The sequence below is a fragment of the Polynucleobacter victoriensis genome (assembly GCF_900187875.1).
GTDB lineage: Bacteria > Pseudomonadota > Gammaproteobacteria > Burkholderiales > Burkholderiaceae > Polynucleobacter > Polynucleobacter victoriensis.
The window spans coordinates 1-57,671 of sequence record NZ_FYEX01000002.1 but is presented as its reverse complement, the minus strand read 5'-3'; the positions used below and the strand labels follow the sequence as shown (position 1 = coordinate 57,671).

Annotated in this window: 49 protein-coding genes and 1 tRNA gene (1 of these 50 running past the window's edge); 31 read left to right on the top strand and 19 right to left on the bottom strand. The window is 43.6% G+C overall.

Annotation, left to right across the window (positions count from 1 at the left end):
* Both ntrC and xth read left to right on the top strand, forming a co-directional pair.
* Window positions 1-75, top strand: the 3' end of a protein-coding gene (gene ntrC, locus CFR83_RS06565) for a nitrogen regulation protein NR(I) (RefSeq protein ID WP_088813267.1). Its footprint begins 1,371 nt before the window's first position; the window shows 75 of its 1,446 coding nt (coding positions 1,372-1,446); the start codon falls outside the window, past its left edge; it ends in the stop codon at window positions 73-75.
* A 98-nt stretch (window positions 76-173) separates the two neighbouring features.
* Entirely contained in the window at window positions 174-1,004 is an 831-nt protein-coding gene (gene xth / locus CFR83_RS06560; protein ID WP_088813596.1) for an exodeoxyribonuclease III, read from the top strand.
* Here xth and CFR83_RS06555 read toward each other — a convergent pair.
* From CFR83_RS06555 to CFR83_RS06540, 4 genes are all read right to left on the bottom strand, one after another.
* Window positions 996-3,080: a M3 family metallopeptidase gene (locus CFR83_RS06555; protein ID WP_088813266.1), complete on the bottom strand. Its 2,085-nt coding sequence runs from the start codon at window positions 3,078-3,080 to the stop codon at window positions 996-998. The genes xth and CFR83_RS06555 overlap by 9 nt on opposite strands.
* A gap of 75 nt (window positions 3,081-3,155) precedes the next feature.
* Window positions 3,156-4,007 carry a bifunctional methylenetetrahydrofolate dehydrogenase/methenyltetrahydrofolate cyclohydrolase FolD gene (folD, locus tag CFR83_RS06550; RefSeq protein WP_088813265.1) on the bottom strand — a complete coding sequence of 284 codons (852 nt, stop codon included), beginning with the start codon at window positions 4,005-4,007 and terminating at the stop codon, window positions 3,156-3,158.
* 1 nt (window position 4,008) lies between these two features.
* Window positions 4,009-4,632, bottom strand: coding sequence for a response regulator transcription factor (locus CFR83_RS06545; protein ID WP_088813264.1), 624 nt, complete (start codon window positions 4,630-4,632; stop codon window positions 4,009-4,011).
* A gap of 4 nt (window positions 4,633-4,636) precedes the next feature.
* Window positions 4,637-7,135, bottom strand: coding sequence for a PAS domain-containing sensor histidine kinase (locus tag CFR83_RS06540; protein WP_133062466.1), 2,499 nt, complete (start codon window positions 7,133-7,135; stop codon window positions 4,637-4,639).
* A gap of 253 nt (window positions 7,136-7,388) precedes the next feature.
* On the opposite strand from CFR83_RS06540, the gene aceE reads away from it, so the two are divergent.
* Genes aceE through lpdA form a run of 3 tightly spaced genes read left to right on the top strand, consistent with a single transcriptional unit; the run spans window position 7,389 to window position 13,499 of the window.
* Window positions 7,389-10,082, top strand: coding sequence for a pyruvate dehydrogenase (acetyl-transferring), homodimeric type (aceE, locus tag CFR83_RS06535; protein WP_088813262.1), 2,694 nt, complete (start codon window positions 7,389-7,391; stop codon window positions 10,080-10,082).
* A 10-nt stretch (window positions 10,083-10,092) separates the two neighbouring features.
* On the top strand, window positions 10,093-11,706 hold the full coding sequence (gene aceF / locus CFR83_RS06530; RefSeq protein ID WP_088813261.1) for a dihydrolipoyllysine-residue acetyltransferase: 1,614 nt from the start codon (window positions 10,093-10,095) through the stop codon (window positions 11,704-11,706).
* An 11-nt stretch (window positions 11,707-11,717) separates the two neighbouring features.
* Entirely contained in the window at window positions 11,718-13,499 is a 1,782-nt protein-coding gene (gene lpdA, locus CFR83_RS06525) for a dihydrolipoyl dehydrogenase (protein ID WP_088813260.1), read from the top strand.
* A gap of 169 nt (window positions 13,500-13,668) precedes the next feature.
* Here lpdA and phaP read toward each other — a convergent pair whose 3' ends face one another.
* Window positions 13,669-14,205, bottom strand: coding sequence for a phasin family protein (phaP, locus tag CFR83_RS06520; protein WP_088813259.1), 537 nt, complete (start codon window positions 14,203-14,205; stop codon window positions 13,669-13,671).
* Between the two features lie 122 nt (window positions 14,206-14,327).
* Here phaP and CFR83_RS06515 point away from each other — a divergent pair, with 122 nt between their 5' ends.
* From CFR83_RS06515 to CFR83_RS06505, 3 genes are all read left to right on the top strand, one after another.
* Window positions 14,328-15,239, top strand: a complete 912-nt coding sequence (locus tag CFR83_RS06515) for a histone deacetylase family protein (RefSeq protein WP_088813595.1) — start codon at window positions 14,328-14,330, stop codon at window positions 15,237-15,239.
* Window positions 15,236-16,117 (top strand): DMT family transporter, encoded by an 882-nt coding sequence (locus CFR83_RS06510; protein WP_088813258.1) that lies wholly within the window; start codon window positions 15,236-15,238, stop codon window positions 16,115-16,117. The genes CFR83_RS06515 and CFR83_RS06510 overlap by 4 nt, the downstream gene beginning before the upstream one ends.
* Before the next feature lie 76 nt (window positions 16,118-16,193).
* Complete coding sequence (locus CFR83_RS06505; RefSeq protein WP_088813257.1) at window positions 16,194-17,204, top strand: serine hydrolase; 1,011 nt, start codon at window positions 16,194-16,196, stop codon at window positions 17,202-17,204.
* A gap of 13 nt (window positions 17,205-17,217) precedes the next feature.
* Here the strand turns inward: CFR83_RS06505 and CFR83_RS06500 are convergent, their stop codons facing one another.
* The 8 genes from CFR83_RS06500 to CFR83_RS06465 all read right to left on the bottom strand — a co-directional run bounded on the left by CFR83_RS06500 (window position 17,218) and on the right by CFR83_RS06465 (window position 23,691).
* Window positions 17,218-17,985: an IclR family transcriptional regulator gene (locus CFR83_RS06500; RefSeq protein ID WP_088813256.1), complete on the bottom strand. Its 768-nt coding sequence runs from the start codon at window positions 17,983-17,985 to the stop codon at window positions 17,218-17,220.
* Between the two features lie 59 nt (window positions 17,986-18,044).
* On the bottom strand, window positions 18,045-19,073 hold the full coding sequence (locus CFR83_RS06495; RefSeq protein WP_088813255.1) for a quinone-dependent dihydroorotate dehydrogenase: 1,029 nt from the start codon (window positions 19,071-19,073) through the stop codon (window positions 18,045-18,047).
* A gap of 5 nt (window positions 19,074-19,078) precedes the next feature.
* Window positions 19,079-19,831 (bottom strand): arginyltransferase, encoded by a 753-nt coding sequence (locus CFR83_RS06490; protein ID WP_088813254.1) that lies wholly within the window; start codon window positions 19,829-19,831, stop codon window positions 19,079-19,081.
* Window positions 19,828-20,568, bottom strand: coding sequence for a leucyl/phenylalanyl-tRNA--protein transferase (aat, locus tag CFR83_RS06485; RefSeq protein ID WP_088813253.1), 741 nt, complete (start codon window positions 20,566-20,568; stop codon window positions 19,828-19,830). The genes CFR83_RS06490 and aat overlap by 4 nt, the downstream gene beginning before the upstream one ends.
* Complete coding sequence (locus CFR83_RS06480; RefSeq protein WP_088813252.1) at window positions 20,565-21,140, bottom strand: NUDIX hydrolase; 576 nt, start codon at window positions 21,138-21,140, stop codon at window positions 20,565-20,567. Before CFR83_RS06480 ends, aat begins: the two co-directional genes overlap by 4 nt.
* 9 nt (window positions 21,141-21,149) lie before the next feature.
* On the bottom strand, window positions 21,150-22,967 hold the full coding sequence (gene pabB, locus CFR83_RS06475; protein WP_088813251.1) for an aminodeoxychorismate synthase component I: 1,818 nt from the start codon (window positions 22,965-22,967) through the stop codon (window positions 21,150-21,152).
* Window positions 22,968-22,971: 4 nt separating this feature from the next.
* Window positions 22,972-23,523, bottom strand: coding sequence for a peptidylprolyl isomerase (locus CFR83_RS06470; RefSeq protein WP_088813250.1), 552 nt, complete (start codon window positions 23,521-23,523; stop codon window positions 22,972-22,974).
* Window positions 23,524-23,614: 91 nt separating this feature from the next.
* A tRNA-Met gene (locus CFR83_RS06465) sits at window positions 23,615-23,691 on the bottom strand.
* A 159-nt stretch (window positions 23,692-23,850) separates the two neighbouring features.
* Here CFR83_RS06465 and CFR83_RS06460 point away from each other — a divergent pair.
* The 4 genes from CFR83_RS06460 to radA all read left to right on the top strand — a co-directional run bounded on the left by CFR83_RS06460 (window position 23,851) and on the right by radA (window position 28,699).
* Window positions 23,851-24,801, top strand: coding sequence for an MBL fold metallo-hydrolase (locus CFR83_RS06460; protein ID WP_088813594.1), 951 nt, complete (start codon window positions 23,851-23,853; stop codon window positions 24,799-24,801).
* Window positions 24,802-24,925: 124 nt separating this feature from the next.
* A complete protein-coding gene (locus tag CFR83_RS06455; RefSeq protein WP_243383422.1) occupies window positions 24,926-26,809 on the top strand; it encodes a potassium transporter Kup in 1,884 nt (627 codons plus the stop codon).
* Window positions 26,810-26,852: 43 nt separating this feature from the next.
* Window positions 26,853-27,335: a hypothetical protein gene (locus tag CFR83_RS06450; protein WP_088813248.1), complete on the top strand. Its 483-nt coding sequence runs from the start codon at window positions 26,853-26,855 to the stop codon at window positions 27,333-27,335.
* A complete protein-coding gene (radA, locus tag CFR83_RS06445; protein WP_088813247.1) occupies window positions 27,335-28,699 on the top strand; it encodes a DNA repair protein RadA in 1,365 nt (454 codons plus the stop codon). Before CFR83_RS06450 ends, radA begins: the two co-directional genes overlap by 1 nt.
* Window positions 28,700-28,712: 13 nt before the next feature.
* Here radA and prmB read toward each other — a convergent pair whose 3' ends face one another.
* Genes prmB through dapD form a run of 3 tightly spaced genes read right to left on the bottom strand, consistent with a single transcriptional unit; the run spans window position 28,713 to window position 31,649 of the window.
* Window positions 28,713-29,594: a 50S ribosomal protein L3 N(5)-glutamine methyltransferase gene (gene prmB, locus CFR83_RS06440; protein WP_088813246.1), complete on the bottom strand. Its 882-nt coding sequence runs from the start codon at window positions 29,592-29,594 to the stop codon at window positions 28,713-28,715.
* A gap of 18 nt (window positions 29,595-29,612) precedes the next feature.
* On the bottom strand, window positions 29,613-30,770 hold the full coding sequence (gene dapE, locus CFR83_RS06435; protein WP_088813245.1) for a succinyl-diaminopimelate desuccinylase: 1,158 nt from the start codon (window positions 30,768-30,770) through the stop codon (window positions 29,613-29,615).
* A 45-nt stretch (window positions 30,771-30,815) separates the two neighbouring features.
* Complete coding sequence (dapD, locus tag CFR83_RS06430; protein WP_088813244.1) at window positions 30,816-31,649, bottom strand: 2,3,4,5-tetrahydropyridine-2,6-dicarboxylate N-succinyltransferase; 834 nt, start codon at window positions 31,647-31,649, stop codon at window positions 30,816-30,818.
* A gap of 122 nt (window positions 31,650-31,771) precedes the next feature.
* Here dapD and smc point away from each other — a divergent pair, with 122 nt between their 5' ends.
* The 3 genes from smc to ligA are packed head-to-tail and all read left to right on the top strand — an operon-like array spanning window position 31,772 to window position 38,370.
* On the top strand, window positions 31,772-35,287 hold the full coding sequence (gene smc / locus CFR83_RS06425) for a chromosome segregation protein SMC (protein WP_088813243.1): 3,516 nt from the start codon (window positions 31,772-31,774) through the stop codon (window positions 35,285-35,287).
* Window positions 35,287-36,360 (top strand): cell division protein ZipA C-terminal FtsZ-binding domain-containing protein, encoded by a 1,074-nt coding sequence (locus tag CFR83_RS06420; RefSeq protein WP_088813242.1) that lies wholly within the window; start codon window positions 35,287-35,289, stop codon window positions 36,358-36,360. The genes smc and CFR83_RS06420 overlap by 1 nt, the downstream gene beginning before the upstream one ends.
* A gap of 9 nt (window positions 36,361-36,369) precedes the next feature.
* Complete coding sequence (gene ligA / locus CFR83_RS06415) at window positions 36,370-38,370, top strand: NAD-dependent DNA ligase LigA (RefSeq protein WP_088813241.1); 2,001 nt, start codon at window positions 36,370-36,372, stop codon at window positions 38,368-38,370.
* 7 nt (window positions 38,371-38,377) lie between these two features.
* On the opposite strand, the gene CFR83_RS06410 is transcribed toward ligA, so the two are convergent.
* Together CFR83_RS06410 and map are read right to left on the bottom strand one after the other, a co-directional pair.
* Window positions 38,378-40,942 (bottom strand): [protein-PII] uridylyltransferase, encoded by a 2,565-nt coding sequence (locus CFR83_RS06410; RefSeq protein ID WP_088813240.1) that lies wholly within the window; start codon window positions 40,940-40,942, stop codon window positions 38,378-38,380.
* A 3-nt stretch (window positions 40,943-40,945) separates the two neighbouring features.
* A complete protein-coding gene (map, locus tag CFR83_RS06405; protein WP_088813239.1) occupies window positions 40,946-41,776 on the bottom strand; it encodes a type I methionyl aminopeptidase in 831 nt (276 codons plus the stop codon).
* A gap of 174 nt (window positions 41,777-41,950) precedes the next feature.
* Between map and rpsB the strand changes: the two genes are divergently transcribed.
* The 16 genes from rpsB (at window position 41,951) to CFR83_RS06325 (ending at window position 56,677) form a co-directional block, all read left to right on the top strand.
* The gene (rpsB, locus tag CFR83_RS06400) at window positions 41,951-42,700 is read left to right on the top strand and encodes a 30S ribosomal protein S2 (RefSeq protein ID WP_088813238.1); all 750 of its coding nucleotides are present in this window, start codon (window positions 41,951-41,953) and stop codon (window positions 42,698-42,700) included.
* Window positions 42,700-43,581, top strand: a complete 882-nt coding sequence (gene tsf, locus CFR83_RS06395) for a translation elongation factor Ts (protein WP_088813237.1) — start codon at window positions 42,700-42,702, stop codon at window positions 43,579-43,581. Before rpsB ends, tsf begins: the two co-directional genes overlap by 1 nt.
* A 94-nt stretch (window positions 43,582-43,675) precedes the next feature.
* Entirely contained in the window at window positions 43,676-44,386 is a 711-nt protein-coding gene (pyrH, locus tag CFR83_RS06390) for a UMP kinase (RefSeq protein WP_088813236.1), read from the top strand.
* Window positions 44,387-44,397: 11 nt separating this feature from the next.
* A complete protein-coding gene (gene frr, locus CFR83_RS06385) occupies window positions 44,398-44,958 on the top strand; it encodes a ribosome recycling factor (RefSeq protein ID WP_088813235.1) in 561 nt (186 codons plus the stop codon).
* Between the two features lie 23 nt (window positions 44,959-44,981).
* The gene (locus CFR83_RS06380; protein WP_088813234.1) at window positions 44,982-45,770 is read left to right on the top strand and encodes an isoprenyl transferase; all 789 of its coding nucleotides are present in this window, start codon (window positions 44,982-44,984) and stop codon (window positions 45,768-45,770) included.
* Window positions 45,771-46,613 carry a phosphatidate cytidylyltransferase gene (locus tag CFR83_RS06375; RefSeq protein ID WP_088813233.1) on the top strand — a complete coding sequence of 281 codons (843 nt, stop codon included), beginning with the start codon at window positions 45,771-45,773 and terminating at the stop codon, window positions 46,611-46,613.
* Window positions 46,614-46,618: 5 nt separating this feature from the next.
* Window positions 46,619-47,818, top strand: a complete 1,200-nt coding sequence (gene ispC, locus CFR83_RS06370) for a 1-deoxy-D-xylulose-5-phosphate reductoisomerase (RefSeq protein ID WP_088813232.1) — start codon at window positions 46,619-46,621, stop codon at window positions 47,816-47,818.
* The gene (locus tag CFR83_RS06365; RefSeq protein WP_088813231.1) at window positions 47,815-48,885 is read left to right on the top strand and encodes a M50 family metallopeptidase; all 1,071 of its coding nucleotides are present in this window, start codon (window positions 47,815-47,817) and stop codon (window positions 48,883-48,885) included. The genes ispC and CFR83_RS06365 overlap by 4 nt, the downstream gene beginning before the upstream one ends.
* Window positions 48,882-51,188 (top strand): outer membrane protein assembly factor BamA, encoded by a 2,307-nt coding sequence (gene bamA / locus CFR83_RS06360; RefSeq protein WP_088813230.1) that lies wholly within the window; start codon window positions 48,882-48,884, stop codon window positions 51,186-51,188. The genes CFR83_RS06365 and bamA overlap by 4 nt, the downstream gene beginning before the upstream one ends.
* Window positions 51,189-51,206: 18 nt before the next feature.
* Window positions 51,207-51,749: an OmpH/Skp family outer membrane protein gene (locus CFR83_RS06355; protein WP_088813229.1), complete on the top strand. Its 543-nt coding sequence runs from the start codon at window positions 51,207-51,209 to the stop codon at window positions 51,747-51,749.
* A 20-nt stretch (window positions 51,750-51,769) separates the two neighbouring features.
* Entirely contained in the window at window positions 51,770-52,837 is a 1,068-nt protein-coding gene (lpxD, locus tag CFR83_RS06350) for a UDP-3-O-(3-hydroxymyristoyl)glucosamine N-acyltransferase (protein WP_088813228.1), read from the top strand.
* Between the two features lie 10 nt (window positions 52,838-52,847).
* Window positions 52,848-53,297 carry a 3-hydroxyacyl-ACP dehydratase FabZ gene (gene fabZ, locus CFR83_RS06345; RefSeq protein WP_088813227.1) on the top strand — a complete coding sequence of 150 codons (450 nt, stop codon included), beginning with the start codon at window positions 52,848-52,850 and terminating at the stop codon, window positions 53,295-53,297.
* A gap of 1 nt (window position 53,298) precedes the next feature.
* A complete protein-coding gene (gene lpxA, locus CFR83_RS06340) occupies window positions 53,299-54,099 on the top strand; it encodes an acyl-ACP--UDP-N-acetylglucosamine O-acyltransferase (protein WP_088813226.1) in 801 nt (266 codons plus the stop codon).
* On the top strand, window positions 54,059-55,270 hold the full coding sequence (lpxB, locus tag CFR83_RS06335) for a lipid-A-disaccharide synthase (protein WP_088813225.1): 1,212 nt from the start codon (window positions 54,059-54,061) through the stop codon (window positions 55,268-55,270). The genes lpxA and lpxB overlap by 41 nt, the downstream gene beginning before the upstream one ends.
* Window positions 55,251-55,859, top strand: coding sequence for a ribonuclease HII (gene rnhB, locus CFR83_RS06330; RefSeq protein WP_088813224.1), 609 nt, complete (start codon window positions 55,251-55,253; stop codon window positions 55,857-55,859). The genes lpxB and rnhB overlap by 20 nt, the downstream gene beginning before the upstream one ends.
* The gene (locus CFR83_RS06325) at window positions 55,856-56,677 is read left to right on the top strand and encodes a TrmH family RNA methyltransferase (protein ID WP_088813223.1); all 822 of its coding nucleotides are present in this window, start codon (window positions 55,856-55,858) and stop codon (window positions 56,675-56,677) included. The genes rnhB and CFR83_RS06325 overlap by 4 nt, the downstream gene beginning before the upstream one ends.
* 9 nt (window positions 56,678-56,686) lie before the next feature.
* Here the strand turns inward: CFR83_RS06325 and ppsR are convergent, their stop codons facing one another.
* Window positions 56,687-57,511, bottom strand: coding sequence for a posphoenolpyruvate synthetase regulatory kinase/phosphorylase PpsR (gene ppsR / locus CFR83_RS06320; protein ID WP_088813222.1), 825 nt, complete (start codon window positions 57,509-57,511; stop codon window positions 56,687-56,689).
* Between the last annotated feature and the right edge of the window lie 160 nt (window positions 57,512-57,671).

The window sequence follows — 57,671 nt, the reverse complement described above, 5'->3', positions numbered from 1 at the left end:
GAAGCCGCTGAAAGATTAGGGATTGGCAGAAACACAATTACCAGAAAGCTACAAGAGTTAGGAATAGACACCTAATTAAATACATAAAAAGACCTTGCCTACCAGTAGGTATCTTTGCAGTTCATAATAGAGTGATTAATTAGTTTTTCACTCTATTTTTATTTATGTCATCTATTCGTATTGCCACCTGGAACGTCAACTCCATCAAGGTTCGCCTGCCACACTTATTGCAATGGTTGGCAGCTCATGATTCAAACAAAACCCCGATAGATGCTGTATGTTTGCAAGAGTTAAAACTAACAGAAGATAAGTTTCCTTTTGCTGAGTTAGAGGCGGCTGGTTATTACGCCTTGGTAGCAGGTCAAAAAACCTATAACGGTGTCGCCATTATTTTGCGTAAAGCATCACTAGCAGCCATTGCTCAAGATGCTCAAACAGCATTTTTATCACCTGTAAAAAATAATCCAAAATTTGCAGATGAGCAACAGCGTTTAGTGACTGCAACTGTAGCTTTTAGTGGTCGCGCGCCGATTCGATTGATCTCTGCTTATTTTCCTAATGGACAAGCGCCTGGCACTGAAAAATTTGCCTATAAATTAGATTGGTTAGCCAGTTTGCATGATTGGCTAAGTGAAGAGATGGAAGAGCACTCACGCATTGCATTGCTAGGTGATTACAACATTGCGCCTAGTGATGAGGATGTGCATGACCCGAAAGCTTGGGTTGGTCAAAATCTGGTGTCACCAGAGGAGCGTGATGCCTTTGCAGGTTTGATTGAGATGGGCTTTTATGACAGTTATAGATTGTTTGAGCAACAATCAAAAAGCTTCAGTTGGTGGGATTACCGCATGATGGCATTTAGAAGAAATGCAGGTGTGCGCATCGATCATATTTTGTTAAGTGAAGCGCTCAAGAACGAATGTACTGCCAGTGTGATCGATAAGACGCCACGGGGGTGGGAGCAACCTTCTGACCACGCACCCGTGATAACAACCTTAGGCTAAGCCACCGTGTCTTAAGAGAGCATCAATTTGAGGCTCTCGCCCCCTGAATGCTTTGAATGACTCCGCAGCAGGGCGACTGCCACCCACTTCTAGAATTTCTTGGCGGTATCTAGTGCCTGTGGCTTGATCAAGAATGCTACCAGTGGTTTTGGCAGCTTCTTCAAAGGCAGCATAAGCATCCGCAGACAGCACTTCAGCCCATTTATAGCTGTAGTAACCAGCAGAGTATCCACCGGCAAAAATATGGCTAAAGGTATTTGGCCATCTAGAGATTTCTGATTGAGCAGTGACGTGAATCGCATCATTAATACTTCTTGATAACTCTAGTACACCTTGAGGATTTGCTGTGTGTGGATCAAAGCTAGAATGCAAGCGCCAATCGGTGAGTGAGAAAGCCAATTGTCTTAATGTGCCCAAACCATTTTGGAAGTTTTTGGCGGCAATCATTTTTTCATAGAGACCTTTTGGTAACGTTTCACCAGTCTCGACATGAGATGTCATTTTTTGCAGAACTTCCCATTCCCAACAGAAATTTTCCATGAACTGACTTGGTAGTTCTACAGCATCCCACTCAACGCCATTGATACCAGATACGCCTAGTGCGCCAACTTTGGTCAGCATGTGGTGTAAGCCATGACCACATTCATGGAACATGGTAATCACATCATCATGAGTAATGGTGGGTTGTTTAGTAATGCCGTTGACAGTCACGGGCGCGGGAAAGTTGCAGACTAGATATGCCACTGGAGTTTGAACTGAGCCATCTGAGAAAGTTCTTCTACCTCTGGCGTCATCCATCCAAGCGCCACCTCGTTTGCCTGGTCGTGCATATGGGTCGAGATAAAAGTTGGCTAGTAATTCGCCCGATGCACTAGTGACCTTGAAAGACTTCACATCGGCATGCCATTTTGGTAGGGCATCTTCCTCTATTTTTACGCCAAATAGCGTTTGAATAATGCTAAATAAACCATCCAACACCTTTGGTAATGGGAAGTATTGCTTGAGTTCATTTTCAGAGAATGAGTAACGTGCTTGCTTGAGCTTTTCAGAGGCATATGCCATATCCCAAGGTTCTAGTTTTTCAATATTGAGATGCTCTTTGGCAAATTGCTGTAAATCATTCCAATCTTTTTGGCCATGTGACTTTGCTCGTTTGGCAAAGTCTAGAAGGAACTGATCAACTTCGGCAACAGTTTTAGCCATCTTAGGAGCTAAGCTCAGAGCAGCATAATTTGCAAAGCCAAGCATCTTGGCTTCTTCATCCTTTAGGCGAAGTTGCAAGAGCATGTTTTGTGTGTTGTCCCACTCTGCTTTGCCATTGCCATACTCAGCTCCAAGTTCTGAAGCTCTGGTGATATAGGCTTGATACAGATTTTTTCTTAATCCGCGGTTGTCGCAAAATTGCATCACAGGGAAATAAGATGGGAAGTGTAGGGTGAAAGCCCAACCATCCAAGCCTTTCAATTCAGCAGTTTGTTTGGCTGCAGCCAGGGCATCTTCTGGAAGTCCTGCTAAATCCTGGTCATTAGTAATCTGGTGCACATAGTTATCTGTTGCATCTAAGACATGATCTGAAAATGCCTTAGATAACAAAGCCTGCTCATCTTGAATGGCAGAGAATCGTGGTTTTTGATCATCCGATAATTCGGCGCCACCTAAACGAAAATCTCTAAGAGAGTTTTCTATCACTTTACGTTGAGCAAGACTTAGTTGTTGGAACTCAGCTGATTGACTCAATGCTTTATATTTTTTGTATAAATTTAGATTTTGTCCAAGGCTACTCCAAAAAGCTGTGACCTCTGGCAACATCTCTCCATAAGCCTCACGAAGTTCAGGGGTATCTGCCACGCTATTGAGATGACCAATTACTCCCCATGAGCGACCAAGTTCTTCTGTAGCGTTTTCCAAGGGTTCCACAAGGTCTGCCCAAGTATTAGGAGTACTTGGATCAATAGACGCATCTACGGCTTTTTGAGCTTTGGCTAATAGTTCGGTAATAGCCGGTTTGATGTGGCTTGCTTGGATAGCAGCATAGTCGGGTAGTCCGCGACCAAAGGAGAGTAATGGATTATTCATAAAGAATATTATCTATCTAAAGTACAAAAAATTCAGGCGCTTATTCAGCGCCTGAGAGCATAGTGAAAAAACGCTTTAAATCTTAATTCTTTCAGCTGCCTCTAGGGTGTTAAGAAGAAGCATGGTGATGGTCATAGGACCGACTCCGCCTGGTACTGGAGTAATGGCACCAGCAACATATTTGACTTCGTCAAAATCAACGTCGCCACACAGTTTGCCATCAGGTAGGCGATTAATGCCCACGTCAATCACGATGGCACCTGGTTTAACCATATTGCCTGTGATCATTTTTGGTCTGCCAGTAGCAACAACCAAGATATCAGCTTCTTTGGTGTGTGCAGCAAGGTCTTTAGTTTTACTGTTACAGATGGTGACTGTGGCACCAGCTTGAAGTAACAACATGGCCATTGGTTTGCCGACAATATTGGAAGCGCCCACAATCACTGCGCGAGCACCCTTGGTTGGGTACTCGATGCTTTCCAACATTTTCATACAACCATAGGGTGTGCATGGTCTAAATAGTGGTGCGCCGATCATTAAGGCGCCGGCATTGGCCACATGGAAACCATCCACATCTTTTTCAGGGGCAATGGCTTCAATGACTCGATGACTGTCAATGTGTTTTGGCAGTGGTAGTTGAACCAAGATGCCATGGATAGACGCATCCTGATTGAGTTCAGCGATACGCTTGAGTAACTTCTCTTCTGATAGGTCGGCTGGATGGCGTTCCAAAATAGAATGCATGCCAACGTCTTCGCAGGCTTTAACTTTATTGCGAACATATACTTGGCTGGCAGGATCTTCACCGACTAGTAGTACGGCTAGACCTGGTTTAACGCCCTTAGCAGTCAGAATCGCTGTTCTAGTGGCGATCTCTAATCTAACTTTTTTGGCAAGTGCATTGCCGTCAATCAGTTGAGCAGGCATATTAGTTATTCGTCTCTAATAGAGCTAAGCGAAGTAGGTCGGCAACTGTATTAACGTTCAGTTTTTCCATGATGTTGGCACGATGTGCCTCCACCGTTTTAATCGAAATATTTAAGTCGTCAGCAATTTGTTTATTGAGTCGACCAGCCACAATGCGTTCCAAAACTTGTTTTTCGCGAACAGTCAGTTTGCTCAACAGATTTTGTGTGTTTTTCTGTGTATCAGCTTTGGCATAGTCAACGCGTGCGCGCGCCAACATCTTTTCAACCAATACTTTCAGTTCAGACTCTTTAAAGGGCTTTTCAATGAAATCAACAGCACCTTTTTTCATGGTTGATACAGCCATAGATACATCGCCGTGACCTGTGATGAAAGAAATCGGCATTGGGATGCCTTCAGCCATTAGGCGTTCTTGAAGTTCTAGGCCAGACATGCCTGGCATACGAACATCCAAAATCAAGCATGCAACATTGTCTTTATTGTCACCTGCAAGAGATTGCAAAAATCTCTCAGCACTTGGCAGGCATTTAACCAAGTAGCCATTGCTCTCTAATAGCCAAGTCAAGGAGTCTCTAACTGCCTCGTCATCATCAACAACATAAACAATTTCAGGTTTGTTCTTCATAAGCTTATTTATCCAAGGGAAGTAGTATTGTAAAGGTGCAGCCGGGGATTGGCTCATCTTTTTCGTTGCGGTTGTTTTGGGCCCATAAACGACCATGATGGGACTCAATAATCGACCGACATATATTCAGGCCCATGCCCATGCCATCTTGCTTAGTGCTAAAGAAGGGTTCGTAGAGTCTTTCTAGGGTATCTTCAGGAATTCCAGGGCCTTGATCGATTACTTTGATACGCACCATGGCAGGTTGGTGAGAGTAATCAATATCAGTTTTTATTTGAATAACCCTGTTGTAGGCATTTTTGTTGTCATTGCCTTTGATGGCATCAATAGCATTTTTTAAGAGATTAACAAGAACTTGTTGAATCAGAATCGGGTCTAAAAATAAAGACGGAATTGTGTCGTTATAAGTGACGCTTAACTGTACGCCATAGCGTTGGGCTTCAATCTCTGCCAATCCAACAGAATCCTCAATAATTGAATAGATGTCTGTCACTTTACTTTGCGGTTGGCTACGTTTGACAAAGCCACGAATGCGCTGAATGATCGTGCCAGCGCGATGGGCTTGATTGGTTGCTTTTTCGATTGCAGGCAAGATATCTTTTTCGATATCTAAGTTTTGCTGTGACTTAAGTCTTGTTGCAATACCAGTACAGTAGTTACTGATGGCTGCCAATGGTTGATTAAGTTCGTGAGCAAGAGATGAAGCCATTTCACCCATGGTTGTGAGTCGACTTGAAAACTGCATCTTTTCTTCTTGTTGGCGCGCTTCCTCTTCAGCAGTTTTACGAGCAGTGATATTAGTAGCAACAATCAGTTGTGCAAGGTGGCCATCAACCCAAGAAATATAGCGTCGACGCACTTCGTACCAGTGGTTATTTTCACTAATTAACACTTCACGGAAGTCTGATTGACCTGGTGTTAGCTCATAGGCAGGTAAACCGGCAAAGCCATCAATATTGTCATCATCTAGTGCGCCTATATCACTTGGTTCGATTTCATGACCTGCAAGGTCTAAGTGAATTTTTGTGTTACTTCCAAAATTCTCCCGGTAGTATTTATTAGCAAATAGCAACTCGCCACTTTGTAATGAAATAACGGATACCGAGGCGTCCAAACTTTCCAACACGGTTGTGAAACGCTCTTGGGCTAATGCTAGTTGTTGGCGAATTTTGATTGGCTCAGAAATATCCACAATCGAGCTGATCCAACCGTTCTGCACACCTTTTTCATCAATCAATGGTGATACGAATGTACGGGTGTTAATTCGAGTGCCATTTTTCTTCTCCAGAATGGCTTCTAAACCAGTTCTTGGTGCGTTGCCTGTCAGAGCTAATGACATTTTTTTAATCAGCTCTGGTTGCAGTTCTTTTGGCCAAAAAGCAAAAGGTGGTGCCATGCCGATTAACTCTTCTTTCGTCCAGCCTGTCATGTCACAAAAGGCGGGGTTCACATAAGTGATCACGCCATTCATATCGTGAGCTCTCATGCCAATCGTCATGGATTCTTCCATGGCGCGTCTAAAGTTGGTTTCAGTTTGTAAATCTCGTTGAATAGAGTAGCGCTTGATATTTTGTTTCCAAACTGACCAAAGACTCCAAAGCACAAACGTACTTAAGCCAACCACCAACCATAACAAAGTTCTATAAGTTAGATTTGTTGGCGGAGGATAGGTGCTGATGTGAAGATTTAATTGAGATGGTGTTTTATCTAGAGTAATTTGATGTTCAATCGATCTTGAACCTGTTTTTTTAGGATTAGAGGCAACTAATTCCTTGCCTGAACCGTCAAGTAGAACAAATCGATATAAACCATTTAATTCACTGGGCACCATGTGCTGAAGAATTTTTTTGGCGGAATACAAAACGGCAATGCCACCAATGACGCGACCTGTTTGAATAATTGGTGTGACGTGCCAGAAAACATATTCTCGATCAACACGTAGTTTGTCATTTTCAGGAAAGTCGAGATAAATGACTTTGCTGTATACCGCTTTGTTGGTTTCAGCAGCTTCAACAAAAATACTAGACAGCTCCTCATCAAGTGGTGCTTTGATTTTTTGACGGTCGTACCACTCGTTGTGGCCACTGGCAACTGGCACAGTCCATAAACTCTTCTTATCTCGATCAATCCATCTCAAATGCAGTATTTCAGGGCTGTCTTGTATTAGGGTAGTTGAGCGTTTGAGAAATGAGTCTGGTGAACGCATTTGGTTCACTGAGTTGCTGATTTCGCGACTAAGTTCTAGGAGGGTGTCCTCGTTGGATGAAAAGCCTAGCAAGATGCGTTGTTTGGCGTAGGCGCTCTCGCGATACAAGGTGTATTGCTGTTGATTTTTATCTTGGTAATTAAGTGTCCAAAGGATTAGTCCCATAGCCCCTGTAAACAGGGTAATGGCCAATATTGGTGTGAACAGGAATGCGTAAGAGCTTGCGCCGTATTTCAGGTGCTGACCGGTGAGTTTTTGTGTGATTGACTCAAGAGTACGCGCAAAGACTTTATTCAACTTAACTTCTTATTGACTAGGGAAAACCATAGAAGACATGAGTTTAATTCGAGCTGAGAGTAGAACTATATTTTTTTGCACTTTTAATTAGTAGCACTTTTTGCTGCCCAGCAATAATATTCCATATTATGATAAATGTATTCGTTATGTGAAATATTTCTTGCTGCTGGCACATGTCGTTTTTAAAATTAGTACAGCTTTAATGAGGTCAAAAGCCTCTCAAGATCAATGCTCGACAACGAGGAGTCACAGAATGACTGCAGTTCCAGAACAAAAAAATGGATCCAACCCAATTGATGTTGATCCAATAGAGACAAAAGAATGGATTGATGCCTTAAATGGCGTTATTGAAAAAGAAGGTGTAGAGCGAGCTGCTTACTTAATTGATGAGCAAATATCGCATGCTCGAGTTAACGGTGTGGTGCAGCCATTTCATGCTGAGACACCGTATATCAACACCATACCAGTAGAGAAGCAAGCGAAGTTGCCCGGAGACCAAGAGATAGAACACCGGATTCGCTCCTACACACGCTGGAATGCGATGGCTTTGGTATTAAAGGCTAACAAAGATACCAACGTAGGTGGCCATATTTCTTCGTTCCAATCAGCTGCCACGTTATATGACGTTGGCTTTAATCATTTCTGGCACGCACCTTCTGATAAACACGGTGGTGATTTGGTGTTTGTGCAAGGACACGTTGCTACAGGTGTTTATGCACGCGCCTACATGTTAGGTCGTTTATCTGAAGAGCACTTACTGAACTTCCGTCAAGAAGTCGACGGTAAAGGAATTTCCAGTTATCCGCATCCATGGCTAATGCCAGACTTCTGGCAGTTCCCAACTGTATCGATGGGTCTTGGGCCCATCATGGCTATTTACCAAGCTCGTTTCATGAAGTATTTGCAAGATCGTGGCTTAGCTAATACAGAAGGTCGCAAGGTATGGGCATTCTTGGGCGATGGTGAAACAGATGAGCCTGAGTCATTAGGTGCGATTGGTATGGCTGGTCGCGAAAACCTAGACAACTTATGCTTCGTGATCAATTGCAACTTGCAGCGTCTAGATGGTCCTGTGCGTGGTAATGGCAAGATCATTCAAGAACTAGAGTCAGAGTTCAGAGGTGCTGGCTGGAACGTCATTAAGCTCATTTGGGGCACTCATTGGGATGCATTATTTGCCCGTGATAAGAAGGGCATTTTGATGAAGCGTTTAGGCGAAATCGTGGATGGTGAATACCAGACCATGAAGGCCAAAAATGGCGCTTATGTTAGAAAAATAGTATTCAACACGCCAGAGCTAGAAGCCTTGGTGGCGGACTGGAGTGATGAGGATGTTTGGAACTTAAATCGTGGCGGTCACGATCCTCATAAAGTCTATGCAGCATTTCATGCGGCAGCTAATCATAAGAATCAACCAACCGTGATTCTTGCTAAGACCATCAAAGGTTATGGCATGGGTGGTTCTGGTCAGGGTATGAACATTGCCCACCAAGCCAAGAAAATGAATATCGAGGACATTAAGGCATTCAGAGATCAGTTCAAGATTCCTGTGCCTGATGACAAATTAGAAGAGTTACCTTTGGTGAAGTTTGAAGAGGGTAGCCCGGAGTTAAATTACATGCGTGAGCGTCGCATGGAGTTGGGTGGCTATTTGCCGCAGCGTCGCACTAAAGCTGAGAGTCTTGAAGTGCCCAAGTTGGAGGCATTTGCTCCTTTATTAGAGGCTACAACAGAGGGTCGTGAGATATCGACCACGATGGCTTTTGTGCGCTTACTCAATATAGTCATTAAAGATAAAACAATTGGTAAACGTGTAGTGCCTATTGTTCCTGATGAATCTAGAACTTTTGGTATGGAAGGCATGTTCCGCCAATTGGGTATTTGGAATCAGTTAGGTCAGTTGTATACACCTCAAGATCATGACCAGTTGATGTTCTACAAAGAAGATAAGCATGGCCAGATTCTGCAAGAGGGTATTAATGAAGCCGGGGCGATGTGTGACTGGATTGCTGCAGCAACCTCGTATTCAACACATGGCGTACCAATGTTGCCGTTCTACATCTTCTACTCAATGTTTGGTTTCCAACGTATTGGAGATTTAGCGTGGGCAGCAGGTGATATGCGTAGTCGTGGTTTCTTATTGGGTGGCACTGCAGGTAGAACAACGCTCAATGGTGAGGGCTTGCAACATGAAGATGGGCATAGCCATCTGTGGAGTGCTGCAATACCTAACTGTATCAGTTACGACCCAAGCTTTGCGTTTGAGTTAGCAGTGATTATTCAAGACGGTATGCGTCGCATGATGACTAATCAAGATGACGTGTATTACTACATCACCTTGATGAACGAAAACTACGCTCATCCTGCAATGCCTAAAGGTGCTGAAGAAGATATCCTCAAAGGTATGTATCAGCTAACTAGTGTGGGTGATGCTAAAGCCAAGTTAAAAGTACAGTTGCTAGGTAGCGGCACGATTTTTAGAGAAGTGATTGAAGCGGCTAATTTGTTGCGTGATGATTGGGGTGTGGCTTCAGATATTTGGGGCTGCCCAAGTTTTACTGAGTTGGGACGTGACTGGAATGCTGTATCACGCGAGAACATGCTAAACCCAGCAAACAAACCTGTTTTGTCGCATGTTGAAAAACTCTTAAAAGATAAATCAGGACCAGTAATTGCTGCAACAGACTATGTGCGCATGTTTGCTGAACAAATACGACCAGCAATCCAAAACATTGGTAAGCGTTACACGGTATTGGGTACCGATGGTTATGGTCGCTCCGATACCCGAGAAAAATTACGTCATTTCTTTGAAGTGGATCGTCGTTGGGTGACAGTGGCAGCTCTCAAAACATTGGCTGATGAGGGTCAAATTGAGCATCAGAAAGTTGCTGAAGCCATCAAGAAATACGGTCTTGATCCTAAGAAACCAAACCCAATGACAGTGTGAGGATAACAAGATGACTAAAGTATTAGAAATCAAAGTACCTGACATTGGCGACTACAAAGGTGTGCCCGTTATCGAGGTTCATATCAAAGCGGGTGATCGTGTTGAAAAAGAACAGTCACTTGTGACACTTGAATCAGACAAAGCCACGATGGATGTTCCTTCATCGCATGCCGGTATTGTGAAAGAGGTCAAAGTGAAGGTGGGTGATAGCATTTCTGAAGGAGATGTTGTCATATTGCTAGAGGAAGATGGTGCAGTATCTACTGCGACAGCAGCATCAACTCCAGCGACCACACCAACATCCACATCAACATCCACATCAACATCAAGCGCCACAGTAGAAATCAAAGTGCCCGACATTGGGGATTACAAAGGCGTGCCCGTCATAGAGGTTCACGTCAAGGCGGGTGATCGCGTTGAAAAAGAACAGTCACTTGTGACACTTGAATCAGACAAAGCCACAATGGATGTTCCTTCATCGCACGCCGGTATTGTGAAAGAGGTCAAAGTGAAGGTGGGTGATGCTATTTCTGAGGGCGATGTTGTCATTCTTCTAACTGAGTCGGGGGCAAGTACATCAGCCTCAGTTGCAACACCTGCTGCTCCAGTTGCAGCAACACCTAGCTCAACACCTGCATCATCAATCAGCACGCCTGCACCAGTTGCTGCACCACGCGCAGAAGCTTCGCCTGTAGCAAGTGGCACTGGCCATAGTCATGCTAGTCCATCTGTACGCAAATATGCGCGTGAGTTGGGTGTTGATGTCACCAAGGTAAATGGTTCGGGTCCTAAAGGTCGCATTACGCAAGAAGATGTTCAGGCTTATGTCAAAAACATCATGACAGGCCAAGCGGCATCTCCTGCAGGTGCCCCAGTTTCAGCTGGCGGTGGCTTGAATTTATTGCCATGGCCAAAAATCGATTTCAGTAAATTTGGTGAAACTGAAACTAAACCTTTATCAAGAATTCAAAAACTATCGGCAGCCAATTTATCTCGTAACTGGGTAATGATTCCTGCTGTGACTTATCACGAAGATGCTGACATTACTGATTTGGAAGCTTTCCGTGTAATGACCAATAAAGACAACGAAAAGCAGGGTGTCAAAGTGACCATGTTGGCATTCTTGATTAAGGCGGCTGTGAATGCTCTGAAAAAGTATCCAGAGTTCAACAGTTCTTTGGATGGTGACAACTTGGTCATGAAAAAGTATTTCCATATCGCCTTTGCAGCGGACACACCTAATGGCTTAGTAGTACCAGTCGTTAGAAATGCTGATAAAAAAGGTATTTTTGAGATTGCCAAAGAAACCGGTGAGTTAGCTAAGTTGGCTCGCGAAGGAAAACTCAAGCCAGATCAAATGCAAGGTGCTTCGTTCACGATATCTTCTTTGGGTGGTATTGGTGGCACTTACTTTGCACCCATTATTAATGCCCCTGAGGTGGCTATCTTGGGAGTTAATAAGGCGAGCATGAAGCCAGTCTGGGATGGTAAGCAATTTGTGCCAAAACTTATTTGCCCACTGTCATTGACAGCCGATCATCGTGTGATTGATGGAGCATTGGCAACTAGGTTTAATGTTTATTTGGCTGAATTGTTGGCTGATTTCCGCCGTGTTGTTCTTTAAGGAAAATTGATATGTCTACGATAGAAATCAAAGTTCCTGATATTGGCGATTTTCATGATGTACCTGTCATTGAAGTATTGATGAAGGTAGGTGATCGTGTTGAAAAAGAACAGTCATTGCTAACGCTTGAATCAGATAAGGCAACCATGGAGGTGCCTAGCGACCAAACTGGTGAAATTAAAAGTGTTCATGTGAAAGTTGGCGATAAAGTCAGCCAAGGCATGGTGATTGCCACTATTGAAGTATCTGCGACAACTGCAGCATCACCAACAACAGTTGCACCGGCAGCGCCAGCTGCTCCGGTTAGCTCACCATCTGTTGCACCAGCTCCAGTAGCTGGGTCTTATGCTGGTTCTGTAGATCATGAGTGTGAGATGCTGGTTTTAGGTGCTGGCCCCGGTGGTTACAGTGCAGCATTTAGAAGTGCTGATTTGGGAATGAACACTATCATCGTGGAGCGTTATGCCACTCTAGGTGGAGTTTGTTTGAACGTAGGTTGTATTCCTTCGAAAGCTTTATTGCATACCGCAGCCATCATGGATGAGGTTAAAGCGATGGCAGCGCATGGCATTACATATGCTGAGCCTAAGATAGAAATTGATCGCTTACGCACATACAAAGAGAGTGTGATTGGCAAATTGACAGGTGGTTTAGCAGGTATGGCCAAAGCTCGCAAAGTTAAAACTGTGCGTGGTATTGGTAAGTTCTTAGATGCTAACCATGTAGAAGTTGATGTCACTGAAGGCGCTGGAAAAAATGCCACAGGTAAAAAGGAAGTAATTCGTTTTCAGAAGGCAATCATCGCAGCAGGTAGTCAAGCAGTGATGTTGCCATTCTTACCTAAAGATCCACGCATTGTGGATAGTACCGGTGCACTTAAATTAGAAAAAGTGCCTAAACGCATGTTAGTCATTGGTGGTGGCATTATTGGTCTGGAGATGGCGACTGTTTACAGCACCTTGGGTAGCAAGATTGATATTGCTGAAATGATGGATGGTTTGATGGCGGGCGCTGACCGAGACTTAGAAAAAGTTTGGGAAAAAGTAAATGCGCCACGTTTTGACAAAATCTTATTAAAAACGCGTGCTACTAAGGCTGAAGCAAAGCCTGATGGCATACATGTCACATTTGAAGGTGAACAAGCGCCAAGCTCTCCTCAAATTTACGATTTGGTATTGGTGGCAGTAGGACGTACTCCTAATGGCAAAAAGCTGGATGCGGATAAAGCAGGGGTGCTTGTTGATGAGCGTGGATTTATACCTGTAGATGCTCAGTTACGTACGAATGTCCCTAATATCTTCGCTATTGGCGACATTGTTGGTCAACCAATGTTGGCTCATAAAGCAGTGCATGAGGCTCATGTTGCTGCTGAAGTGGCGGCTGGTCAAAAATCATATTTTGATGCCAAGCAGATTCCATCTGTAGCGTATACCGACCCTGAGGTTGCCTGGGCTGGTTTGACCGAAGAGCAATGTAAAGCAAAAAATATTGCCTACGAAAAAGGTTTATTCCCATGGGCAGCGAGTGGCCGTGCGATTGCTAATGGCCGTGATGAAGGTTTTACAAAGTTACTATTTGATAAAGAAACACATCGCATCATTGGTGGCGGTATTGTTGGTACGCATGCCGGCGATTTAATTGGTGAGGTTTGTTTGGCGATTGAAATGGGTGCTGATGCGGTTGATATTGGCAAAACAATTCATCCACATCCAACCTTGGGAGAGTCGATTGGTATGGCGGCTGAAGTCGCTCATGGCAGTTGCACAGACTTACCGCCTCAGAAAAAGAAATAACTCTATCAAGAGCAGCAAGAGTCATAGGTATTACAGATAAAAAAACCCCCGCACGAGGCGGGGGTTAAAAGGTACTTGTAGATTAGATCTAACTGGGTACCGAGGAGACAACTTTTACTACAACAATTCTTGACAAGCCACACTATGATGGATGTGGCTTGCTATTTCCTTACTTCTTACCGCGAGCAGCTTTAACAGCTGTGTTTGCAGCAGCGTTGAAGTTGTTTTGAGCTAGGTCTACAGCTTGCTTGATAGACTTTTGAGTCGTTTCATAAGCATTGTTAGCAGCAGCCATTGCTTGTTTGATCGCTTGAACAGCAGCGTCTGAACCAGCAGGTGCATTCTTAGATAACTCTTCAACCAAACCGTTTAAGTTTGTGTTGCTTTTCTTCAATTGAGACTCAGCAACAGTTGTGAATGTTGATTGAGTTTCGTTAGCGATGTTGTACAAGTGACGGCTGTAAGACATGATTTTTTCAGCTAAAGGCTGAACCATACCTGCTTGCATAGCCATTAATTGCTGTGCATCACGTACTGAAAGAGCTTGTTTAGCGTTTTGAACATTTTCGTTCATTGCTGTTTTAGCAACAGCCATGTTCAATTCAACTAATTTTTCAACGCCTTCGAAAGCCTTGTTAGTCAAATTTAACAATGTTTCTAAGTTAGCTTTGTTAGCTGCTGCGATTTGTTCTGGTGTTAATGTCATTTGATTCTCCATATAGTTAAGTAGGGGGGTCAACACAAAAATGTTGCACTGCACAAATGTAAGTATAGGGGTTAAACAGGGTAAGTCAAGCCCACATTGTGAAAAAAAGGCAAAATCAGGGGGTGAAAGCCTACTATACCGACCATTTTGTCCTGCCTTTGCCCACTGGACACCGGTTTCCGATGGAAAAGTACCGACTTTTAAGGGATTTGGTCGCTTGTCATCCAGAAATTGAGTTAATTGAGCCGGCAGCCGCTACCGATGAGGATTTGTTAAGAGCTCATGATGCTGCCTATATTGAGGCTATTACTCAAGGCAAATTAACAGATGCCCAGATTAGAGAGATCGGTTTCCCCTGGAGTGAGGCCATGGTGGAGAGGTCTAGAAGGTCGGCGGGAGCCACCATTGCGGCATGCTTAGCTGCTATTAAAGAGGGGGTATCGGTCAATCTAGCGGGTGGCACTCACCATGCTTATGCCGATAAAGGTAGTGGATTTTGTGTATTCAATGACGCTGCTGTGGCGGCACGTTATGTCCAAGCAATGAGCCCAACCCGTGTTGCTGTGATTGATTTGGATGTGCACCAAGGTAACGGTACCGCTGCAATCCTAGGAAGAGATTCAAGTTGTTTTACTTTGTCGCTACATGGTGAGAAGAATTTCCCTTTCAGAAAAGAAGATAGTCACTTAGATATTGGCTTGCCTGATGGTTGTGGTGATAAAGACTATTTAAAAATACTGCAGCAAGCTCTGATTGAGCTTGAGCGTCGCTTCACACCAGAGCTAATCATTTACTTGGCTGGCGCTGATCCTCACGAGGGGGATCGTCTGGGCAGACTAAAGCTAACCATGCAAGGCATGGAACAAAGAGATCGATTGGTATTGGGACTTGCTAAAGAACTTCTGTGCCCTATAGCCATTGCAATGGCTGGCGGTTATGGGCGCGATATTAAAACCACGGTGGATGTGCACCATCAGACCATACAATTAGCACTTCAATATCACCAGCAAATACAGCCAAAGGTTTCTCAATGACAGATCATCCATGGATACATCGACTCGCGCCGTGGATAGCCCCAATTTTTGTCTTCTTATGGAGTACAGGTTTCATCATTGCTCGCTACAGCATGCCTTATGCCGAGCCCATGACGGTAATCTTTATACGCTTTGCTTCAGTTGTTTTATGTATGTTGCCAGTGGTTTTGATTTGGCGGGCACCTTGGCCTAATCGCTCACAAATAATTCATATAGCTATTGCAGGTGCATTACTTCAGGCTGGATATGTCGGAGGTGTGTGGGCTGCCGTGAAAGAGGGCATGTCTGCTGGTCTGACAGCATTGATTGTTGGTCTACAACCCATTCTGACGGCGTGGTTTGCAGCTTGGATTGCTGAAAAAGTGACCCCGAAGCAATGGTTGGGATTGATTTTAGGTTTGCTCGGTGTTGGCTTGGTCGTCTGGGCCAAATTATCACTGACTGGCATGAGTCATTTAAGTTTGGTTTTTATCGTCATTGCATTACTTTCCATCACGATGGGTACTTTGTATCAGAAAAAATATTGTGCTCAATTTGATTTGCGCACTGGATCAGTGATTCAGTTTGCAGCTTCAGCGATTATTTGTTTGCCGCTCATGTTTTTATTTGAAACCAGAGAGATTATTTGGGCGCCAGAACTGATACTTTCACTCATTTGGGCTGTATTGGCTTTATCGATTGGCGCGATTTCACTCTTATTTGTCATGATCAGAAATGGCGAGGCAACAAGGGTTACTAGTCTTATGTATCTCACCCCACCAACCACTGCCATCATGGCTTGGTTACTGTTTAATGAGCCTATTACTTGGACCATTATTTTGGGGATAGCGATTACCATGAGTGCAGTGATTTTGGTTAATCGAACAACATCAAAATAAATGCCATTCATGCCTTATCATGGCGGTACTTAAAAAATTTATCAAATATTAGTAACTGGGCATTTTGAAAAGACGCATGAACTTACGATTCAAACTATTACAAGCTATTTTTATTGGTTTTGTGGCAACAACATTGACTGTTTCTTCCGCCAATAGTTGGGCGCAAAATGCCACGTCTACTAAGAAGTCATCAACAGCCAAAAAATCTCAAAATACCAAAGCTAAAAAGGTAAGAGCCACCACAACACGCGCTAAGGCTGAGGCGGCCGAAGAGAAGCGCCCATCATTCGCAGCTGCGATGGGTTTAAGAGGCAATCATGATGATCTCAATCTTAAATCTAGTGTTGCTCTAATTGTTGATAGACAAACTCACGAAGTGCTGTTTGAAAAGAATTCTCACGCGGCACTACCAATTGCCTCGATCACTAAATTAATGACGTCTCTTGTTGTATTGGATGCGCAACTGCCATTTGATGAGCCGATTGTGATTCATCAGGATGATGTGAATGCTTATCCAGGCAGAACTAGATCCCGTGTGACAGAGGGTGCTCGCATGACACGTGAGCAAGCCTTGATATTGGCTTTGATGTCGTCAGAAAATAGAGCAGCTCATGCTCTAGGTAGAAATTACCCAGGTGGCATTCCTGCTTTTGTGGATGCTATGAATGCTAAAGCTAGATTACTTGGTATGACTCAATCCAAGTTTGCTGACCCTACGGGTTTATCAAGTGATAACGTTTCGAGCCCAGAAGATTTAACCAAGTTGGTAGAGGCAGCATACCAACACAAGAGCTTGCGAGAGTTTTCTACTAAGCCTGACTACAACATCATGATTGGAAAGCGTGAACAAAAGTTCATTAATACCAATCGTCTTGTTAGAGCAAGTGACATGGATATTGGTTTACAAAAGACTGGATATATCTCTGCAGCGGGACGTTGTTTAGTCATGCAAGCTAAAGTGGTGGGTAGAGATGTTGTGATGGTTTTTTTGGACTCAGTGGGCAAACAATCTCGTTTTGCTGATGCGGTACGTGTGAGACAGTGGCTAGAAGCTAATCCAACTCCACAACCTTTGCGCAGACTCTAAATATCTAGCTAGCTTATTTGGTGGCTGTTGGCTTATAGCCCAAGCTTTTTGATATTTGTAGAGCGGTATCTTTGAGGGATTTGAGCCACTCTTCTTGCATCCGTTCTGTTGGAGCGGATAAAGATAAGCCTGCAACTAATTTACCGCTGTCGTCCAAGATAGCGGCAGCCATACAACTAACTCCAACTTCTAGCTCTTCATCATCTCTGGCGTGACCAACACTTTTGACCAGTTCTAATTCTTTCTCAAGTTGAGCAAGGTCATGAATACTGTTTTGGGTATGACCTTGTAGACCTGTTTTTGCTACGTAAGCTTTTAACTTGGCAGCCTCATCGTCAGCTAAAAATAATTTACCAACCGATGTTAGATGAAGTGGGGCTCGACCACCAATCGCACGAACCACCTGCATACCAGAGCGCTCGCTATAGGCGCGATCGATGTAAACAATTTCATCGCCTTGTCTAACTGATAAGTTGACTGTTTGGCCTGTGAGCTTATGTAGAGCGCGCATAGGTAATTGCGCTGCATCTCTCACAGATAGGCGTGCTTTCACCAAATTGCCTAGCTCTAATAGTTTGAGTCCTAAGCGATATGTACCGCTATCTGCTCTTTCGACCAGGCGACAGGCAACCATGTCGTTCAAGATGCGATGTGCTGTAGAAGGGTGTAGTTCCGTGAGTTCTGAAAGCTTCTTTAAGCTTTCAGGTTCATCGCTTTGGGCGAGTGCATCCAAGAGACTCATCATGCGGTCTAAGACTTGGATGGCAGTTCTACTAGTCATATGTGCATTTTAGCCACAAATTGGCTAAATTGCACATTGTGAAAGATGCTCTAAAAAACCTAGTGTTTTAGAGCCTTGGCGCACTCAGAAATAAGTGCTGGCCCCTTATAAATCAAGCCACTATAGAGTTGAACTAGGCTGGCGCCCGCATTGATCTTGTCTTTGGCATCTTGACCGCTGAGGATGCCGCCAACGCCAATAATTGGCACGGCATTTCCTAAAGTTTTGGCTAAAGCCTGGATGACCTGGTCTGAGGCATTTTTAACAGGAGCACCTGATAAGCCACCAGTTTCTTGGCCATGTTCTAAATGACTAACTGCATCCCTGGCAATCGTGGTGTTGGTTGCAATCACTGCATCGATTTGATATTTGATTAAGAGCTCGGCAATTTTTTCAATTTGCTCATGGTCTAAATCAGGAGCAATTTTTAAAAAGAGGGGAACCTGCTTTTTATATTGATCACTTAACTTTGTTTTTTCTAAAGCGATTGCTCCTAAGAGAGCATCAAGTTCATCGCCACCTTGAAGCTGTCTTAAGTTCTTAGTGTTTGGTGAAGAAATATTTACGGTGATGTAAGAGGCGATGTCATAAACCTTTTGCATGCAGTGCAAATAATCACTGGCTGCGGATTCAATTGGTGTTGAAGCATTTTTACCAATGTTTAAACCAAGGATCCCGCCTGATTGCCAAAAAGCAGAGTTCTTCACTCTAGCCACGCATGCATCAACGCCATCATTATTAAAGCCCATGCGATTGATGAGTGCATTTGCCTCTGGTAAGCGAAACATTCTAGGCTGAGGATTGCCTGGTTGAGGTTTAGGTGTAACTGTACCAATTTCAATAAAGCCAAAGCCCAAGTTAGCTAAGGCATCTATGTGTTTGCCATCTTTATCAAGTCCAGCAGCTAAACCAACAGGATTGGGTAGTTTTAGACCGCAAAAAACTCTCTCATCTCGAGGAATTGATTCGTGGGCTAAGAATCCCAAACCAAGTGCATGAACTTTATCGAGTGAACTAAGGGTGAAGTTATGTGCGCGCTCTGCATCCATGGCAAACAGCCATGGTTTGATAAAAGGATAAAGATTCATGAATTCTAATTATTGACTAAATGATTTAACTGCCAGTGGTCATCGACCAATATTTCTAAAGGCTCAAACTCGGACTTATACGCCATTTTAGGGCTTTCTTTAATTAGATAGCCTAAATATAGGTAGGGCAGATTTAATTTTTTAGCTTGTTCTAACTGCCACATGATGCAGTAGGTGCCATAACTGGCGTTTTCAACACTTGTATCAAAGAATGTATAGACGGAAGATAGGCCATCATGAATGATGTCAATGATGCTGACCATTCTTAGTTTTCCTGGTTCAGGATCATTAGGGCCGTCTCTAAATTCAACTAGGCGGGTATTAACTTTGCTTTGTAATAGAAACTGCTGATATTGATCTTGGTCATCACTATCCATGCCACCGCCTGCGTGGCGATCTTTTTGGTAGGACATGTATAACTCATAGTGCTCTTGAAAGTAAGCCAGGTGACCAACTTTTGCCTGAAGACCCTGATGCTTTTTAAATGCCCTTTTTTGATAACGTTTAGGAGCAAACTGTTGGATGTTCACTCTGCATGCAGTACAAGCTTTACAGCCATCGCAGTATGGGCGATAGGTATACATGCCACTGCGACGAAAACCATTTGATACTAGTTCACCGTATAAATCTGCATTGATGAGGTGTGCTGGCGTTGCAACTTGTGACCTAGCTACCCTGTCGCTTAAATAGCTACAAGAGTAGGGTGCCGTTGCATAGAACTGCAGGGTTGTGAAGGGGAGTTCTTTTAACTTACTCATAAAGTGTTTGTTAGCCAGTGGCTCAATACACTCTTATTAAAACTCCAAACGGGATTCTTTGCAGAACAATTTTTGTCCAAATGATTCAGGAATGCCTCACGAGGTATAGGTTTTCCCCCAAGTGAGGTCAGATGTTCTGTTTCTTGCTGGCAATCAATCATCTCTATGTCTTGGGCAATGGCCCAAGCACACAGACTCGCTAGGGCATATTTGGATGCGTTAGTTCTTTTCGCAAACATAGATTCACCAAAGACCATGTGTCCTAGGTTGACACAATAAAGACCGCCAACTCGTTGACCTTGATAGAAAGTTTCTACACTGTGGGCATAGCCTTGCTCATGTAATTGGCCATAAGCATGCATGATTGCGTGGGTGATCCAAGTACCATCCTGTCCCATTCTGGGTTGCATTGCACAAGACAGAATGGTTTCATGAAAATTATCATCAACTCTAATTTCCCATGATTGATCCATCAAAATATTTTTAAGATCTTTTTTAAAATTCTTACTTATTTTGAATTCTTTGGGTTTTAGAACCATTCTAGGGTTGGGTGACCACCATAAAATAGGTTGGCCATCTGAGTACCAGGGAAAGATTCCTTGACTGTATGCCTTCAGTAATTGAGCTGAAGTGATTTGTTCGCTGATGGCTAGTAAGCCAGGAACTTCTGGATCTGGATCAGCGTGAGTTCTTGGTGATGGGAAGTCATCTTCAGGCGTTAACCAAGGAAGACTCATGAGTGACGATACTTTCTATCGATGCGTTCATCATAGGGAATATCTGCCAAATGTGTAACAACCTCATCATTTAGTTTTCCTGCGGCTCTATCTTTAAAGAACCACTCTAGAGTTCTTTTAACAGTCGGGAAGGCAATTTCATCCCAAGGTATTTCGGATTCTGTGAACAATGCTACTTCTAGACTTTCCACACCAGCGCTAAACACAGGCTCTTGTAAAGACGCCATATAAAACATGTGTACCTGTTGAACGTGCGTGACATTCAATAATGAGAAGAGTGGCCCAGTGGTGACATGAGCTCCAGCTTCTTCAAGCGTTTCACGAACTGCGCCAGCTTGTGTTGGTTCGCCAACTTCTAAAAAACCCGCGGGTAAAGTCCAAAAGCCAAGGCGAGGGTGGATAGCCCTTTTGCAAAGTAGAACCTTGTCTTCCCATACAGGAATAGTGCCCACCACATTACGTGGGTTCTCATAATGAATCGTCTCGCAGCTATCGCAAACGTGACGCTCACGCGTGTCATCGGAGGGGATTTTGACCGTTAACTTGCCGGCACATTTTGAACAAAATTTCATGGCTGATCCTTATTGTTCAATTTTAATAATGCCGCGCAGTGCATTGGTAAAAATAATTTGTTCAGCATTTAAAACATCATTGGGGGTAATGTCTTTTTCTATAGCGCCCCAGGCAGGATCTTTTAAAAGAATCTCACGCATGACTCCCGGTAAGCACCCCGAAGAGCTGGGAGGCGTTAACCATTGACCATTTTTTTTGATAAATATATTAGATCTTCCGCCTTCTGTGACGAAGCCGAGTTCGTTGGTGAATAAAGCATCAAATGAGCCCAATTCTTCAGCTTTCATCCAGGCGTGATCATAGATTTTCCGGCGCGTTACTTTGTGTTGCAATAGTTGATCAGAAGATTGCATCACAGTATTTTCAGTCAAAATATCTTTTGCCCACAAGAGGCGCAAGTTAGATCTGAGTGGGGTGATAGGTGTGGCTTTGAGGCTGATTTGGCCATTCTCAGCTAGGTCAATGCGTAAACGATATATGAGTGATGGATCAAGTGTTGTGCATAAATCGTTTATTGCCCTGAATGCCAAATCTTTATTGAGCTGAATATTTAAGTGTTGAGCTGATTTATCTAGTCGCGCAATGTGTAGATGGAGGTGCGCCGCTTGAGCATTTTCGACTCGTACGGTTTCAAATAAACCGATCGGTTCATCGCTAGTGGATAAAGAGTACAGGAAGGCAGCTTTTGTTTGGCATTCATGCCATTCATCAGCAGCATCAGAATCAATCGTGATGCCACCACCGACACCCATTGTGAACGATTGATCTTGGTTAACTTCTAGCGTTCTGATTACAACACTCATGCCTAAGTTACCTAATACTTGTTCTGATTCGCTAGGATCAAACCAAGCGATGGCGCCGCAATATAAACCTCTTGGTTCATCTTCAAGATCTTGAATAATTTCCATGGTTCTCTTTTTGGGTGCGCCTGTGACAGATCCACATGGAAATATGGCGGTAAGTAATTCTTTAACACTTAAATCATTTTTACAAGTGGAGCTGATGGTAGATGTCATTTGTAACACATCACCATGTTGATTGACTTCAAACAATTCTGGCACTTTGACTGAACCAGGGATTGATATTTTTCCTAAATCATTTCTGAGTAAATCAACAATCATTAAGTTTTCAGCACGATTCTTAGAATCATTTTTCAATTCATCCGAACTAACTTCACCAACCTTGGCAGTACCTTTCATTGGTTTGGTCGTGAGTACCTGATCTTGTTTTTGTAAGAACCATTCTGGTGAGCATGACAGCACCCATCCGTGAGCGCTCTGTATATATGCCCCATAGGGGCCGGGTTGTTTTTTACGCAAAACTTCGTAAGCGCGAAGTGGTGAGCCAAGTAATTGACCATGTATACGGTAGGTGTGATTCACCTGATACGTGTCACCGCTTTCAATGAGACTTTTGATTGTATTAATCGACTTCTCAAACGCTTGACTGTTTGTACTTGGTAGGCAATTTTCTACTTTTGGAGCTTTGGGTTCAGACGATGTTTGTTGGCTTAACCATGCTTGAACCTCAGCGCCACTTAATCTTTGAACAGAGTCAAATACCCATGCTTGCACCCAGGGGGTGGGTGAGATTTTGGGCGTGATGCCGATGAGGTGTTCACCTAATTCATAGCTTAGGCATGTGACAACATATTTTTTTTGACGCAGTGCTGATTCAATTTTGGCAAAAGCCGCATCAAGCTCACTGGCATTGCGAGCAACGATAGTTTCTTGGGGTCCTTGATAGAGCCTGCTGGTGGGATTTGAGTCTTTACTATGAGCATCATCTAGCAAGATGGTGCATGATGAGTGCTCAGAGCCAGACATGTTTTTATTTGCCTACCACTGCGGCGCTATTGATGATGATAGGAGTGGCTGGTACATCTGCAAAGGGACCTTTGCGAGTCGTATCTACTTGTTTGATTTTGTCGATGGTTTCTGTACCTTTGATCACCATGCCAAATACTGCGTAGCCATGTCCGTCTGGGCGAGGGTAATCTAGGTTTTTATTGTTGACCACATTGACAAAAAATTGAGAGGTCGCTGAGTCTGGAATATTGGTGCGAGCCATCGCAATTGAATAAGTAACGTTACTTAAGCCGTTATTGGATTCAAGTGGAATAGGTGATTTGGTTGGCTTTTGTTGCATCTCTGGTGTGAATCCACCACCTTGAACCATGAAGTTATTGATGACGCGATGAAAGATTGTGCCGTTATAAAAACCACTGTTCACATATGACAAAAAATTTTCAACAGTTTTAGGGGCTTTCTCTGGATTGAGCTCAACGGTGAAGTCGCCAACGTTTGTCTTGAATTCAACTTTTGGTCCAGCAAGTGACAGTGTTGAGATTGTTAATAGTAGGGCAGCCAATAATTTATTCATGGAAATGCAATCCTTGTGCGAAAACTCAAGTATGCCAAATATATTTAGACAACAAAAAAGCCCTTCTATGAAGGGCTTTAAATGAGGTATTTGGTTGCGGGGATAGGATTTGAACCTATGACCTTCGGGTTATGAGCCCGACGAGCTGCCAGACTGCTCCACCCCGCGTCTGAGACCATGACTATATCAGGTATAACCCTAAATAGCAAGGTAATTAGTGGCTTATTTCCTTTAAGCCTTGCCTGTATTGGTTCTAGTGGCAATCCTCATAAATTAAACACAGCCAATTCTCTATTAGTTAAACCTTTCTTATGTGAAAATCCTTCCATGAATAAGCAACTAACTTTTGCGCATGAGGTGGCTGAAGGTATTTATTGCATCGATACTGGTTTTGGTCGTGATCAGTTTGATGCGAGCTACTTGATTGTTAGTGACTCGCAGGCTGCGTTTGTAGACGTGGGCACTAATTACTCAGCACCAAGATTACTTAAAACATTAGATGAGTTGTCTTTGACGCCTAATGAGGTGCGATATGTAATTTTGACTCATGTTCATTTAGATCATGCTGGTGGTGCTGGAGAGATGATGCGCTTGTGTCCGATGGCACAGTTAATAGTTCATCCACGTGGGGCAAGGCACATGATTGACCCATCAGCGCTTAGAGCCGGTGCAGTGGGTGTTTATGGTGAAGAGGCAGTTCAAAAAGATTATGGCCAGTTGTTACCGATAGATGCTAGTCGTGTGACTGAGGCTGGCGAGGGCTTTGAAATCATGCTTGGGCAACGCCAACTAGTGTGTATGGATACACCAGGTCATGCAAAGCATCACATCGCTATTTGGGATCGATTAAGCCAAGGTGTATTCACAGGGGATACTTTTGGATTGTCATACCGCGAGTTTGATACAGAGCAGGGTGCCTACATCATGCCTACAACGACCCCGATACAGTTTGATCCAGCGGCTTTAAAAGAATCTGTAGAAAGAATCAGTGCACTCAATCCCGTCTGTATTTACCCAACACACTACAGTCGTGTAGATAACGTGCCTAGGTTAAAAGCCATATTTTTGAAGCAATTGGATGAAATGGTTGAGATGGCTGTCTCATTTAAGAGCAGTGCTAATAGATATGCAAAAATTAAGTCTGGCTTAGCTGATATTTATGAAAATCATTTAAAAACAAATGGTTGCAATATTTCTAGGCAGGAACTTGAGGCATTTTTAGCCATTGATTTGGATTTAAATACCCAAGGAATTGAAGTTTGGTTGGATAAAGCCTAGTTATATGTTGCAACGCAACAAGCTAAGCATATAATTAAAAACATCACTATTGAGGGAGTAGCCGGTGGCCATTAGTAATCCGGAATATTCACAAACATCGCTGTTAAAGCCTGTCGAATTAAATATCAATGAGCATTCTCATAAAAAGGGTAGCGTGGCTGCCTTGGTATTGGCTGCTATTGGTGTTGTTTTTGGTGACATTGGTACGAGTCCTCTTTATGCGCTGAAGGAATGTTTCAGCCCTGAGCACGGGATTCCTTTTAGTCAAGCGGCTGTGTTTGGCATCATCTCTATGATGTTCTGGGCCATTTTGTTGGTTGTGACATTTAAGTACGTTCTTTTTGTGATGCGCGCAGATAACAAAGGTGAGGGTGGCGTTTTATCTCTCATGGCTTTGGCGTTGAGATCACTAACAACCGGTAGCGCTTCTTACTTAACTGTCATGATGCTCGGTATGTTTGGTGCATGCATGTTGTATGGCGAGTCTGTTATTACCCCAGCCATTTCAGTTTTATCGGCGGTGGAGGGCTTAGAAATTGCCACGCCTGAACTCAAACGTTTTGTGATTCCAATTACTTTGACCATTTTGATTGCCTTATTTGTGATTCAAAAATACGGTACAGCTGCAGTGGGCAAATTTTTTGGGCCAATCACTTTGGTGTGGTTTTTATCACTAGCCGCGCTTGGTGTTTACAACGTGGTAAAAGCACCGCAGATTTTTGGTGCTATCAACCCAATATATGCAATTGATTTCATTTCTGAACATACCCTGATGGCATACATTGTGATGGGCTCAGTGGTATTGGTAGTGACTGGTGTTGAAGCGCTGTATTTAGATATGGGCCATTTTGGCAAGAAACCAGTTCGTTACGCTTGGTTATTTTTAGTTTTACCTAGTTTGTTGCTGAACTATTTTGGACAAGGTGCCTTGCTGCTATCCGATGCGGAAGCAATTAAAAATCCTTTTTACTTGATGGTTCCAGAGTGGGCGTTATGGCCGATGGTTGGTTTGGCAACTGCGGCAACCGTAATTGCTTCCCAAGCTGTTATATCTGGCGCGTATTCCCTAGCAAATCAGGCAATTCTTTTAGGTTTCTTGCCGCGCATGGGCATTCAGCACACCTCAGATGATGAGCGTGGTCAAATTTATATTCCTGTTGTGAATTGGTCTTTATTAATCATGGTAATTTTTACCGTGATTGAGTTCAGAGAGTCAGGTAATTTAGCTGCAGCCTATGGTATTTCAGTCACAACAACGATGCTCATCACAACTATTTTGTTAGCAATCGTGATGCGTCGTGAGTGGTACTTGAACCCAATCATGATCATTGGCTTGATTTTGTCATTTGTAGTATTGGACCTCTCATTCTGGACAGCTAACTTGATTAAGGTAAAGGATGGTGGTTGGTATCCATTAATCATTGGCTTGATTTGTTTCACATGTTTAATCACATGGTTCAAAGGCAGGAAGTTGCTTAGAGAACGCATTGTTAATGAGTCAATTCCTCTTGAGCCATTTGTAGAAGGCTTACTCTCACATCCGCCACATCGTGTAGAAGGTACTGCGATTTTCTTGACGGCTCATATTGATTATGTGCCGGTGGCCATGTTGCATAACTTAAAGCACAACCGTGTTCTTCATGAGCGAGTGTTTTTCTTAAAGTTGAGTATTTGGGATGTTCCGTACGTGAATGATTCTGAGCGTCTAACCATGAAAGATATGGGCGGCCAAATTTATTTAGTTCGCTCGGTACATGGCTTTAAAGAAACACCCGACATTAATAAAGTCTTGGCATTGATTGAGGCGCAGTACGACATTAAATTTGATTTAATGGATACCTCATTCTTCTTGGCAAGAGATACGGTCGTGCCATCGAAGCTGCCTGGTATGGCGTTATGGAGAGAGCGTTTATTTGCTTGGATGTTGCAAAACTCAGCCAAGCCATCTGACTTCTTCCAGATTCCTACCAATCGGGTGGTGGAGCTAGGCGCAAAGATTGAAATCTAATCAGTTTTGACCAGTCACGAGCCAATGGCTTATGCTTGAGTCTATGCGCTACTTAAGATCACTTCTTGCTGTATTTATTATGTTGCCAATGTTGGTGTTGGCTGGTCCTGCTGAAGAAGCAGAACTGGCTGACATTGATCAACGGCAGGCCAATCTCAATCTCAAAAAAGATTGGGCAAAGTACCGTTTAGAAAAGAAACAACATGATTGTTATGACAAGTTCTTCACAACCCGTTGTTTAGATCAAGCGCGTTTAGAGCATCGCCAAGAAATCAAAGAAATTCGTGCTCAAGAAATACCTATGCATGAAAGACAGCGAGTTCTTAAAGACATCCTTAAAGATGAAAAGGATGCTGAGCGTCTAAAGCAAAGAAATGATCCTTTAAAAGAAGAGAAGAGATCAGAAAACGTTAAAGCTTTTGAGCAAAAACAAATTGATCGTGACAAGCGTGAGGGAGATTTAGCTAAGAAACGTGCTGATTCAGAAAGACGCGCTAACGAGAACAAAAAGGCCACACCTTTCTAATGGCAAAGATTAAGTCTGTTTATGTGTGTCAGGCTTGTGGTGGCATGTCTGCCAAATGGCAAGGCCAATGCCCCAACTGCGAAGCTTGGAATTCGATGGAGGAAACGGTAGAAGATAAGCCTTCTACTAATCGTTTTCAGAGTTTGGCAAAAGCAGCTCCTAAGCAACGATTGGCTGTTATTGAAGCTGAAGACTTACCTAGAATTAGTACAGGGGTCGATGAGTTTGATCGGGTCTTAGGTGGCGGTCTTGTCACAGGTGGTGTTGCTCTAATTGGTGGTGATCCTGGGATTGGCAAATCAACATTACTTTTACAAGCACTTGCATCGATGAGTGCTCGTGGTGACGCTGTGTTGTATATCAGTGGTGAAGAGTCCGGCGCTCAAATTGCTTTAAGGGCTAAGCGTTTAGGTATTCAGGCACCTGATTTAGAGGTGTTGGCTGAGATTCAGTTAGAAAAGCTCTTGGCAACTATTGAAGCAGCTAGACCAACTGTGGTGGTGGTTGATTCGATCCAAACTATTTATTCAGAAGCTTTAACTTCAGCACCAGGATCTGTTGCCCAAGTGAAAGAATGTGCTGCGCAATTGACACGTTTGGCAAAGACAACAGGTGTTTGCATGATCATGGTGGGACACGTGACCAAAGAAGGTAATTTGGCTGGTCCACGCGTGCTTGAGCATATTGTTGATACGGTACTTTATTTTGAGGGTGATACGCATTCATCATTCAGGTTGGTGAGGGCTTTTAAAAATCGTTTTGGTGCTGTTAATGAGTTGGGCGTATTTGCCATGACCGATAAAGGTCTTAAAGGTGTAGCGAATCCTTCGGCATTATTCTTATCTCAGCATGATCAAATTGTTCCCGGTTCATGTGTATTGGTAACGCAAGAGGGTAGTCGACCTCTTTTGGTAGAAATTCAAGCTTTGGTGGATGCTGCGCATGTACCAAATCCACGCCGATTAGCTCTTGGTTTGGAGCAGCATCGTTTAGCCATGTTACTGGCGGTATTGCATCGTCATGCGGGTATCGCATGTTTTGATCAAGATGTCTTTTTGAATGCTGTGGGTGGCGTGAAGATCACTGAACCTGCGGCAGATTTAGCAGTTTTATTGGCAATTCAATCGTCTCTTAAAAATAAGGCCCTACCAAAGACTTTGATCGTATTTGGTGAGGTAGGTTTAGCTGGCGAGATTAGACCTTGTCCAAGAGGTCAGGAACGCCTTAAAGAGGCTGCAAAACTTGGGTTTACGCAAGCAATTGTGCCCAAGGCTAATGCACCCAAAACTAAAATTGCTGGATTGGAAATTATTGCAGTAGATCGTATTGATCAAGCGATTGCTGCTGCAAGAAATCTTGATTAGATAAAGCTTAGGTTTACAGGTCTTCGGCTTGGATTAATAAAACTTGGTCATCACCCGCTGATACTTCAAGCCAAGTCACTGGAATCTCAGGAAAAGCTGCTGTGAAATTTTTGGCTTCATTGCCAATTTCTAATACCAATGCACCCTCAGGTTTTAAGTAATCTTTGGCGTTATTGATGATTTTTCTAACTAGATCCATGCCGTCAGTACCACCAGCTAAAGAAATCTCAGGTTCAGCATGGTACTCAGGTGGTAAATTCGCCATTGATTCTGAGTTCACATAAGGCGGGTTACAGATGATGAGGTCAAATTTATCCTCATCACTAGGTAGAGGTACCGCCTCTAGTAAATCACCTTGATAGATTTCAATTTGTTCATTGAGATTGTTTCTATCAATATTTTTTGCTGCGAGTGACAATGCTTGCATGCTGATGTCGCAACCACTCACCTGAACATCAGGACAAGATAGGGCCATCAAAATAGCAAGTGAGCCATTGCCGGTACATAAATCTAGAACCTTAGCATTGGGTGGTAGCCATTCTTCAAGATGACCATCAACGATTAATTCAGCAATGAAGGACCGAGGAACAATGCTGCGTTCATCACAGTAAAACGGAATACCCATGAGCCATGCCTCGCCCAAAATATAGGCAAGAGGTTTTCTAGATGTGATGCGTTCATTAACCCAAGCATCTACTTTTTTAGAAACATCAGCAGTAACTGGAGTGTCTAAGGCTTCAAGTGCATCCTCGGGTGGAAAACCTAATGCGGTAGCAAGCATCCATAAAGCCTCACTCTGAGCGTCAATGGCGCCGTGACCATAGCTCAAGCCTGCGGCATCTAACTGATTAGTGACTTCTTGCCAAACAATTTCTAAAGTGGGTTCAGGTGACATGGGATGTATTGCAAAAACTTAAGCAATTAGCTTTTGCAAAATACCTTTATAAACATTCTTAAGTGGTTCGATATCCGCTAACTCAACGCGCTCATTAATTTTATGAATGGTTGCATTGCGAGGGCCGAATTCAACTACTTGGGGGCAAATTTTCGCAATGAAACGACCATCGCTTGTGCCGCCTGTGGTGGAAAGTTCTGCATCAACGCCAGTGGCTTCTTTAATAGCTGTTTGAACGGCGATAGAGAGGTTGCCTGGTTCAGTCAAGAATGGTTCGCCACCCAAGGTCCAATCAATTGAATATTGGAGTTGGTGCTTTTGTAAGATGGACTCGAGTGTTGATTTGAGACCTTCTGCGGTGCTAGCAGTTGAAAATCTAAAATTAAAATCAATGACTACTTCACCAGGAATCACATTGGTAGCACCAGTACCTGCATGGATATTGGATACCTGCCAAGTTGTTGGTGGGAAGTGTGCATTGCCTTGGTCCCAAACTACATTAGCAATTTCTGCCAAAGCCGGAGCCATCAGATGAATAGGATTCTTAGCGAGGTGAGGGTAGGCAATATGACCTTGCACACCTAATACTTTTAATTTGCCTGATAGTGAGCCGCGACGACCATTTTTAATGGTGTCGCCTAACTTATCAACAGAAGTCGGCTCACCCACAACGCAATAATCTAAGCGTTCACCGCGTTTTTTTAATTCATTACAAACAACCACTGTGCCGTCGTGGGCAGGACCTTCTTCATCGCTTGTTAAAAGAAAAGCAATCGAGCCTTTGTGTTGAGGGTTTTGTGCGATGAACTCTTCGCTAGCAACCACAAAAGCAGCGAGCGACGTTTTCATATCAGCTGCACCGCGGCCATACAGATAGCCATCTTGATGTGTTGGTACAAATGGATCAGAAGACCATTGATCAAGTGGGCCTGTTGGGACGACATCGGTATGACCAGCAAAGCTCAGTAGAGGACCTTCTTTACCTAAGCTACCTCGCTTAACTGCCCAAAGGTTTGTAACTCTGAAGTGATCTGGACCGCTGATAATGGTTTCGCACTCAAAGCCTAGTGGCTTTAAGCGCGAAGCAATTAAATCCTGACAGCCACCATCAGCAGGTGTCACAGAGTTTTGTGCAATTAACGATTCTGTTAAAGCTAAGGTTGAGTGGGTAGTCACAAATAGGTCTTTATTAAGCTTTGATTGTTATCTGGTAGTTATCTATTAATCACGCAATAAATCATTAATCGCTGTTTTTGCTCTAGTTTGAGCATCTACTTTCTTAACGATGATGGCAGCGTACAAGCTGTACTTCCCACATGCTGATGGTAATGAACCAGGAACCACAACAGAGCCTGCTGGAACACGACCATAGTGCACTTCACCTGTCTCGCGATCATAAATCTTGGTACTTTGACCAATGTATACGCCCATCGATAAAACAGCGTTTTCTTCAATAACCACACCTTCAACCACCTCAGAGCGCGCACCGATGAAGCAGTTATCTTCAATGATCACAGGGCCTGCTTGAACAGGCTCTAAAACGCCACCAATACCAACGCCACCTGACAAGTGAACATTTTTACCAATTTGGGCGCAAGAACCAACGGTGGCCCAGGTATCAACCATGGAGCCTTCATCTACATAGGCGCCAATATTGACGTAAGAAGGCATCAAAACAACATTTTTGCCAATAAATGAACCACGGCGAGCTGTGGCTGGTGGAACTACACGGAAACCGCCTTTAGCGAAGTCGTCAGCCGTGTAATTTGCGAATTTTGTCGGTACTTTGTCGTAGAACTGTGGGAAGCCACCAGTGCCATTAGCAGACATAACTTGGTTATCTTCAAGGCGGAAAGAGATTAAAACGGCTTTTTTAACCCATTGGTTCACATTCCATTTGCCCACAGATTGGCGTTCGGCAACGCGGATAGAGCCATCGTTTAGACCAGCTAAAACACTTGCAACCGCCTCGCGAACCTCGGCAGGTGCTGAGGATGGGGACAAATTAGCGCGATCTTCCCAAGCTTGGTCAATAATGTTCTGTAGTGTTGCCATAAATCATTTTTCCTTTAAAAATAACAACTATTAAGCTTAGATTATATCGGTGAGGTCGAGGAAGTGCTCCTAATAGCTCTGCCCTTGGTATCATCACTAGATTCCATTAAAAGAAGTTAGCCGTGCGACTCAAATCTATCAAACTTTCAGGGTTTAAATCCTTCGTAGACCCCACTCATTTCGAGCTTCCTGGCCAGTTAATTGGCGTTGTAGGCCCCAATGGCTGCGGTAAATCCAACATTATTGACGCGGTTCGCTGGGTTTTAGGTGAATCTAGAGCCAGTGAGTTACGTGGCGAGTCCATGCAGGACGTTATTTTTAATGGTTCTGGTCAACGAAAACCAGCAGGTCGGTCGAGTGTTGAACTTATTTTTGATAACACCGATGGTCGTGCTGCTGGTCAGTGGAGTACTTTTGCCGAATTATCAGTTAAGCGTGTTTTAACCAGAGATGGTGCTTCAAGCTATTACATCAATAATCAATCTGTTCGCCGCAAAGATATTCATGACATGTTCATGGGTACTGGTTTAGGACCACGCGCCTACGCGATTATTGGTCAGGGCATGATTTCTAGAATCATTGAAGCAAAACCAGAAGAGTTACGAATCTTCTTGGAAGAAGCTGCTGGCGTATCAAAGTACAAGGAGCGTCGTAAAGAAACTGAATCTCGTTTGGAAGATACGCGTGAAAATTTAACGCGTGTTGAGGATATCTTGCGCGAGTTAACGCAGAACCTCACAAAGTTAGAAGGTCAAGCGCAAGTTGCCGAGAAATATAAAGAGCTTAATGCTCAGATGACTCAGCAACAGCAGTTGTTGTGGTTGGTTCGTCAAACGGAAGCGGGTAAAGAGCAGGAGCGTCACGCTAATGCGATCCGCGACGCACAAGTGCAGCTAGAAGAGCAAACAGCTAAGTTAAGACATGCTGAAGCAGAGTTAGAAGAATTACGCACAGCTCACTACGCTTCACAGGATTTGGTATCAACTGCCCAAGGTGAGTTGTACGAAGTTAATGCAGAAGTAGGTAAGTTAGAGAATGAGATTCGTTACGTACAAGAATCTCGTGCTCGTTTACAGCAACAGATTTCAGATTTACAAGCTCAGTTATCACGTTGGTCATCTCAAGAGCTTGCCGCGGCAGATGCTTTGCGTCAAACCAATATTGATCTTGAGACAGCTCGTGAAAATGAAGAAGGTTATTTAGAAGCATTACACGCAGTGCAAGAGAAGTTACCAGCTCATGAGGTGGCTTATCTCGAGGCTCAAAAAGCACTAGATGAAGCAAGACAAGCTGTGTCATCAACCGATCAGCGTTTAGCTAGTCTGGCTGAGCGTGTCTTGGCAGCGGGGCGTCAGTTAGATCAGTTGCATCAGAGACAAGAGCGCCTTAAGGCTGATTTTGGAACATTAGTAAAACCGGATTCAGAAGCACTTAGTTTGGCAACTGACCGTCAAACAATGGCACAACGCAAGGCAGATGAAGCGCAAGAGATTTCAGAATCTGCGCAAGCCAGCGTGCCTGAGACTGATGCTGCAAGACATAAAGCGCAACAAACTTTACAAGAATCTTCAGCAGCATTGAGCCAGACACAAGCTCGTTTAAGTGCATTACAAGCGCTTCAAGAAAAAGTTCAAGCTCAAGCAAAAGTAGGCCCTTGGTTAGAGCAAAAAGGCTTAAACAAGAAGCAGCGTTTATGGCAAGACCTTCAGGTTGAGAAAGGCTGGGAAACAGCACTTGAGGCGGTATTGCGTGAGCGTGTGACAGCTTTGCAAGCTAGTGACTTAAATGAAGCAGTGCGCTTAGCTCAAGACGCACCGCCATCACGATTGGCTTTCTACTCTGGCAATGGTGTTGCATCTGCAGAAGCAAGTGCTGCTGGTTTGACAAGCTTGATGAGTCGAGTGCAAGTTAAAGACTCAGCTATCAAGGCAGTGGTTCAAGAGTGGTTAGGCAACGTTTACATTGCTGATAGCTTAGATGATGCGATGCGACGCAGAGAACAGTTGCCACAAGGTGGTGTACTGTTGGTTAAAGAAGGTCATATCGTTAGCCGCGTTAGTTTGCAGTTGTATGCTGAAGATTCTGAGCAAGCAGGTTTGTTGGCACGTGGTCAAGAAATCGAAAACTTAGATCTTCAATTAAAAGCGCAACAATTGATTCTTGATGAAGCGCAAAGCGAAGCAACAAGAACCCAATCGGCTTATCAACAAGCACAACAATTGGCACAACAGGCGCGCCAAACTGCTGAGCAAGCAGTTCGTGAAGCTCATAACTTAGAAGTTGAGCGTTTGCAGTTAGCTCAAGCTGATGAAAAATATCGAACCAGAGCTGAGCAAATTAATCATGAATTAGAAGAGCTTTCTCATCAAGCCGCTGAGTTGCAAGGCGTCAGAGATGAAGGCCAAGCTGAACTTGATAAAGCACAAGAGGAAAAAGGTGTTCACGGTGATAGCTTGGCGAACGCTCAAGATACATACCAAGCTGCTCAGCATGCTTTAGAGCAAGCGCGTGAAGCGTTACGCTTGGCTGAACGCGAAGCCAGTGAGGCATCCTTTAATACAAGAACCTTAGTGCAACGTATTAGCGATTTAACTCGCGATCAGCAGTCTGCTCAACAACAGGTAGGTGATATTCAAGTTAGCTTGGGTAATACACAAGAAGAATTGCATACCTTGTCAGATGAAGCCGCTCAAGAGTCTTTGCAAAACTTATTGATTCAAAGAAGTGCTCGCGAAGCTGCTTTGGCGAATGCAAGAACAGATATGGATGCGATTTCACATCGCTTGCGTGAAGGTGATGAGGCCCGTTTAACTATCGAGCGTAGCTTACAGCCATTGCGTGATAAAGCAATGGAATTGCAATTAAAAGAACAAGCAGCTAGATTGAACGTTGAGCAATTCGCCACCATGTTGATGGATGCAGAGGCAAATGTTGAGGAGTTGAAAGCTCGCTTAACGCCAGACATGAAGGTAAGTACTTTGCAGTCTGAAGTTAACAAGCTCAATCAAGAAATTCAGGGTCTAGGCCCAGTTAACATGGCTGCTCTAGAAGAGTTGGCGAGTGCCCAAGAACGTAAGACATTCTTGGATGCTCAATCTGCTGACTTGAATGAGGCGATTAATACTTTGACAGATGCTATTGCGAAGATTGACTCAGAAACTCGTGAGTTACTGCAAGGCACGTTTGATCAAGTAAATGAGCATTTTGCAAAACTATTCCCAGATTTATTTGGTGGTGGTAATGCTAAGTTGGTAATGACTGGTGAAGAAATTCTTGATTCTGGAGTGCAAGTTATGGCGCAACCTCCAGGCAAAAAGAACTCAACTATTCACCTCTTGTCAGGTGGTGAAAAGGCCTTGACTGCGATTGCATTGGTATTCTCATTGTTCCAATTAAATCCAGCACCATTCTGCTTGCTTGACGAGGTGGATGCACCGTTGGATGATGCTAATACTGGTCGCTATGCAGATATGGTTGCTCGTATGTCAGCTAATACACAATTCGTCTTTATTTCACATAACAAGATCACTATGGAAATTGCTAACCAATTGATTGGTGTGACAATGCAAGAGCAAGGTGTTTCTAGAATTGTTGCAGTTGACTTAGAGGCTGCAGCAACGATGGTGGAGGCTGCTTAATGATCGGATTCGCTGAATTTGCCGCATCCCTAGGGTTAACAGAACTTCAGTTATCCCTTGGTTTAATTGGCTTCAGCTTATTGGTCTTGGTGATGATTTACAACGCCATGCGTATTCGCAAGGTAGAAGTAGAGGATGCATCAAATAGTGTTGATGAAGCGCCGACTGCAGAACCTAGCTTTTCATCTATAGATGGTGTGGTTGGTCGATCTGAGCCAACGCTTGGGGCTGGTGACGCACCTATTGCTACCCCAGTCGCGTCTGTGGCGAAAATTGACCCATTGATTGATTGTGTTGTGGCCTTGCGTTTGCCAGAGTCAATTAGCGGTGAAGAAATTTTGGGTCATTTAACGGATTGGCCCAAAAATAGTCTTTTTACATGGATGTGCGAAGGTCTTAATGCCGCTTCCGATTGGGAGTCAGTTGTTCTAACTGGTTCTTATACAGAGTTGCAGGTAGCCATTCAATTAGCTAACCGAACTGGCCCTATTGGTATTGTTGATTTATCTGATTTTGTTTCTAAGGCACAAGCATTAGCTAATGCCTTGGATGCAGAAATTGATTTGCCACCAGTTAATGAAGTTATTGAAGAAGCTAAAAATTTAGATCAGTTTGCTGCTCAAAGTGATATTCAGTTAGGTATCACGGTTATTCCAAGAGAAGGCATGTGGAACCTGTCGACCATTCAGTCGGTGGCCGCTAAGGCTGGTTTTTTACTATCAAGAGATGGTCGTGATTATCAACGCATCATCTCTAATGTGGTGATGTACAAGTTGGTAGCAGATCAAGCTAACTTTTTACGTGATGATTTAAGTAAAGCAAACATTCAATATGTAACTTTATTGTTAGATTTGCCACGTGTGCCATACGCCATGACCCCATTCAAAATCATGTTGGATGATGCTAAGTTATTGGCAGAATCGTTAAACGGTAACTTGGTTGATGATGCTGGTAGGCCTTTGGTTGATGAGGCGGTTTCCGCCATCACTGCTCAGTTAGGTGAGATCTATCAAGCGATGGATCAACAAGGCATACCTGCTGGATCCACCACAGCAAGCAGGCTCTTTTCTTAGGAGTCATGAATGTCTGATTCGGCCCGTTATGCTTGGCTGAAAGAAGAGTTGGCAAGTTTGGATCATGCCTACTACGTTCTTGATGATCCCATTCTTCCAGATGCTGAATACGATAAGTTATATCGTGAGCTATTAGCTATTGAAAAAGATCGCCCAGATTGGGTGACGCCGGATTCGCCATCACAGCGTGTCAGTGGGCAGGCGAGCGATTTGTTTTCCGAAGTCAAGCATGTGGTTCCAATGCTATCTCTTAACAACGCTCTTGAGGATAAAGAAGCTGAAGCATTTGATAAGCGTTGTCGAGAAGGTCTTGATCTACCCGAGGTGGAATACGCTGCAGAATTAAAGTTTGATGGATTGGCTATTTCTCTTAGGTATGAAAACGGTCTTCTAGTTCAAGCCGCAACTCGAGGTGATGGTTACAGCGGTGAAGATGTAACAGCCAACATTAGAACGATTAAAGCGATACCTCTTAAGTTAAAGGGTCAAAATCATCCGGCAGTATTAGATGTCAGAGGCGAAGTCTTCATGAGCCATAAGGATTTTGAAGCACTTAACCGTGCCGCTATAGAAAAATCAGAAAAGACCTTTGCCAACCCCAGAAATGCAGCGGCTGGCAGCTTGCGCCAATTAGATCCAAGAATCACAGCGCAAAGAACGCTGTCATTTTTTTCATATGGGATTGGGCAATGTGAGCCATCAAGTTATTTACCAAGCACCCACTCAGATTTATTGAATTTATATGCCAGCTGGGGTTTACCAGTTTGCGAGCATCGGGCAGTTCTTAAGTCAATTGATGGCTTGATGGGGTTTTATCGACAAATCGCCCAGCTAAGAGATCAATTGCCTTATGACATCGATGGTGTGGTTTACAAAGTTAATTCAAGAGAGTTACAAGAGGACTTAGGATTCGTTTCTAGAGCGCCACGTTTTGCAGTCGCTCATAAATTCCCCGCCCAAGAGGCATTAACAACAGTTTTAGGTATTGATGTGCAAGTGGGTAGAACAGGTGCCATTACACCAGTTGCGAGGTTATCACCAGTTGTAGTAGGTGGCGTCACAGTCACTAATGCGACACTGCATAACGAGGATGAAGTTCGCCGAAAAGACATTCACATTGGCGATACAGTGGTAGTAAGGCGGGCAGGTGATGTGATTCCTGAAGTGGTCTCGGCTATTAAAGAGAAAAGACCTGCAAATGCCGCATCGTTTGTGATGCCCACTGCATGCCCGATTTGTGGTTCTCATATTGAAAAACCTGAAGATGAGGCAGTTGCCAGATGCAGTGGAGGATTGTTTTGTCCTGCTCAGCGTAAGCAAGCTTTATTGCACTTTGCGCAGCGGCGTGCGATGGATATCGAGGGTTTGGGGGAGAAAATTGTTGATCAGTTGGTAGATCTTCAAATAGTGAGAACCCCGGCTGATTTATACCGATTGGGTCTGATGGCGCTCGCTAATTTAGAGCGTATGGGTGAAAAGTCAGCAGAAAACCTCTTAGCAGCCATCCATCAATCTAGGAAAAACACCCTAGCCAGATTTATTTTTGCACTAGGTATTCGTCACGTGGGTGAAAGTACTGCCAAAGACTTAGCCAAGCATTTTGGCGGTATTCATGAAGTCATGGCCGCCAAAGAAGAAGATTTACTTCAAGTGAATGATGTTGGTCCTGTTGTTGCGCAGTCATTAGTGAGCTTCTTTAGCGAAGCTCATAATCGCGAGGTGATTGAGCAATTATTGGCTGCAGGCATTGAGTTAGAAGTTGAACAATCTAGCATCCACCCCGAGTTGGTTGGTAAGACCTTTGTGTTGACTGGAACCTTGCCAACCATGTCAAGAGATCAGGCAAAGGCTTTGTTGGAAAAAGCGGGCGCTAAAGTGGCAGGGTCTGTATCAGCCAAAACTAGTTATGTTGTAGCAGGTGCCGATGCTGGTAGTAAGCTAGAAAAAGCCCAAGAACTGGGTGTGACTGTGATTGATGAAGCCCAACTCATCGCAATGTTGCAAAGCTGATAAAAAATTAAACAGCTAGAGCTTCTAGTATTTCAGTCTCTAACTGAATTTGTATTTTTGAATCTTTAGATAAATTTTCGCCAGCCAACAAAAACACGTCTTCAATACGCTCGCCCAAGGTATTAATTCTGGCAGTGTGCAATGAGATTCGGTGCTCAGCCAATATTTTTGCTATCGCATAGAGGATGCCAGTTCTGTCATTGGCTGATACTGATAGAACAAAGTATTGACCTCGGTCATCAGCCCGCAAGCTAACACGTGGTTGTATCGGGAAGCTTCTTGACTGTCGAGATAGTCGTCCTTGATTGGGGCTTGGTAGGGCAGCGACCTTTTTCAAAATTTCCGCCAAATCATGTTCGACTAATTGAATGATGTCTCGATAGTGGCCACCTTCACGTAATAGATTGGTGCCAGAAATCTGGAATGTATCTAACGCGTAACCATGTTGGGTTGTGTGAATACGTGCATCCAGAATTGAGAAACCCTGTTGATCAAAGTATGAACAAATTCTGGCAAATAAATCAGGTTGGTCTTTGATATAAACGGCAACTTGAAGACCTTCTCCCACAGGAGATAGTCTGGCTCGAACAATGGGCTCTTGGTGATTGACGCGACCATATAAATGTTTGGTTAGCCATGCGATATCACTGGGCTCATGACGTAAAAAGAATGGAATGTCCAACTGCTTCCAGAGTTCTTCGTGAGCATCTGCTTGTAAACCAAATAGACGCAACATCTTTTTGGCTTCTGATTGGTTTTGCTCTAGTTCAGAAGTGACATCATGCTGACCACCACCAATTACTCGTAAGGTTAGTTTGTATAAATCTTCGAGTAATTTGCCTTTCCAGGCATTCCATACTTTAGGGCTAGTGCCTCTGACATCAGCTACTGTGAGCAAATAAAGCGCTGTGAGTCTTCTTTCTGTTTTGACACGTTTAGCAAATGCTTTGACGACATCTGGATCGCCAATATCTTGTTTTTGCGCCACTTGACTCATGGTGAGATGCTCAGCTACTAGCCACACTAGGATATCTGTATCTTCTTTGCTAAGACCATGTTGTTTGGCAAATAGGCGAGCATCTTTTTTGCCCAACTCAGAATGATCCCCACCACGACCTTTGGCAATGTCATGGAATAGGGCAGCCAGGATTAATAACCATGGTTTGTCATAGTTGGCAGCTAGTTGACTGCAAAAAGGAAATTCATGCGTGTGCTCTACGACCCAAAACCTTCGCACATTTCGTAGCACCATCAAAATATGTTGGTCCACTGTGTACACATGAAATAAGTCATGCTGCATCTGACCAACAATGCGTCTAAAGGCGGGTAGATATCTGCCAAGCACACTGGTTTGATTCATTAATCTAAACGCATGGGTAATGCCATCGTGTTGTTTCACGATATCCATAAAGCATGCGCGATTCTCAGGGTTGTTCCGCCATTGAGCATTCATTAGACCTCTAGCGTTATAGAGGCCTCTGAGTATTTGGGCGGAGAATCCTTTGACACCAGGTGTTTTTGTGTAGAGCAAGAAAGCTCGCAAAATCTGTTCTGGGTGTTTTTCAAATAACAATGGATCAACAATATCGAGCAAACCTTGTTTTTCAACAAAATGCTCTGAAACAGGTCTGGTGATCCTTGATTCTTTTGGAAAGAGAATCGCTTCAATATTCTGGAGAAGAATTTCATTTAACTGGGTTACCGCCTTAGCAGCCCAGTAATACCTCTTCATGATTTTTTCACTGGCACGCGTGCCATTTTCTGAATCTAAGCCAAAGGCTTCAGCCAGTTGCGTTTGCAAATCAAATACCAAGACATCTTGGCGACGTTTAGCCACCAGGTGCAACTGGGTTCTTAGCGTTTGCAGGAATCTTAAATTGCGATTAATTTCTAAAGACTCACGCTTGGTGAGCAAGCCTTTTTTATGTAAATCTAAAAAACTGTTGCCTAACTTGGCTGCCTTGGTCATCCATAAAATGACCTGTAAATCTCTCAAGCCACCTGGACTCTCTTTACAGTTAGGTTCTAGAGAGTAGGGGGTGTCATTGTGTTTGTGGTGCCTTTGGCGAAGCTCTAATAACTTTGCCTGATAGAAGGCTTTAGCATCCATGGCTGCATCAAACTGGACCAAGAAGCGGCGATATAACTTTTTGTCACCACCCACCCAGCGAGACTCTAACAGTGATGTTCTGACAGTAATGTCTGCGGCGGCTTCTTGTAAGCACTCATCAATGTTTCTAACTGAAGAGCCGATTTCAATTCCCAGGTCCCAGCACCTAGTAATAAATGCCTCTACCTTAGGGTTAACAATTGATAAATCTTCAGCGCTTAATTTTTCTGAAAGCAATACCAGAATATCAACATCTGAATACGGAAATAGTTCGCCGCGACCGTAGCCTCCAACCGCAATTAGCGCAGCGTATGGATTAAGGCCGCTTTCTTGCCACGCCACCAATAACTGTTGATCAGTTAATTGACAGACATCCTTGGTTAGCTTGCTAACGTTCAGATCCTTCTTAAATTCCTCAAATCGAGCTTGTCGACGGGTTTTAAGAGTGGCGAGGGTATCCATGACTCAGGGTCTAAATTTAAGATTACCGACGCATTCTGGCGGAGGTGGGCTACCTGCAGAGTAGGTTAGAACTTCAACGCCAGTAGCCGTAACCAAGCAGGTGTGCTCCCACTGGGCTGAAAGGCTTCTATCTTTGGTTTTTACTGTCCATTGGTCTGGCATCGTACGAATATCTCGTTTGCCAGCATTAATCATTGGCTCAATTGTAAAGGTCATACCTTCGTAGAGTTTTTCACCAAGACCTGGTTTGCCATAGTGAACAATCTGAGGTTCGTCATGAAAGACCTGGCCAATGCCATGGCCGCAGTATTCGCGAACCACTGAATAGCCAGCACCTTCTGCATGACTTTGAATGGCATGACCAATATCGCCCAACGTGCAACCAGGTTTGACTTGAGCAATTCCTAGCCACATGCATTCGTAGGTGACTTGAGATAGTCGTTTGGCCAAAATAGATGGCTCACCTATGGCAAACATCCTACTCGTATCCCCAAAATAGCCAGTTGGGGTAATAACTGTGATGTCTAAATTAACCACATCACCATCTTTCAGAATTCTGTCGCCAGGTATGCCGTGGCAAATCACGTCATTGACTGAGGTGCAAATTGATTTTGGGAACGGTGGATAGCCAGGAGGCTGGTAATTGAGTGGCGCAGGTACCGTTTTTTGTACATTGACCATGTAGTCGTGGCAAATTCTGTCTAGCTCGCCGGTAGTTACGCCTGCCTTCACAAAGGGGGTAACGTGGTCTAGTACCTCACTGGCCAGACGACCGGCTTCACGCATGCCAGCTATAAATTCAATCGAAGAGGGTTTTTTAGTTTCAGTCAACATACCCCGATTATCCAGCATAAATTCATAGTTTTCATGGCTTTAATACTATTTTTAGGGTAGAATACGGGCACTGTTTCAGATGGTCTGGAACAGAATCACGAACCAAGCCGTCCAGGGTGGCACTTTTTAGTGCAGTCAGGACTTGGTTCTAGACTTAACCCTTAGGAGATTTACATGTCTGTGACTATGCGTCAAATGCTGGAAGCCGGTTGCCATTTTGGTCACCAAACTCGCTTCTGGTCACCAAAGATGGCCCCTTATATTTTCGGTCATCGCAACAAAATTCATATTATTAACCTCGAAAAAACTCTTCCAATGTTCTTGGAAGCGCAAAAGTTTGTGCGTCAAGTAGCGTCTAATCGCGGCACAATTTTGTTCGTAGGTACAAAACGTCAGTCAAAAGAGATCATTGCTGAAGAAGCAACTCGTGCTGGTATGCCATACGTGGATGCACGTTGGTTGGGCGGTACATTGACTAACTTTAAAACTGTTAAAGGTTCTATCAAGCGTCTAAAAGACATGACTGCTGCCCGCGAAAACGGCGATTGGGAGCGTTTGTCTAAGAAGGAAGCTTTGACTACTAGCCGTGACATCGAGAAACTAGAGAAGTCACTTGGCGGTATTCAAGACATGACTGGTACTCCTGATGCGATTTTCGTGGTTGACGTTGGTTACCACAAGATTGCTATCACTGAAGCTAAGAAATTAGGTATTCCAGTGATTGCTGTGGTTGATACAAACCACTCACCTGAAGGTGTTGATTACATCATTCCAGGTAACGATGACTCAAGCAAGGCTGTTTCTTTATACGTTCGTGCGATGGCTGACGCTATCCTAGAAGGTAAAGCTAATGCTGTTCAGCAAGTTCTAGAAGCTGTTAAGGGCGACGCTGATGAGTTCGTTGAAGAAGGAAAGGGTGAGTAATGGCTGCAATTACTGCTGCAATGGTTGGCGAACTACGCGCCAAAACCGATGCTCCAATGATGGAGTGCAAAAAAGCTTTAACTGAAGCTGATGGCGACATGGCTAAAGCGGAAGAGATTCTGCGTGTAAAACTTGGTAGCAAAGCTGGTAAAGCTGCATCACGTGTTACAGCAGAAGGTGTTATCACTGCTTTCATCAACGGCACAACTGGTGCTTTAGTTGAAGTTAACTGTGAAACAGACTTCGTTTCTAAAAATGATGACTTCCTAGCTTTGAGCAATGCCTGTGCTCAATTAGTTGCTGAGAAAAACCCAGCTGATGTAGCTGCTTTGTCTGCTTTGCCATATGCTGGTAAGACAGTTGAAGAAGTTCGTGCTGAGTTGATCGGTCGTATCGGTGAAAACATGTCTTTACGTCGTTTCACACGTTTTTCTGGCGACAGCAAATTGGTTTCTTACCTACACGGCACACGTATTGGTGTGATGGTTGAATACACTGGTGATGACACTGCTGCTAAAGACGTAGCTATGCACATTGCCGCTATGAAGCCAATCGCTTTGTCAGCTGCTGATGTTCCTGCTGACAAGATTGCTACAGAGAAGAGTGTTGCTGAGTTGAAGGCTGCTGAATCAGGCAAACCTGCTGACATCGTTGCTAAGATGGTTGAAGGTTCTGTTCAGAAGTACTTGAAAGAAGTTTCTTTGTTAAATCAAACTTTCGTTAAAAACGACAAGCAAACAGTAGAGCAAATGTTGAAAGCTGCAAATACAACAATTAAGAGCTTTACGATGTATGTTGTTGGTGAAGGTATTGAGAAGCGTCAAGACGACTTCGCTGCTGAAGTAGCTGCTCAGGTAGCTGCTGCAAAAGCCACGGCCTAAGTAGTACTAGTAGTTCGAAAGGGCACGGGGTTAATACCTTCGTGCCCTTTATACTTTCGGAACTTGATTATTGCCCACTATAGAGAGACTGACCATGCCAGCATACAAAAGAGTGTTGTTAAAACTATCAGGTGAAGCCTTAATGGGCGACGATTCCTACGGAATCAACCCATTGACCATTGATGCCATGGTGACAGACATTGCTGAGGTTGTTCAAAGTGGGGTGCAATTAGCCATCGTGATTGGTGGCGGCAATATATTTAGAGGTGTGGCTGGCGGTGCGGCAGGTATGGACCGTGCTACTGCTGACTACATGGGTATGTTGGCAACAATGATGAACTCTCTAGCCTTACAAGATGCATTGCGCCAAAAAGGTGTCGAGGCGCGTGTTCAATCTGCTTTGAGGATGGATCAAGTGGTTGAGCCATACATTCGCCCAAGAGCGATTCGTCATATGGAAGAGGGTAAGGTGGTGGTGTTTGCTGCTGGTACAGGCAACCCATTCTTTACAACAGATACAGCTGCAGCACTACGTGGTGCAGAGATGGGTGTAGAAGTCGTACTAAAAGCTACCAAAGTAGACGGTATCTACACCAGCGATCCTAAAAAAGATCCAACAGCTACTAGATATGACACTATTAGCTTTGATGAAGCGATTATTAAAAATTTACAAGTCATGGATGCGACAGCTTTTGCTTTGTGTCGCGACAGAAAACTACCTATTAAAGTATTTTCAATCCTAAAACCAGGTGCCCTAAAGCGCGTGGTCATGGGTGAAAACGAAGGCACATTGGTACACGTATAAAAGGAAGCATTATGTCTGCTGCAGATATTAAAAAAACCACAGAACAAAAAATGACTAAGTCGATTGAGTCATTAAAGTCTAATTTACAAAAAATTAGAACGGGCCGTGCTCATCCAGGTATTTTGGAGCAAATCAACGTTGATTACTACGGTAACCCAACTCCTTTGGCGCAAGTCGCTAACTTGGGTTTAGCTGATGCTAGAACTTTGACAGTGCAGCCATGGGAAAAGAACATGATGGCTGCCGTTGAGAAAGCTATTCGTGAGTCAGATTTGGGTTTGAACCCTGCTACACAAGGCAACATCATTCGTGTGCCAATGCCAGCTCTCACTGAAGAGCGCCGTAAAGAGTTGACTAAAGTGGTTAAAGGCGAGGGTGAAGATTCAAAGATTGCCGTGCGTAACTTAAGACGTGACGCTAATGAGTCGTTGAAAAAATTGGCTAAAGACAAAGAAATTTCTGAGGACGATGAGCGTCGCTCTCAAGATGATGTGCAAAAAATGACCGATCGTTTTGTTGCTGAAATTGACAAAATCATTTCTGAAAAAGAAAAAGAGATCATGACTGTTTAAGCTAAAGCTTGAATAGTTCATCTATGACCAAACAATCCACGTCAGCACACACCAGTTCAACTCAGGACGTTCCTGAGGTGACTGGGGTGCCTAAGCACGTGGCCATCATTATGGATGGTAATGGTCGCTGGGCAACTAAACGCTTTTTGCCGAGGGTTGCAGGCCATAAGCAAGGTTTAGAAACGGTTCGTAAGATTGTTAAGGACTGTGGTGATGCTGGTGTGGAATACCTTACCTTATTTGCCTTTAGTTCTGAAAATTGGCGCAGGCCTGCTGAAGAAGTTGGCTTTTTAATGAAGTTATTTTTAACTGCATTAGAAAAAGAAATTACCCGTTTGCATCGTAATAACGTGCGCCTCAGATTGATTGGTGATTTAAGTCGTTTTGATCCATTGATTCAAGAACGTGTGGCGCAAGCTGAGGCGAGAACTGCTGAAAATACTGGGCTCAATTTGACGATTGCAGCTAACTACGGTGGCCGATGGGATATGTTGCAAGCTGTTTCAGCATGCTTAAAAGCCAATCCTGGATTGACTCCTGAGGAAGTCACTGAGGCTTTGTTAACGCCTCATTTATCCATGTCCTTTGCTCCAGAGCCTGATTTATTTATTAGGACAGGTGGTGAGCAGCGCATTAGTAACTTCTTGTTGTGGCAGTTAGCGTATACCGAACTTTATTTCACAGATGTACTTTGGCCAGACTTTGATCCTGCAGCATTAAGGCAATCATTTTCTTGGTATCAAGACCGAGAGCGTCGCTTTGGTAGAACCAGTGCTCAAGTGGTCAGCTCAACAAAAGACAAGGTTGAATAGATGTTAAAAACAAGAGTTATTACAGCCTTGGCATTGTTAGCAGTTTTTTTACCAGTGTTGTGGTTTGCACCATTGATTTGGTTGGGTGTATTGATTGCTCTTGTGATTACATTGGCAGCATGGGAGTGGTGGAGACTACTGTTTCCGCAAAATCTAAAAAGAGCCTACTCTTATGCAGGATTGTGCTTACTTAATTTAGCCACATGGTTCATGTACGCGGATATTCAGGTGGTTGAGTATTTGCTATGGGCCACCTTGGCTTTCTGGTTATTACTTGTGCCTCTATTAATGAGTAAGGCATTGGATCTCAGTATGAACTTCTGGCGTTGGCCACTAGCCATCGCAGGTTTATTTATATTGCCAGCTTGTTGGTTTGCACTAATGCATTTACGTGCCATTAGCATGTCTTTATTTTTATCTGTTTTGGTTTTGGTCTGGGCTGCAGATATTGGCGCTTATTTTGCAGGTAAGGCATTTGGTAAACATAAATTGGCGATTCGTTTAAGTCCTGGAAAATCGATTGAGGGCGCTATTGGTGGGTGGTTATTCGTTTTATCCATCGCAGTAATATCAGTATCGGTTTTATCCGACTATGACTTAACACGTAGTAATTACTTTTATATCCTTCAAGACAAACTAGGTTGGTTGGGTTTACTTGCCCTAGTAACTTTAAGTGTGGCCATGAGTATTCAAGGTGATTTATTTGAGTCACAACTTAAAAGAATTGCTGGCGTCAAAGACAGTAGTGCTTTATTGCCAGGTCATGGCGGATTCTTAGACAGAATTGATGCCTTATTACCAGTGTTGCCACTAGCTGCACTTTTAATGATTTTGGTTGCTTAAAAAGCATGAGACATATTTGCGTACTAGGATCAACAGGATCTATTGGTGTTAACACTTTGCAGGTGGCACGTGCGCATCCTCAGTTATTCAAGATTGCTGCATTAACGGCTCACTCAAACGTTGAGGTGCTGGCTCAGCAATGTATTGAGTTCAAGCCAGAATTGGCAGTGGTTGGTAGTGCAAATGCCGCACAAAATTTACAAGATTTACTGCGCGCGGCTAATATCAAGACCGATGTTCAATATGGACCAGAGGCACTGGTGAGTGCATCGACTTTGTCATCTGTAGACACGGTGATGGCGGCAATTGTCGGCGCAGCTGGTTTGGTTCCTACCATTGAGGCAGCTAAATTAGGCAAACGAATTCTGTTGGCTAATAAAGAATCGCTGGTGATGGCTGGCGACATATTCATGGCAGCTATTGCACAAAGTGGTGCTGAGTTACTGCCCATTGATAGTGAGCACAATGCTATCTATCAATGTCTGCCTGATGCGAATACATCCAATGCCGGAGCAAGAGGTCAATACAGCACCTTGGGCGTTAAAGAAATTCTATTAACAGCATCCGGTGGCCCTTTTAGGAAACACTCTGTTGAACAGTTGGCTAGCGTCACCCCAGACCAAGCTTGTGCGCATCCTAATTGGGTAATGGGTCGCAAAATTTCAGTTGATTCAGCCACTATGATGAATAAGGGCTTGGAAGTGATTGAGGCCCATTATTTATTTGGTCTACCTGCTGAGCAGATTAAGGTTTTAATTCATCCGCAAAGCGTGATTCATTCCATGGTTCGTTATGTGGATGGTTCTGTCATTGCTCAGTTGGGGCAGCCTGATATGAAGACGCCGATTGCCTACGGTTTAGGTTGGCCTAATCGGATTGATGGTGGGGTGGAAGAGTTGGATTTTCTGAAGTTAAGTCAACTTCATTTTGAAGAGGTTGATCACCAACGATTCCCTTCGTTGAAATTGGCATATCAAGCTTTATCGATGGGTGGTTTGATGCCAACCGTTTTGAATGCCGCTAATGAGGTGGCAGTTGACGCATTCCTTCTAGAAAAAATTAAATTCACTCAAATTGCAGAGGTGGTAGAAAAAACACTTGAGCAATTTAGAGCCTCCCCAGCTGATCGGCTAGATGTGATACTGGCTACTGATCAAGAGTCTAGAGCGCTAGCTCAAAATATTATTAAAGGCTATCAAGAATGACGGCTATTTGGTCTTTGATTGCTTTTTTAGTTGCAATTGGTTTACTGGTTAGTTTTCACGAATTGGGGCACTACACGGCAGCTCGAGTCTGTGGTGTTCGAGTTTTAAGATTTTCTGTTGGATTTGGTAAAACCCTTTGGACCTATCAAAAGAGTTCCGACTCAACTGAGTGGGCTTTGAGTAGCTTGCCTTTGGGTGGATACGTCAAAATGGACGAAAACTCATTCCAAAGCAAGCCATTATGGAAGAGGTCGTTCATAGTGGTTGCCGGCCCTTTGGCTAACTTTGTTTTGGCGATTATTTTCTTGGCAACTCTATTTGTTTCGGGTGTGCCTCAAATTCCATCAAAATTAGCTGAGCCTGCTCAGGCGAGTTTGGCCTATGAGGCAGGTGTTTTTGGTGGCGATACCGTGACTGGTTGGAAGCAGGGCGATGACGCATCATTTAAGCCCATTGTTAGTTGGAATCAGTTGAGATGGCGCCTATTGGATGCGGTAACAGCCAAAGAGGGCTTCATCTTGCAGGTTACAACTGCCAAGGGTGATCAGCAAGCTATTGTTTTCAAAGAAGAAAAAATGCCAAAATTGGCTCCCGATGTTGATCCATTAGCCACATTGGGCGTTAAGCCTGATTTAAATGAGCCTGTGGCTGTATTTGAGTTGAAATTGGGTCTATTTGAGTCATTAAGGGTAGCTGTAGAGCGTGTTTGGGATGTTAGCGTGGTCTCATTGAGGATGTTGGGGGGTATTTTTACCGGTGAATCCTCAATTAAGCAGATTGGTGGCCCCTTGAGTATTGCAGATATGGCGGGCAAATCAGTCCAGGTGGGGTGGCAATCTTATTTAGGTTTCTTGGCCTTGATTAGTATCAGTTTAGGGATTCTTAATTTGATGCCTCTACCTATGTTAGATGGTGGTCAGCTACTGTATGATGCATGGGAATTGCTCACCGGAAGTAAGGTTCCTGAAGCATGGCAAAATGTACTTCAAAGAGTTGGTGTTGGTAGCCTAATGTTATTAACAATATTGGCTTTGTTTAACGATATTTCTAGATTGTTTTTACGTTGAAACCAAGTAAAAAATTTATTCGTACACCTCTAGCTGCGATTGCAGCAGGTCTTCTATGCAGCTCTGTTTGGGCGGCTGATCCATTTGTGGTCAAAGATATTCGCGTGGAGGGCTTGCAAAGGGTTGAGCCGGGTACTGTTTTCAGTTACCTGCCAGTTAAAGTTGGTGAGACTTTCACAGATGACAAAGGTGCTGATGCCATTCGTGCTTTGTACAACACTGGTTTCTTCAAGGACGTCAAAGTGGAGTCTGATGGCCAGGTATTGGTAGTAACAGTTGAAGAAAGACCAGCTGTTTCACAGCTTGAGTTCACAGGCATTAAAGAATTTGATAAAGATGCTTTGAAGAAGTCTCTTAAAGCAGTTGGCGTTGCTGAAGCTCGTTATTACGACAAAGCTCTGATCGATAAAGCAGAGCAAGAATTGAAACGTCAGTATGTTTCACGTGGCTACTATGCAGCAGAGGTAATCACCACTGTAACGCCAGTTGAGCGTAATCGCGTGGCGATTGTATTTAACGTCGATGAGGGTCAAGTTTCCAAGATTGTCCAAATCAACATCGTTGGTAATCAAGCATTCAAAGAAAAAGATTTGCGTGAAGAGATGCAACTCTCTACGCCAAACTGGTTATCTTGGTATACAAAAAATGACTTGTACTCTAAGCAAAAGTTAACAGCTGACTTAGAGGCAATTCGTTCTTTCTACTTGAATCGTGGTTATTTGGAATTTGTGATTGAGTCAACGCAAGTTTCAATCACACCAGATAAAAAGGGTATTTACCTGAATATCAACATTCGTGAAGGTCAGCAGTACAAAGTGGCTTCTGTGAAGTTGGCAGGTGAGTTGCTAAATAAAGAAGAAGAGTTAACTAAATTAGTTAATTTAAAGATTGGTGATGTTTTCTCATCAGCTAAATTAACAGAGAGTACTAAGGCGATTGCGGATAAGTTGGGTGCCTACGGTTACGCTTTTGCAGCGATTAACCCACAGCCTAATTTGCAAAAAGATAAGCAATTGGTGGATCTCAATTTGATTGTTGATCCAGGTAAGAGAACTTATGTTCGCAAGATCAACGTTTCAGGTAATGCTAAAACACGTGATGAAGTTATTCGTCGTGAGATGCGTCAGCTAGAGAGCTCTTGGTTCGATAGTGAGAAGCTCAAGTTATCAAAAGACAGAATTAATAGACTTGGTTACTTTACGGATGTTGAAGTTAATACTGAAGACATCCCAGGCGTATCTGATCAAGTGGACGTGGGCATTAAAGTTGCTGAAAAACCTACAGGCTCTCTCAGCTTGGGTGCAGGTTTCTCATCAACTGATAAATTGATTTTGACCGCTGGTATTTCTCAAGAGAATGCTTTTGGTACTGGAACAAGTATTGGTTTAAACGTTAACACTGGTAAAACTAATAGAACTTTGGCTTTATCTAACTACGATCCATATTTCACTGAAGATGGTATTAGCCGTTTCACTGAGGTTTACACCAGAACTTCTAGACCGTTGTACTACTTGGGCGATTCAGAGTACAAAATTGTTTCAACAGGTGGTAGCTTTAAGCTAGGTGTGCCGTATTCTGAAGTAGATCGTGTGTTCTTTGGTTTGGGTATTGAGCAATTAAAGATGGAGACATCTACCAATACGCCAGATAGATATAACCAGTATGTGAGTTCGTACGGTAATAGTAATATGAACGTGCCATTCACAATCGGTTGGTCACGTGATGCCAGAGACAGTGCTTTGATTCCTTCTCGTGGTACGTATCAACAGGTTAACTTTGAGTACGGTACTCCGCTTGCTGATTTGCAGTACTACCGTATTTACTACCAACATCAATATTTCTACCCATTCTCGAAGGGCAACATTTTGTCTTTCAACGGTGAAATTGGTTATGGTGACACTTATAACAAAAAGCCATTCCCTGTGACGAAAAACTACTTCGTGGGTGGTATTGGTTCGGTGAGGGGCTATATGCCAGGTTCTTTGGGACCGTCATACACAAATTCACTTAATGGTGCGATAACCCCAGTTGGGGGGTCATCGAAGTTAGTGGGTAACGTGGAATATACTTTCCCTGTGCCTGGTTCAGGAGTTGATAAAACATTACGTATTTTCGGCTTCCTTGATGCGGGTAATATTTATGATGGAGTTCCAGACTTTGCGGGTTTAAGAACTTCTACTGGTTTTGGTCTTTCATGGATTTCTCCATTGGGCCCACTCAAGTTTAGTTATGGTTTCCCATTGAATACTAAGCCTGGTGATCGTCTACAGAGATTCCAGTTCCAGATTGGTACAGCGTTTTAATTTTTTTAAGGTTTATATATGAATCGCATCAACTCAAAATTAATTCAGTCAACATTAGCGGCACTACTTGTTTCTGTTGGTCTTACATCTACAGCAGTATTAGCAGCGGATGAGGCTAAAGACTTTAGCGGTCGTATTGGTGTTGTTAATTCTGAGCGTATTTTCAAAGAATCTAATATGGCTAAGGCTAGTCAAGCAAAGCTACAAGCTGAGTTTGCTAAGCGTGAAAAAGAGTTGCGTGATGACGCACAAAAAATTAAAACTGCCGCAGAAAAATTAGACAAAGATGCTGCTGTGATGCCTGATGCAGAGCGTGTGCGTAAGCAACGTGAGTTGGCTGATGCTGACCGTGAGTTACAACGTAAACAACGTGAGTTCACAGAAGATGTGAACCAACGTAGTTTTGAAGAGCGTTCAAAGATTGCTCAAAAAGCCAATCAAGCACTCAAGGTTGTTGCTGAGCAAAGAAAACTTGATTTAATTGTGCAAGAAGCTGCCTACGTTAGTCCAAAGATTGAAGTGACTGATGACGTGATCAAGGCGCTTAACAACCTTCGTTAATTATTTCGAGTAGGTTACTAATGCCAACCATTGCTGAGTTAGCCGAACGCTATTCGGCTCGCTTAGCGGGCGATGGCAAGGCGCAGGTTTCTAGTTTTGCGCCACTCAATCAAGCTGGCGTCGGTCAGCTTGCTTTTCTTGCAAATCCTCTTTATCGCAATGAAGCTGCCGCCAGTAAGGCTGCAGGTTTAATTGTTTCTGAGGCTGACTATGAGTTTTTATGTGCCGATGGTGCGAATACTCAAAGAAGCTATTTAATTCACAAAAATCCTTATGCACTGTTTGCCAGAATCGCCCAAGAGTTTGCAAAGGATGCTATTCCGAAGTACCTGCCTGGTATTCATCCAAGTGCAGTGATTGAGCCTGGGGCTGATGTTTCTGATTCAGCCCACATCGGCCCTCTATGTTTTGTGGGCAAGGGTGCAAAAATTGGTGCGCGGTCTGTATTGGTTTCACAAGTTCACGTTGGTGAAAATGCCACGATTGGTGATGACGCGCTCTTGTATCCAAACGTGACTATTTATTACAACTGCCAGTTAGGACTTCGAAACATTATTCACAGTGGTACGGTGATCGGTTCTGATGGTTTTGGTTTTGCTCCAGACTTGGCTGCCGGGGAGTGGGTAAAAGTTCCGCAAACTGGACGGGTAGTGATTGGTAATGATGTGGAGATTGGGTCAAATACATCCGTAGATCGTGGTGCTATGGCTGATACACGTATCGATGATGGTTGCAAAATTGATAACTTGGTGCAAATTGCTCACAATGCTCATATTGGTGCTCTAACAGTGATTGCTGGCAATACAGCCATTGCTGGTAGTACAACGATTGGCAAAATGTGCATGATTGGCGGTTCTACCAGTTTTGCTGGGCATATTCAGATTGCTGACAGAACCACTATTTCAGGTGGAACATCCATCATGAAATCAATTGTTGAGCCTGGCCAGCAGTACACCAGTGTCTTCCCAATGTTGCCTCATAGAGATTGGGAAAAGACAGCGGTATTGGTTCGCGGGCTAGATAAAATGCGACAAAAGATTAAAGATTTAGAACAACAAATTAAAACTATTACTCAAGATAAGAAATAGAGGGATTGTCATGACTGAACTTGTTAATTTTGATATCAATCAGATTCTTAAGATGCTTCCGCATCGCTATCCTTTTTTATTGGTTGATCGCGTTTTAGAGTTAGAAGCTGGTAAGCGTGTTAAAGCTCTAAAAAACATCTCTATGAATGAGCCTCAGTTTACTGGGCACTTTCCTGAGTTTCCTGTGATGCCTGGCGTTTTGATTTTGGAAGCATTGGCACAAACAGCAGCGCTTCTTACATTTGGCCAAGATGCTATTGATGATTCCGTGTATTTCTTTGTTGGTATCGATAATGCACGTTTTAAAAAGCCAGTAACTCCTGGTGATCAATTAATTCTTAATGCTTCTGTGGAGCGTTTTAAGGGCGGAATCTGGAAATTCAAAACATTTGCTACGGTTAATGATGTGGTTGTGACTGAAGCAGATTTGATGTGCACGATTCGTAAAAAGGAAGCCTAAGATGGCGTTGATACATCCAACGGCAATTGTTGATCCTAAGGCTGAGATCGCTGAAGGTGTTGAAATTGGCCCTTATGCAGTGATTGGTCCAAATGTCAAAATTGGCGCAAAGACTCAAATCGGTGCGCATACTGTTGTTGAGGGTTGCACGACTATTGGACAAGAGAACAAGATTGGTCACTTTGCTTCAGTAGGTGGTGCACCACAGGATATGAAATATCGCGGTGAGCCTACGCAGTTGATCATTGGTGATCGCAACATGATTCGTGAGTTCACGACTTTGCATACAGGCACGATCCAAGATCAGGGCATTACAAAAATTGGTAATGACAATTGGATCATGGCATATGTGCATATTGCTCATGATTGTGTGGTTGGTAACAATACAATTTTCTCAAACAATGCCCAAATTGCAGGGCATGTTCATGTAGATGATCACGCTATTTTGGGTGGCATGTCTGGTGTTCATCAGTTTGTACGCATTGGCGAGCATTCAATGATTGGGGGCGCGTCTAAGTTGGTGCAAGATTTGCCTCCTTATGTAATTGCTTCAGGACCGATTGCAGAGCCACATGGTTTAAATGCTGAAGGCTTGAAACGTCGCGGGTTTAATCCTGAGACAATCACCGCGCTCAAGCAGGCATATAAACTTTTATACAAAGAAGGCTTGAGTTTTGAAGATGCTAAAAAAGCAATTGCTAGTTTGGCTGATCAAAAACAATCCACCGAAGCTCAAACTGCTGAAAAACTAAGAATATTCCATGACTTTATCGCCGCTTCACAGCGCGGCATTGCCCGCTAATCAGTTGGCAGATAGTTCTTATCTTGCCTGTGTAGCCGGTGAGCCATCTGGAGATATGTTGGCTGCCAGCGTTTTGGCAGCTATCAAAACAGAGTCGCAACTAGAGCACCTTCAAACCAAGGGTATAGGTGGCCCTAAGATGGTTGCTGAGGGTTTTGAGGCTCTCTGGCCGATGGAAACCTTGGCAGTGCGTGGTTATGTTGAGGCGATTAAACAGTTGCCCGCCATTTTGGCTGTGAGGCAGTCACTGATTAAAGAGTTGATGACTCATCCGCCCAAGGCTTATTTAGGCATAGATGCCCCAGACTTTAATCTAGGCGTTGAAAAAAAGTTAAAAGCCGCAGGCATTCCTACGATTCATTTTATTAGCCCATCCATTTGGGCTTGGCGTGGTGGGCGTATCAAAGGCATCAAAGAATCTGTTGATCATATGCTTTGTATCTTCCCATTTGAATCAGAGATTTACGATCGAGCTGGTATTCAAGCAACGTATGTTGGCCATCCATTGGCATCAACTATTCCGATGGTTCCTGACACTGATGGCGCTAAAAGAAAATTAAATGTGAAGCCAGGCTCTGCTGTAGTGGCTGTGTTACCAGGCAGCAGAAAGTCAGAAATTGCCATGATTGGACCTGGATTTTTTGAGGTAATCGGTAAGATGTTTGAGCAATACCAACTAGATATCGAATTTGTTGTGCCTATTGCTACTGATAGTTTGAAATCATCTATTGAGAAATTGGCAGAACAAATCAGACAACGTCACCCTCAGATAGTGATTCATTTGCTGAGTGGCCAAGCCAGCTTAGCTTTAGAAGCAGCGGATGTTGTTTTGATTGCCAGTGGTACCGCCACCTTAGAGGCTGCCTTATGGAAAAAACCAATGGTGATTTCTTATAAGGTGCCAGCTTTAACTGCTTGGATCATGAAGCGACAGGCTTATCTGCCTTATGTGGGTTTACCAAATATTTTGGCGGGCGAGTTTATTGTTCCTGAGTTACTGCAAGATGCTGCTACGCCTGAAGCCTTAGCTCAAGCAACATTGGCTTGGTTAGACCAACCTGCAAAAGTGTCGGATTTGAAAAATCGTTTCACAGCCATGCATGAGACTTTGCATTTACCAACGGGTAAATTAGTGGCTAATGTGATTGCGGATGTCATCAATGCCAAATGAGTACGAGTGGATCTGTGGCGTAGATGAGGCTGGCAGGGGGCCTTTAGCTGGGTCAGTAGTTGCAGCTGCAGTTATCTTAGATCCTCTGAAACCAATTGAGGGTCTTAAAGACTCAAAAAAATTAACTGCAAAAGTTCGTGATGAGTTATTTGACATCATTATTCGTGACTCAAAAGCATGGTGCATTGCAGAAGCCTCGGCTGCTGAAATTGATGCTATTAACATCTTGCAAGCCACTATGTTAGCGATGAAGCGGGCGATTGAGGGTTTAGAAAAAACCTTGGGTCGACTTCCTGATAAAGCTTTAATTGATGGTAATCGTTGCCCCAAAGTAAATATTGAGATGGAAGCGATTGTGAAGGGTGATAGCAAGGTTCAAGCAATTTCTGCTGCATCCATATTGGCAAAAGTAACTAGGGATAGAGATATGCAGGTATTGCATGAGGCATATCCGATGTATGGTTTTAATCAGCACATGGGATATCCAACGCCCATGCATTTTAATGCACTAAAAGAATTTGGGCCATGTCCTGCTCATCGAAAAACATTTGCACCTGTTAGAGAAGTGATGGAAACTAAGTTGCTATGAAAGATGCCAAATACATCAGCTCAAATGACAATGCATTAGTTAAACGCCTCAAAGTTTTATTGGAAGGCGGTGCAAAAGCGAATAAGACTCGTCAAGAGCTTGGTCTAGCTGTGATTGAAGGTATTCATTTGGCTCAAGCGTGGTTGGCGAGCGAAGATATGGTGGAGATATTTACCACCGAGGCGGGTATGGAGCAGCCTGAAATTGCAGCCGTTATTGACATGCAGTTAGCAGCGGTTCCAAATACAGATTTGTATATCTTGGATGAGTCACTCTGGAAAAAGTTAACAGAATTAGAGAATGCTCCTCCAATCATGGCTTGTGTTCGCATCCCCAAACATGAGTTCCCGGCAGACTTTAAAAAAGATGTCCTGATCTTGGACTGTATTCAGGATGCTGGTAATGTTGGATCGATGATGAGAACGGCAGCAGCAGCTGGCTTATCTTATGTGATTTGTATGAAAGGCACGGCTCAAGTATGGTCGCCAAAGGTTTTGCGTGCCGCCATGGGGGCGCACCGGCACTTAAAAATATTTGAGGCATGGACCTTAAATCAGATACGCGAAAAAATTAAAATCCCTTTGCTTGCTACGAGCTTAATCGCAAATCAAGATCTATATGATTTAGGCGATGAATTGCTAGACCCTCACGCTTGGGTATTTGGTAATGAGGGCTCAGGTGTTGATGCCGAACTATTAGCGATTGCTAAGGGAGTTATCGTGCCTCAAGACCCATGTGTGGAGTCTTTGAATGTTAGTGCAGCAACTGCGATTTGTTTATTTGAGATGCGCAGAGTGCGCCGCGAATCTCAAGACTAAATTCACCGTTTAGTAGTTTGGTCGATCAGGTTTGATTTCTTGCAAGATGGTGGTGGCAATTTCCTCAATCGATTTATTGGTGGTGGATAGCCAGGGAATGCCATGTTTTCGCATCATCGCTTCAGCTTCGCTGACCTCATAACGACAGTTTTCTATTTTTGCGTAATTGCTGCCGGGCCGACGCTCATTTCTGATTTCAGAAAGGCGCATTGGATCAATCGTGAGTCCAAATAGCTTCTTGCGATAGGGTTGAATATCAACAGGCATCTGATTTCTTTCAAAATCATCAGGTATTAATGGGTAGTTGGCTGACTTTAAGCCGTACTGCATAGCCAAATAGAGACTCGTTGGTGTTTTGCCGCTTCTGGAGACGCCGACCAGGATCACATCGGCATCTGCCAAGTTTTGGTTCGATTGCCCATCATCATGGGCTAGTGAGAAGTTAATTGCTTCAATACGATTTTTATAAGAATCAGTATCTGCATTGTTATGAAAGCGCCCAATTGCATGAGTCGATTTCATGCCCAGAGCCTGTTCGAGCGGCACGATAAAGGTTTGAAACATGTCCATCATTACGCCATTGGATGCAGAAACTACAGCATTGACCTCAGAATCTACCAAAGTAGTGAAAACAATAGGCTGTAAACCAGATGTTTTAGCGTAATCATTGATTTCTCGAACAACCTGATGGGCTTTGTCCACGGTGTCAATAAAAGGCATTCTGACCTGTCTGAAAGGCAGCTCAAACTGTGCCAAAATCGACTGAGAGAATGTCTCAGCTGTAATACCTGTACCGTCAGAAACGATGAAAACTGTGCGTGGTTTTGCGCTCATATTCTTATTTATTGATAGATGATTCCTAGAGGATACAATAGAAACATTCAATAAAAGCTAGGGCGGCAATCTAGCTTTGCAACCAGTTTCCCATTACTTAGAGAGTTGTTATGTCCAATCCAAACCATGCAAATGCATACGTTTTACCCTTTGAGGAGTT

What these genes read in the sequence shown, in the direction of transcription:
- CFR83_RS06555 (WP_088813266.1), bottom strand. Translation starts at nt 3,080, where the DNA reads ATGAATAATCCATTACTCTCCTTTGGTCGCGGACTACCCGACTATGCT.
- folD (WP_088813265.1), bottom strand. Translation starts at nt 4,007, where the DNA reads ATGCCTGCTCAACTGATTGACGGCAATGCACTTGCCAAAAAAGTTAGA.
- CFR83_RS06545 (WP_088813264.1), bottom strand. Translation starts at nt 4,632, where the DNA reads ATGAAGAACAAACCTGAAATTGTTTATGTTGTTGATGATGACGAGGCA.
- aceE (WP_088813262.1), top strand. Translation starts at nt 7,389, where the DNA reads ATGACTGCAGTTCCAGAACAAAAAAATGGATCCAACCCAATTGATGTT.
- aceF (WP_088813261.1), top strand. Translation starts at nt 10,093, where the DNA reads ATGACTAAAGTATTAGAAATCAAAGTACCTGACATTGGCGACTACAAA.
- lpdA (WP_088813260.1), top strand. Translation starts at nt 11,718, where the DNA reads ATGTCTACGATAGAAATCAAAGTTCCTGATATTGGCGATTTTCATGAT.
- phaP (WP_088813259.1), bottom strand. Translation starts at nt 14,205, where the DNA reads ATGACATTAACACCAGAACAAATCGCAGCAGCTAACAAAGCTAACTTA.
- CFR83_RS06510 (WP_088813258.1), top strand. Translation starts at nt 15,236, where the DNA reads ATGACAGATCATCCATGGATACATCGACTCGCGCCGTGGATAGCCCCA.
- CFR83_RS06505 (WP_088813257.1), top strand. Translation starts at nt 16,194, where the DNA reads ATGAACTTACGATTCAAACTATTACAAGCTATTTTTATTGGTTTTGTG.
- CFR83_RS06500 (WP_088813256.1), bottom strand. Translation starts at nt 17,985, where the DNA reads ATGACTAGTAGAACTGCCATCCAAGTCTTAGACCGCATGATGAGTCTC.
- CFR83_RS06495 (WP_088813255.1), bottom strand. Translation starts at nt 19,073, where the DNA reads ATGAATCTTTATCCTTTTATCAAACCATGGCTGTTTGCCATGGATGCA.
- CFR83_RS06490 (WP_088813254.1), bottom strand. Translation starts at nt 19,831, where the DNA reads ATGAGTAAGTTAAAAGAACTCCCCTTCACAACCCTGCAGTTCTATGCA.
- aat (WP_088813253.1), bottom strand. Translation starts at nt 20,568, where the DNA reads ATGAGTCTTCCTTGGTTAACGCCTGAAGATGACTTCCCATCACCAAGA.
- CFR83_RS06480 (WP_088813252.1), bottom strand. Translation starts at nt 21,140, where the DNA reads ATGAAATTTTGTTCAAAATGTGCCGGCAAGTTAACGGTCAAAATCCCC.
- pabB (WP_088813251.1), bottom strand. Translation starts at nt 22,967, where the DNA reads ATGTCTGGCTCTGAGCACTCATCATGCACCATCTTGCTAGATGATGCT.
- CFR83_RS06470 (WP_088813250.1), bottom strand. Translation starts at nt 23,523, where the DNA reads ATGAATAAATTATTGGCTGCCCTACTATTAACAATCTCAACACTGTCA.
- CFR83_RS06460 (WP_088813594.1), top strand. Translation starts at nt 23,851, where the DNA reads ATGAATAAGCAACTAACTTTTGCGCATGAGGTGGCTGAAGGTATTTAT.
- CFR83_RS06450 (WP_088813248.1), top strand. Translation starts at nt 26,853, where the DNA reads ATGCGCTACTTAAGATCACTTCTTGCTGTATTTATTATGTTGCCAATG.
- radA (WP_088813247.1), top strand. Translation starts at nt 27,335, where the DNA reads ATGGCAAAGATTAAGTCTGTTTATGTGTGTCAGGCTTGTGGTGGCATG.
- prmB (WP_088813246.1), bottom strand. Translation starts at nt 29,594, where the DNA reads ATGTCACCTGAACCCACTTTAGAAATTGTTTGGCAAGAAGTCACTAAT.
- dapD (WP_088813244.1), bottom strand. Translation starts at nt 31,649, where the DNA reads ATGGCAACACTACAGAACATTATTGACCAAGCTTGGGAAGATCGCGCT.
- CFR83_RS06420 (WP_088813242.1), top strand. Translation starts at nt 35,287, where the DNA reads ATGATCGGATTCGCTGAATTTGCCGCATCCCTAGGGTTAACAGAACTT.
- ligA (WP_088813241.1), top strand. Translation starts at nt 36,370, where the DNA reads ATGTCTGATTCGGCCCGTTATGCTTGGCTGAAAGAAGAGTTGGCAAGT.
- CFR83_RS06410 (WP_088813240.1), bottom strand. Translation starts at nt 40,942, where the DNA reads ATGGATACCCTCGCCACTCTTAAAACCCGTCGACAAGCTCGATTTGAG.
- map (WP_088813239.1), bottom strand. Translation starts at nt 41,776, where the DNA reads ATGTTGACTGAAACTAAAAAACCCTCTTCGATTGAATTTATAGCTGGC.
- rpsB (WP_088813238.1), top strand. Translation starts at nt 41,951, where the DNA reads ATGTCTGTGACTATGCGTCAAATGCTGGAAGCCGGTTGCCATTTTGGT.
- tsf (WP_088813237.1), top strand. Translation starts at nt 42,700, where the DNA reads ATGGCTGCAATTACTGCTGCAATGGTTGGCGAACTACGCGCCAAAACC.
- pyrH (WP_088813236.1), top strand. Translation starts at nt 43,676, where the DNA reads ATGCCAGCATACAAAAGAGTGTTGTTAAAACTATCAGGTGAAGCCTTA.
- frr (WP_088813235.1), top strand. Translation starts at nt 44,398, where the DNA reads ATGTCTGCTGCAGATATTAAAAAAACCACAGAACAAAAAATGACTAAG.
- CFR83_RS06380 (WP_088813234.1), top strand. Translation starts at nt 44,982, where the DNA reads ATGACCAAACAATCCACGTCAGCACACACCAGTTCAACTCAGGACGTT.
- CFR83_RS06375 (WP_088813233.1), top strand. Translation starts at nt 45,771, where the DNA reads ATGTTAAAAACAAGAGTTATTACAGCCTTGGCATTGTTAGCAGTTTTT.
- ispC (WP_088813232.1), top strand. Translation starts at nt 46,619, where the DNA reads ATGAGACATATTTGCGTACTAGGATCAACAGGATCTATTGGTGTTAAC.
- CFR83_RS06365 (WP_088813231.1), top strand. Translation starts at nt 47,815, where the DNA reads ATGACGGCTATTTGGTCTTTGATTGCTTTTTTAGTTGCAATTGGTTTA.
- CFR83_RS06355 (WP_088813229.1), top strand. Translation starts at nt 51,207, where the DNA reads ATGAATCGCATCAACTCAAAATTAATTCAGTCAACATTAGCGGCACTA.
- lpxD (WP_088813228.1), top strand. Translation starts at nt 51,770, where the DNA reads ATGCCAACCATTGCTGAGTTAGCCGAACGCTATTCGGCTCGCTTAGCG.
- fabZ (WP_088813227.1), top strand. Translation starts at nt 52,848, where the DNA reads ATGACTGAACTTGTTAATTTTGATATCAATCAGATTCTTAAGATGCTT.
- lpxA (WP_088813226.1), top strand. Translation starts at nt 53,299, where the DNA reads ATGGCGTTGATACATCCAACGGCAATTGTTGATCCTAAGGCTGAGATC.
- lpxB (WP_088813225.1), top strand. Translation starts at nt 54,059, where the DNA reads ATGACTTTATCGCCGCTTCACAGCGCGGCATTGCCCGCTAATCAGTTG.
- rnhB (WP_088813224.1), top strand. Translation starts at nt 55,251, where the DNA reads ATGTCATCAATGCCAAATGAGTACGAGTGGATCTGTGGCGTAGATGAG.
- CFR83_RS06325 (WP_088813223.1), top strand. Translation starts at nt 55,856, where the DNA reads ATGAAAGATGCCAAATACATCAGCTCAAATGACAATGCATTAGTTAAA.
- ppsR (WP_088813222.1), bottom strand. Translation starts at nt 57,511, where the DNA reads ATGAGCGCAAAACCACGCACAGTTTTCATCGTTTCTGACGGTACAGGT.